At 64.2% G+C, this 56,189-nt stretch carries 50 protein-coding genes, 1 tRNA gene and 3 pseudogenes (2 of these 54 only partly in view); 31 read left to right on the top strand and 23 right to left on the bottom strand.

Features of this window, described 5'->3' with window-relative positions:
- Together KDB76_RS10210 and KDB76_RS10215 are read right to left on the bottom strand one after the other, a co-directional pair.
- Window positions 1-768: the beginning of an FtsX-like permease family protein gene (locus KDB76_RS10210; RefSeq protein WP_038409221.1), read on the bottom strand. It extends 1,740 nt beyond the left edge of the window; only the first 768 of its 2,508 coding nucleotides appear in the window; the start codon lies at window positions 766-768; the stop codon falls past the left edge of the window.
- Complete coding sequence (locus KDB76_RS10215; RefSeq protein ID WP_003259775.1) at window positions 768-1,451, bottom strand: ABC transporter ATP-binding protein; 684 nt, start codon at window positions 1,449-1,451, stop codon at window positions 768-770. The genes KDB76_RS10210 and KDB76_RS10215 overlap by 1 nt, the downstream gene beginning before the upstream one ends.
- Before the next feature lie 10 nt (window positions 1,452-1,461).
- On the opposite strand from KDB76_RS10215, the gene KDB76_RS10220 reads away from it, so the two are divergent.
- The 3 genes from KDB76_RS10220 (at window position 1,462) to KDB76_RS10230 (ending at window position 3,505) form a co-directional block, all read left to right on the top strand.
- Window positions 1,462-2,067, top strand: a complete 606-nt coding sequence (locus tag KDB76_RS10220; RefSeq protein WP_023663107.1) for an arylesterase — start codon at window positions 1,462-1,464, stop codon at window positions 2,065-2,067.
- 58 nt (window positions 2,068-2,125) lie between these two features.
- Complete coding sequence (locus KDB76_RS10225; protein ID WP_013971899.1) at window positions 2,126-2,416, top strand: hypothetical protein; 291 nt, start codon at window positions 2,126-2,128, stop codon at window positions 2,414-2,416.
- A gap of 111 nt (window positions 2,417-2,527) precedes the next feature.
- Window positions 2,528-3,505: a L,D-transpeptidase family protein gene (locus KDB76_RS10230; RefSeq protein WP_003259779.1), complete on the top strand. Its 978-nt coding sequence runs from the start codon at window positions 2,528-2,530 to the stop codon at window positions 3,503-3,505.
- A gap of 132 nt (window positions 3,506-3,637) precedes the next feature.
- On the opposite strand, the gene oprI is transcribed toward KDB76_RS10230, so the two are convergent.
- Window positions 3,638-3,889 (bottom strand): outer membrane lipoprotei OprI, encoded by a 252-nt coding sequence (gene oprI, locus KDB76_RS10235; protein ID WP_003259780.1) that lies wholly within the window; start codon window positions 3,887-3,889, stop codon window positions 3,638-3,640.
- Between the two features lie 509 nt (window positions 3,890-4,398).
- Between oprI and KDB76_RS10240 the strand changes: the two genes are divergently transcribed.
- Window positions 4,399-4,680 (top strand): GNAT family N-acetyltransferase, encoded by a 282-nt coding sequence (locus KDB76_RS10240; RefSeq protein WP_003259781.1) that lies wholly within the window; start codon window positions 4,399-4,401, stop codon window positions 4,678-4,680.
- Between the two features lie 133 nt (window positions 4,681-4,813).
- Here KDB76_RS10240 and KDB76_RS10245 read toward each other — a convergent pair whose 3' ends face one another.
- Window positions 4,814-5,890 (bottom strand): 3-deoxy-7-phosphoheptulonate synthase, encoded by a 1,077-nt coding sequence (locus tag KDB76_RS10245; RefSeq protein WP_013971901.1) that lies wholly within the window; start codon window positions 5,888-5,890, stop codon window positions 4,814-4,816.
- Window positions 5,891-6,121: 231 nt separating this feature from the next.
- On the opposite strand from KDB76_RS10245, the gene KDB76_RS10250 reads away from it, so the two are divergent.
- The 3 genes from KDB76_RS10250 to cysB all read left to right on the top strand — a co-directional run bounded on the left by KDB76_RS10250 (window position 6,122) and on the right by cysB (window position 8,795).
- The gene (locus tag KDB76_RS10250) at window positions 6,122-7,069 is read left to right on the top strand and encodes a putative 2-dehydropantoate 2-reductase (RefSeq protein WP_013971902.1); all 948 of its coding nucleotides are present in this window, start codon (window positions 6,122-6,124) and stop codon (window positions 7,067-7,069) included.
- A gap of 124 nt (window positions 7,070-7,193) precedes the next feature.
- On the top strand, window positions 7,194-7,691 hold the full coding sequence (locus KDB76_RS10255) for a universal stress protein (RefSeq protein WP_013971903.1): 498 nt from the start codon (window positions 7,194-7,196) through the stop codon (window positions 7,689-7,691).
- 129 nt (window positions 7,692-7,820) lie between these two features.
- Window positions 7,821-8,795 carry an HTH-type transcriptional regulator CysB gene (gene cysB / locus KDB76_RS10260; protein ID WP_013971904.1) on the top strand — a complete coding sequence of 325 codons (975 nt, stop codon included), beginning with the start codon at window positions 7,821-7,823 and terminating at the stop codon, window positions 8,793-8,795.
- 141 nt (window positions 8,796-8,936) lie between these two features.
- On the opposite strand, the gene KDB76_RS10265 is transcribed toward cysB, so the two are convergent.
- From KDB76_RS10265 to KDB76_RS10285, 5 genes are all read right to left on the bottom strand, one after another.
- Window positions 8,937-9,671: a phosphoadenylyl-sulfate reductase gene (locus KDB76_RS10265; RefSeq protein ID WP_038409223.1), complete on the bottom strand. Its 735-nt coding sequence runs from the start codon at window positions 9,669-9,671 to the stop codon at window positions 8,937-8,939.
- Between the two features lie 166 nt (window positions 9,672-9,837).
- Complete coding sequence (gene pabB, locus KDB76_RS10270; RefSeq protein WP_013971906.1) at window positions 9,838-11,184, bottom strand: aminodeoxychorismate synthase component I; 1,347 nt, start codon at window positions 11,182-11,184, stop codon at window positions 9,838-9,840.
- 186 nt (window positions 11,185-11,370) lie between these two features.
- Window positions 11,371-12,351, bottom strand: coding sequence for an alpha-L-glutamate ligase-like protein (locus KDB76_RS10275; protein WP_013971907.1), 981 nt, complete (start codon window positions 12,349-12,351; stop codon window positions 11,371-11,373).
- Window positions 12,351-13,886 (bottom strand): inactive transglutaminase family protein, encoded by a 1,536-nt coding sequence (locus KDB76_RS10280; protein ID WP_038409225.1) that lies wholly within the window; start codon window positions 13,884-13,886, stop codon window positions 12,351-12,353. The genes KDB76_RS10275 and KDB76_RS10280 overlap by 1 nt, the downstream gene beginning before the upstream one ends.
- A 5-nt stretch (window positions 13,887-13,891) precedes the next feature.
- Entirely contained in the window at window positions 13,892-14,428 is a 537-nt protein-coding gene (locus KDB76_RS10285; protein WP_023662146.1) for an ATP-dependent zinc protease, read from the bottom strand.
- 329 nt (window positions 14,429-14,757) lie between these two features.
- Between KDB76_RS10285 and KDB76_RS10290 the strand changes: the two genes are divergently transcribed.
- The 6 genes from KDB76_RS10290 to prpD all read left to right on the top strand — a co-directional run bounded on the left by KDB76_RS10290 (window position 14,758) and on the right by prpD (window position 23,394).
- Complete coding sequence (locus KDB76_RS10290; protein WP_013971909.1) at window positions 14,758-15,474, top strand: GntR family transcriptional regulator; 717 nt, start codon at window positions 14,758-14,760, stop codon at window positions 15,472-15,474.
- Entirely contained in the window at window positions 15,471-16,361 is an 891-nt protein-coding gene (gene prpB, locus KDB76_RS10295; RefSeq protein WP_003259689.1) for a methylisocitrate lyase, read from the top strand. The genes KDB76_RS10290 and prpB overlap by 4 nt, the downstream gene beginning before the upstream one ends.
- Before the next feature lie 184 nt (window positions 16,362-16,545).
- Window positions 16,546-17,673, top strand: a complete 1,128-nt coding sequence (gene prpC / locus KDB76_RS10300) for a 2-methylcitrate synthase (protein WP_013971911.1) — start codon at window positions 16,546-16,548, stop codon at window positions 17,671-17,673.
- A 169-nt stretch (window positions 17,674-17,842) separates the two neighbouring features.
- Complete coding sequence (acnD, locus tag KDB76_RS10305) at window positions 17,843-20,431, top strand: Fe/S-dependent 2-methylisocitrate dehydratase AcnD (RefSeq protein ID WP_015269715.1); 2,589 nt, start codon at window positions 17,843-17,845, stop codon at window positions 20,429-20,431.
- Between the two features lie 133 nt (window positions 20,432-20,564).
- On the top strand, window positions 20,565-21,755 hold the full coding sequence (gene prpF / locus KDB76_RS10310; RefSeq protein ID WP_013971913.1) for a 2-methylaconitate cis-trans isomerase PrpF: 1,191 nt from the start codon (window positions 20,565-20,567) through the stop codon (window positions 21,753-21,755).
- Window positions 21,756-21,909: 154 nt separating this feature from the next.
- Window positions 21,910-23,394 carry a 2-methylcitrate dehydratase gene (prpD, locus tag KDB76_RS10315; protein ID WP_038409228.1) on the top strand — a complete coding sequence of 495 codons (1,485 nt, stop codon included), beginning with the start codon at window positions 21,910-21,912 and terminating at the stop codon, window positions 23,392-23,394.
- Between the two features lie 176 nt (window positions 23,395-23,570).
- On the opposite strand, the gene acnB is transcribed toward prpD, so the two are convergent.
- Window positions 23,571-26,180: a bifunctional aconitate hydratase 2/2-methylisocitrate dehydratase gene (gene acnB / locus KDB76_RS10320; protein ID WP_023661205.1), complete on the bottom strand. Its 2,610-nt coding sequence runs from the start codon at window positions 26,178-26,180 to the stop codon at window positions 23,571-23,573.
- A 406-nt stretch (window positions 26,181-26,586) separates the two neighbouring features.
- Here acnB and KDB76_RS10325 point away from each other — a divergent pair, with 406 nt between their 5' ends.
- Window positions 26,587-27,066, top strand: coding sequence for a DUF1289 domain-containing protein (locus tag KDB76_RS10325; protein ID WP_015269719.1), 480 nt, complete (start codon window positions 26,587-26,589; stop codon window positions 27,064-27,066).
- 124 nt (window positions 27,067-27,190) lie between these two features.
- Here the strand turns inward: KDB76_RS10325 and queD are convergent, their stop codons facing one another.
- Window positions 27,191-27,547: a 6-carboxytetrahydropterin synthase QueD gene (queD, locus tag KDB76_RS10330; RefSeq protein WP_003256551.1), complete on the bottom strand. Its 357-nt coding sequence runs from the start codon at window positions 27,545-27,547 to the stop codon at window positions 27,191-27,193.
- Between the two features lie 53 nt (window positions 27,548-27,600).
- Window positions 27,601-28,679: pseudogene (locus tag KDB76_RS10335) on the bottom strand (patatin-like phospholipase family protein).
- A gap of 279 nt (window positions 28,680-28,958) precedes the next feature.
- Here KDB76_RS10335 and KDB76_RS10340 point away from each other — a divergent pair.
- The 5 genes from KDB76_RS10340 to KDB76_RS10360 all read left to right on the top strand — a co-directional run bounded on the left by KDB76_RS10340 (window position 28,959) and on the right by KDB76_RS10360 (window position 33,065).
- Window positions 28,959-29,270, top strand: coding sequence for a PepSY domain-containing protein (locus KDB76_RS10340; protein ID WP_003256549.1), 312 nt, complete (start codon window positions 28,959-28,961; stop codon window positions 29,268-29,270).
- Window positions 29,270-29,584 carry a PepSY domain-containing protein gene (locus KDB76_RS10345; protein ID WP_013971918.1) on the top strand — a complete coding sequence of 105 codons (315 nt, stop codon included), beginning with the start codon at window positions 29,270-29,272 and terminating at the stop codon, window positions 29,582-29,584. Before KDB76_RS10340 ends, KDB76_RS10345 begins: the two co-directional genes overlap by 1 nt.
- The gene (locus tag KDB76_RS10350; protein ID WP_038409231.1) at window positions 29,585-30,253 is read left to right on the top strand and encodes a response regulator transcription factor; all 669 of its coding nucleotides are present in this window, start codon (window positions 29,585-29,587) and stop codon (window positions 30,251-30,253) included.
- The gene (locus tag KDB76_RS10355) at window positions 30,250-31,569 is read left to right on the top strand and encodes a sensor histidine kinase (RefSeq protein ID WP_013971920.1); all 1,320 of its coding nucleotides are present in this window, start codon (window positions 30,250-30,252) and stop codon (window positions 31,567-31,569) included. Before KDB76_RS10350 ends, KDB76_RS10355 begins: the two co-directional genes overlap by 4 nt.
- 341 nt (window positions 31,570-31,910) lie before the next feature.
- Window positions 31,911-33,065 carry an HPP family protein gene (locus KDB76_RS10360; protein WP_015269724.1) on the top strand — a complete coding sequence of 385 codons (1,155 nt, stop codon included), beginning with the start codon at window positions 31,911-31,913 and terminating at the stop codon, window positions 33,063-33,065.
- Here KDB76_RS10360 and KDB76_RS10365 read toward each other — a convergent pair.
- Window positions 33,039-33,905: a LysR family transcriptional regulator gene (locus tag KDB76_RS10365; RefSeq protein ID WP_013971922.1), complete on the bottom strand. Its 867-nt coding sequence runs from the start codon at window positions 33,903-33,905 to the stop codon at window positions 33,039-33,041. The genes KDB76_RS10360 and KDB76_RS10365 overlap by 27 nt on opposite strands.
- 180 nt (window positions 33,906-34,085) lie before the next feature.
- Between KDB76_RS10365 and KDB76_RS10370 the strand changes: the two genes are divergently transcribed.
- Window positions 34,086-35,975, top strand: a complete 1,890-nt coding sequence (locus KDB76_RS10370) for a propionyl-CoA synthetase (protein WP_038409233.1) — start codon at window positions 34,086-34,088, stop codon at window positions 35,973-35,975.
- A gap of 108 nt (window positions 35,976-36,083) precedes the next feature.
- Here the strand turns inward: KDB76_RS10370 and zapE are convergent, their stop codons facing one another.
- A complete protein-coding gene (gene zapE / locus KDB76_RS10375) occupies window positions 36,084-37,154 on the bottom strand; it encodes a cell division protein ZapE (protein ID WP_031324969.1) in 1,071 nt (356 codons plus the stop codon).
- Window positions 37,155-37,312: 158 nt separating this feature from the next.
- On the opposite strand from zapE, the gene KDB76_RS10380 reads away from it, so the two are divergent.
- Window positions 37,313-37,738, top strand: coding sequence for a DUF1810 domain-containing protein (locus tag KDB76_RS10380; RefSeq protein ID WP_003256418.1), 426 nt, complete (start codon window positions 37,313-37,315; stop codon window positions 37,736-37,738).
- 1 nt (window position 37,739) lies between these two features.
- Here the strand turns inward: KDB76_RS10380 and KDB76_RS10385 are convergent, their stop codons facing one another.
- Entirely contained in the window at window positions 37,740-37,982 is a 243-nt protein-coding gene (locus tag KDB76_RS10385; RefSeq protein WP_013971925.1) for a DUF465 domain-containing protein, read from the bottom strand.
- Window positions 37,983-38,241: 259 nt separating this feature from the next.
- Here KDB76_RS10385 and KDB76_RS10390 point away from each other — a divergent pair.
- Window positions 38,242-38,316: transfer RNA gene (locus KDB76_RS10390), tRNA-Gln, on the top strand.
- 93 nt (window positions 38,317-38,409) lie between these two features.
- Here the strand turns inward: KDB76_RS10390 and KDB76_RS10395 are convergent.
- From KDB76_RS10395 to KDB76_RS10405, 3 genes are read right to left on the bottom strand one after another with little or no spacing between them, the layout of a single operon-like run.
- Entirely contained in the window at window positions 38,410-40,797 is a 2,388-nt protein-coding gene (locus tag KDB76_RS10395) for a hybrid sensor histidine kinase/response regulator (RefSeq protein ID WP_013971926.1), read from the bottom strand.
- A gap of 13 nt (window positions 40,798-40,810) precedes the next feature.
- A complete protein-coding gene (locus KDB76_RS10400; RefSeq protein ID WP_013971927.1) occupies window positions 40,811-41,272 on the bottom strand; it encodes a response regulator in 462 nt (153 codons plus the stop codon).
- A gap of 15 nt (window positions 41,273-41,287) precedes the next feature.
- Complete coding sequence (locus tag KDB76_RS10405) at window positions 41,288-43,537, bottom strand: ATP-binding protein (protein WP_013971928.1); 2,250 nt, start codon at window positions 43,535-43,537, stop codon at window positions 41,288-41,290.
- Between the two features lie 263 nt (window positions 43,538-43,800).
- Here KDB76_RS10405 and KDB76_RS10410 point away from each other — a divergent pair.
- The 7 genes and pseudogenes from KDB76_RS10410 to KDB76_RS10440 all read left to right on the top strand — a co-directional run bounded on the left by KDB76_RS10410 (window position 43,801) and on the right by KDB76_RS10440 (window position 50,115).
- A pseudogene (locus KDB76_RS10410) lies at window positions 43,801-44,314 on the top strand (spore coat U domain-containing protein).
- A gap of 30 nt (window positions 44,315-44,344) precedes the next feature.
- Complete coding sequence (locus KDB76_RS10415; RefSeq protein ID WP_003256412.1) at window positions 44,345-44,881, top strand: spore coat U domain-containing protein; 537 nt, start codon at window positions 44,345-44,347, stop codon at window positions 44,879-44,881.
- Between the two features lie 18 nt (window positions 44,882-44,899).
- Window positions 44,900-45,430: a spore coat U domain-containing protein gene (locus KDB76_RS10420; RefSeq protein ID WP_023662547.1), complete on the top strand. Its 531-nt coding sequence runs from the start codon at window positions 44,900-44,902 to the stop codon at window positions 45,428-45,430.
- Between the two features lie 3 nt (window positions 45,431-45,433).
- Window positions 45,434-45,937 (top strand): spore coat U domain-containing protein, encoded by a 504-nt coding sequence (locus KDB76_RS10425; RefSeq protein ID WP_013971931.1) that lies wholly within the window; start codon window positions 45,434-45,436, stop codon window positions 45,935-45,937.
- Between the two features lie 39 nt (window positions 45,938-45,976).
- Window positions 45,977-46,753, top strand: a complete 777-nt coding sequence (locus tag KDB76_RS10430; protein WP_023662546.1) for a molecular chaperone — start codon at window positions 45,977-45,979, stop codon at window positions 46,751-46,753.
- Between the two features lie 99 nt (window positions 46,754-46,852).
- Window positions 46,853-49,150 carry a fimbria/pilus outer membrane usher protein gene (locus tag KDB76_RS10435; RefSeq protein WP_038410384.1) on the top strand — a complete coding sequence of 766 codons (2,298 nt, stop codon included), beginning with the start codon at window positions 46,853-46,855 and terminating at the stop codon, window positions 49,148-49,150.
- The gene (locus KDB76_RS10440) at window positions 49,147-50,115 is read left to right on the top strand and encodes a spore coat U domain-containing protein (RefSeq protein ID WP_038409237.1); all 969 of its coding nucleotides are present in this window, start codon (window positions 49,147-49,149) and stop codon (window positions 50,113-50,115) included. The genes KDB76_RS10435 and KDB76_RS10440 overlap by 4 nt, the downstream gene beginning before the upstream one ends.
- A 193-nt stretch (window positions 50,116-50,308) precedes the next feature.
- On the opposite strand, the pseudogene KDB76_RS10445 reads toward KDB76_RS10440, so the two are convergent.
- The 5 genes and pseudogenes from KDB76_RS10445 to KDB76_RS10465 form a co-directional block, all read right to left on the bottom strand.
- Window positions 50,309-51,457: pseudogene (locus KDB76_RS10445) on the bottom strand (M14-type cytosolic carboxypeptidase).
- A 108-nt stretch (window positions 51,458-51,565) separates the two neighbouring features.
- Complete coding sequence (locus KDB76_RS10450; protein WP_038409239.1) at window positions 51,566-52,339, bottom strand: helix-turn-helix transcriptional regulator; 774 nt, start codon at window positions 52,337-52,339, stop codon at window positions 51,566-51,568.
- Window positions 52,340-52,375: 36 nt separating this feature from the next.
- Window positions 52,376-53,608 carry an MFS transporter gene (locus KDB76_RS10455; protein ID WP_038409241.1) on the bottom strand — a complete coding sequence of 411 codons (1,233 nt, stop codon included), beginning with the start codon at window positions 53,606-53,608 and terminating at the stop codon, window positions 52,376-52,378.
- A gap of 270 nt (window positions 53,609-53,878) precedes the next feature.
- A complete protein-coding gene (locus tag KDB76_RS10460) occupies window positions 53,879-54,112 on the bottom strand; it encodes a hypothetical protein (protein ID WP_013971936.1) in 234 nt (77 codons plus the stop codon).
- A complete protein-coding gene (locus tag KDB76_RS10465; RefSeq protein WP_038409243.1) occupies window positions 54,102-54,884 on the bottom strand; it encodes a VacJ family lipoprotein in 783 nt (260 codons plus the stop codon). Before KDB76_RS10465 ends, KDB76_RS10460 begins: the two co-directional genes overlap by 11 nt.
- Before the next feature lie 168 nt (window positions 54,885-55,052).
- Between KDB76_RS10465 and KDB76_RS10470 the strand changes: the two genes are divergently transcribed.
- Window positions 55,053-55,763 (top strand): response regulator, encoded by a 711-nt coding sequence (locus tag KDB76_RS10470; RefSeq protein WP_038409245.1) that lies wholly within the window; start codon window positions 55,053-55,055, stop codon window positions 55,761-55,763.
- Window positions 55,760-56,189, top strand: the beginning of a protein-coding gene (locus KDB76_RS10475) for an ATP-binding protein (RefSeq protein WP_038409248.1). It continues 926 nt past the right edge of the window; only the first 430 of its 1,356 coding nucleotides appear in the window; it begins with the start codon at window positions 55,760-55,762; its stop codon lies beyond the right edge, outside the window. The genes KDB76_RS10470 and KDB76_RS10475 overlap by 4 nt, the downstream gene beginning before the upstream one ends.

Consider the following 56,189-nt stretch of genomic DNA (forward strand, 5'->3'; position numbering starts at 1 on the left):
GCCCAGCGCGCCGCCGACCTGCTGGTTGCCATCGCGGGTGTCGCGCAGGCGCTGGTTGGCGGCCAGGTCCTTTTTCAGTGCCCCGCGGTACTGGGCCAGCGCTTCGGCATCGCCGCGCCACAGGTCGCGGTAGGTGACCCGGCTGCCCGGCTGGATCACGCCGGTGGCTTGCAGGTCGGCCAGGTTCATCATTACCCGTGGGGTAAGGCTGTAGAAGTTGTTGGCGCGGTCCGGTTCGTAGGTCAGTACGCGGCTCATGCGCAGCGTCTTCATGCCCACGTCGATGCTGTCGCCAACCTTCAGCCCCAATGCCGCCAAAAGGCGTGGTTCGACCCATGCTTCGCCAGGTGCCGGGCCGCCGCCCGGGGTTTCTGTGGCATAGGGCTGCGCAGCACTGCGCACTTGCCCGCGCAATGGGTAGGCACCGTCGGCAGCCTTGACGCTGGACAGCTGGATGCCGTTGTCGCCGCCGACCACGCTGGTGAACTCGACGACCTGGGCGTGGCGCAGGCCCAGTGCCTTGCCGGCCTCGATCTGCTGGTCGCGGGCCGGGGCGCTGCCCTGCAGCACCAGGTCGGCACCAAGGAACTCGCTGGCGCGCAGTTGCATGGCGCCGTTGAGGCGGGCACCGAAATAGCCGATGGCAGTGCTGGCCGCGACCGCCACCAGCAGGGCGAAGAACAGCACGCGCACTTCGCTTGCGCGAATGTCGCGCAGCAGCTGGCGCAGGGCCAGGCCGCACAGGCGGGACAGCGGCATGTGGGTCATCAGGCCTCCGCCGGGGCCACCAGGCGGCCCGCATCCAGGCGAATCTGGCGGCGGCAGCGCCGGGCCAGGCGTTCGTCATGGGTAACCAGCACCAGGGTGGTGCCGCGCTCCTTGTTCAGTTCGAACAGCAAGTCGCTGATGCGCTCGCCGGTGTGGCTGTCGAGATTGCCGGTGGGTTCGTCGGCAAACAGCACTGCCGGTTGCGCGGCGAAGGCGCGGGCGATGGCCACCCGTTGTTGTTCGCCGCCCGAAAGCTGGCGCGGAGTGTGGCTCAGGCGCTTGCCCAGACCGACCCGTTCGAGCAGGGTGCGCGCGTGTTCGCGGGCATCGCGGCGGCCATCCAGCTCCAGCGGCAGCATGACGTTCTCCAGGGCATTGAGGCTGTCGAGCAACTGGAACGACTGGAACACGAAACCCACATGTTCGGCGCGCACCCGCGCGCGCTGGTCTTCATCCAGCGGCCCCAGGTCGTGGCCAGCAAGGATGACCTTGCCGGCACTGGGCTGGTCGAGGCCGGCGAGCAGGCCAAGCAGGGTCGACTTGCCCGAACCCGAGGCGCCGACGATTGCCAGGCTGTCGCCTTGGGCCAGGTCGAGGGACAGGGCGTGCAGGATGGTCAGGTCACCTTCCGCGCTGGGGACCACTTTGCTAAGGTTCTGCGCAACGAGAATGCTGGGGCCCATGGAGAATCCGATGCGAGTGTGGTGGTTGAGTGCCGGTCTGGCCCTGTATTGCCTGGCCCAGAGCGCGGCGGCGGGAACACTGCTGGTTGTCGGCGATAGTATCAGCGCCGGTTTTGGCCTGGATACCCGCCAGGGCTGGGTTTCCCTGTTGCAGACCCGCCTGCGGGACGAAGGTTTCGACGACAAGGTGGTCAATGCATCGATCAGCGGCGACACCAGTGCAGGTGGCCAGGCGCGGCTGCCGGCGCTGCTTGCAGCGCACAAGCCGAGCCTGGTGGTACTGGAACTGGGCGGCAATGATGGCCTGCGTGGGCAGCCGCCAGCGCAATTGCAACAAAATCTTGCCTCGATGATCGAGAGCTCGCGCAATGCCGGTGCCAAGGTGGTGCTGCTGGGCATGCGCCTGCCACCCAATTATGGCGTGCGCTACACCACCGCCTTCGCCCAGGTGTATGAACAGCTGGCGGCAGAAAAACAGGTCCCGCTGGTGCCGTTTTTCCTCGAGGGGGTAGGGGGCGTGCCTGAGTTGATGCAGGCGGATGGCATTCACCCGGCCCAGGCTGCCCAGCAGCGCCTGCTGGAAAATGCCTGGCCGGCGATAAAACCCTTGCTGTGACGCTTTAAACGGCGCCGGCTTTCGGCTAATGTTGCGCCCCCCGTTTCGAGTGCCACCGATGCCGCGCCCTGCCTGGTCCCTGTATGCCTACCAACTGATCGAGCCTGATGAGCAGCTCGACCTGTTCGCCTGCCAGGAAATCCGCGTCCACCTCGTGGCCCGCCAGCTGGAGCTGGGCGTACCGGCCGACCGCACCTTGTGCGGTGGCCTGCTGCCGGCGCAACCGCGCTGGTCGGGGGTGCCGCGCTCGATCTACCGCGACGGTCGCCTGTGCGACCTGTGCCGCGCCATCCTCGATGCCCAGCGGCGCGGCATGCGCCCGGTGTGGCCGGAGCTGCAGGGCGGCTGAACGCCGCACCTTTCATCATCTGAAACGCTTGCATGGCGCCAATGCCTCCCGCTTGCATCGGCGCGGGTGTACAATCGATTCTCTTGACCCACCTTTCGAAGGATTTACCGGATGTTGCCGCGCTTTCCTGCCGTCACCCGTAGCCTGTCCCTGGCCGCCCTGCTGGTAGCAGGCCCCGCTGCTGCGCTGGAGCTGCCCCTGCCACCACCCGGTGAAGACATCATCGGCCAGGTGCATGTGATCAAGGCAAAGTACGAGGACACGTTTGCCGATATCGGCACTGCCAACGACCTCGGCTATCTGGAAATGATCGCCGCCAACCCGGGCGTGGACCCATGGCTGCCAGGTGCCGGCACCGAGATCATCCTGCCGACCCGCTACATCCTGCCGCCTGGCCCGCGTGAGGGCATCGTCATCAACCTGGCCGAATACCGTATGTACTACTTCCCGAAAGGGCAGAACGTGGTGCATACATTCCCGCTGGGCATCGGTCGTGAAGGCTGGGGTTCGCCGATCGCCAATACCAAGATCACCGCCAAGACGCCAAACCCGACCTGGACCCCGCCAGCGTCCATCCGTGCCGAGCACGCGGCTGACGGCGACATCCTGCCGAGCGTGGTGCCGGCCGGCCCGGACAACCCGCTGGGGCCGTTCAAGTTCACCCTCGGCGTGCCGGGCTACCTGATCCACGGTTCGAACAAGAAGTTCGGCATTGGCATGCGTACCAGCCACGGTTGCTTCCGCATGCTCAACAACAACGTGCTGGAACTGTCGAAGATGGTGCCGGTGGGTACGCCGGTGCGCATCATCAACGAGCCCTACAAGTTCGGTATCAGTGGTGGCAAGGTCTATCTGGAGGCGCACACGCCGCTGGACGACCAGGGTAATCCGTCGGTGGTCGATAAACACACTGCTGTTATCAATGCCTTGCTCAAGCGAGAAGATCTGGCCAATAACCTACGCATGAACTGGGACATGGTGCGTGATGTGGTGGCCGCGGAAGATGGCATGCCGGTGGAAATTGCCGTACCGACCGAAAACCAGGGTGGTGCGCCGATGGTTTCGAGCATTCCGCCCGAACTGCAGTAAGGTAATTGCGACACACCCGGGCCTGCCTTAGTGCAGGCCTTTTCGTTTCTGCCTGGCGCGTTTGCCTTGTGCGCAGGCAATAAAAAAGCCGACCCACAAGTGGGTCGGCTTCATAACAATCCGTGAGGATTATTACTTGCGGCTGGCTTTGTCCAGCATACGCAGAGCGCGCTCGTTGGCTTCGTCAGCGGTCTGCTGAGCCTTCTGAGCGGCTGCCAGTGCGTCGTCAGCCTTACGGTAGGCTTCGTCAGCACGAGCTTGAGCGCGAGCTGCTGCGTCTTCAGTCGCAGTCAGACGAGCTTCGGTTTCTTTGGATACGCTGCTGCAACCGGTAGCCAGAACTGCGGCCAGAGCCAGAGCAGAGAATTTCAGAACGTTGTTCATCGTGTTCCCCTTCAAGGACTTTCTATTAAATAGCCATCTCTCGGAAAAGAGAAACTGGCCGGCGTACATAGTACCCATTACTTGTAGTAAGTAAACTGACTAAGCGCAAGAACTGCAAAAAAAATGTTGCTTGACGCCTTTCCGACAAGATTTGCGACACGCCCGTGAAAAAAACGTGCAGGCTTCGCAAGCGACTGTGGTACAGGAACTTTTTTGTTGAACTAAGGGTGACTCTAACTGTCTGCCAGCGTCTTAAGCCCTAGTACATCCGGTTGCAGCAGGGCGCGCCGTCAAGAATGGCATTTGGCCGCATTTTCGCCATTTTTAACCGCCACCACCTTGAGCAATCCCGCCTGCGACGCCTACTATCTTGTGAGTGCCAGAAGATCCGAACGATTGCAATCGTCCAGTGGTCGAAGTGGGCAACAGGTGGCGTAGAGGATTCTGTGCCGGATAAACCACCATCGGTTAAGGTATGGGTCTGCCGAGAAGACCTGCGAGGAGTAGTGATGAGCGAAGCGCTGACCATCCATCATGACCAGGCCGGTCATCAGTTCGAGACCAGCGTGGACGGTCATCGTGCCTATCTGACGTACATGGATCTGGGCAAACAGACGCTGGACATCTATCGCACCTTCGTACCCAACGCCCTGCGCGGCCGCGGGATTGCTGCCGCCCTGACCGAGCGGGCCCTGGAGTATGCTGAGCAGATGGGCTACACGGTGATTCCGTCCTGCTCGTACGTGGAACGCTACATGGAGCGCCAGCAGCGGCATTCGAGCAAGGTCTGATTCTGTAAAAAAAGCGGGGCCGCTTCGCGCCCCATTCGCGGCACAAGGCCGCTCCTACAGGAAATCGCATAACCCTGTAGGAGCGGCCTTGTGCCGCGAATGGGGCGCGAAGCGGCCCCGCTCTTTTATTGCATCAGCCGCGCTTACGCTGCGGCAGCACATCCTTAAGCTTGGCACGCATGCTGCGCAGGGTCTTCTCGGTAGCCGACCAGTCGATGCAGGCATCGGTAATCGACACGCCATACTGCAGCTCGTCCAGGTTCTTCGGAATCGACTGGCAGCCCCAGTTCAGGTGGCTCTCGACCATCAGGCCGATGATCGACTGGTTACCTTCGAGGATCTGGTTGGCGACGTTCTCCATCACCAGTGGTTGCAGGGCCGGGTCCTTGTTGGAGTTGGCGTGGCTGCAGTCGACCATGATATTGGCCTTGATCTTGGCCTTGGCCAGGTCCTGTTCGCAGAGGGCGACGCTGACCGAGTCGTAGTTCGGCTTGCCGTTGCCGCCGCGCAGTACCACGTGGCCGTACGGGTTGCCCTTGGTGGTGACGATCGACACGCCGCCTTCCTGGTTGATGCCGAGGAAGCGGTGTGGCTTGGATACCGACTGCAGGGCGTTGATGGCAACGGTCAGGCCGCCGTCTGTGCCGTTCTTGAAACCGACTGCCGAGGAGAGGCCCGAAGCCATCTCGCGGTGGGTCTGCGATTCGGTGGTACGGGCGCCGATGGCCGACCAGCTGATCAGGTCCTGCAGGTACTGCGGAGAAATAGGATCGAGCGCTTCGGTGGCGGTCGGCAGGCCCATTTCGGCCAGGTCCAGCAGCAGCTTGCGGCCGATGTGCAGGCCATCCTGGATCTTGAACGAGTCATCCAGGTATGGGTCGTTGATCAGGCCTTTCCAGCCGACGGTGGTACGCGGTTTTTCGAAATACACGCGCATGACCAGGTACAGCGTGTCGGACACTTCCTCGGCCAGCACTTTCAGGCGCTCGGCGTACTCGTGGGCGGCCTTGATGTCGTGGATCGAGCAAGGGCCGACCACGACGAACAGGCGATGGTCCTTGCCGTCGAGAATATTGCGCACCACTTCACGGCCGGCAGTCACGGTCTGCAGGGCCTTGGCGCTAAGGGGGATTTCCTTCTTGAGCTGATCGGGTGTGATCAGGGTCTCGTTGGAGGCAACGTTCAAGTCATCGATCGGTAAATCAGCCATCGTGTTACTCGTCAGGTCACGGGTGCCGGCCGCCAACTATCCCCGTGCGGCCCAGCAGCAAGAATAATCGCAGCGGGGAGCCGAACCTTAGCGCGTTACAGGTGGCGCGACAATGGGCTGGGCCCAGTCCGTGTGGGGTTTTTCCGAGATGGCAGGTGTTTGCCGAGCATGGGCTGCCCAGCGCCGCGCAACCTGTGTAAAAAGAGGGCTGACTTTTACCAGGAGATCGGCATGCATCCGCACACACCACGTATCGGCATCATCGGCAGTGGCGCCATCGGCGGCTTCTATGGGTTGATGCTGGCCCGGGCCGGCTTCGATGTGCATTTTCTTTTGCGCAGCGAGTACGAGGTTGTCCGCGAGCAGGGGCTGGCCCTGGACAGTGCCGTGCATGGCAACTTGCAGATGAAGGTGCAGGCCTATGCCAGTGCCACCGACATGCCGCCCTGCGACTGGCTGCTGGTGGGGACCAAGGCCACCAGCAATGACCAGTTGGCGCCGCTGATCGTGCAGGCGGCTGCACCGGGCGCCAAGGTGGTGCTGTTGCAGAACGGTCTGGGCGTGGAGGAGCAGTTGCGTCCGGCCTTGCGCAGCGACATGCACCTGCTCGGCGGCCTGTGTTTCATCTGCGTCAACCGCCAGGCACCCGGCGTGATCCGCCACCAGGCCCTGGGCGCGGTCAACCTTGGCTACCACAGCGGGCCGGCCAACGATGGCGGTGCCGCGCTGGTCAATGAGGGGGCTGAGCTGTTCCGGGCTGCGGGCATCGACTCGCAGGCCATGCCCGACCTGGCCCAGGCACGCTGGCAGAAGCTGGTATGGAACGTGCCCTATAACGGCCTGTCGGTGCTGCTCGGTGCCAGCACCACGCCGTTGATGGCCGACAGTAATGGCCGTGCCCTGATCCAGGCCTTGATGGCGGAGGTAGTACAAGGCGCGGCGGCATGTGGCCATGTGTTGCCCGAGGGATATGCCGAGCACCTGTTCCAGGTGACCGAGCGCATGCCCGACTACTGGCCCAGCATGTACCACGACCATGTCCACAAGCGCCCGCTGGAGCTGCAGGCCATCTATGCCGAGCCGTTGGCACAGGCGCGTGCGGCAGGCTGCCACTTGCCGCGCATGGAGATGCTGTATCAGGCGCTGGCTTTCATAGACCGGGGCGAACAGCCCCGCTGAGGGTGGCTCTGGCCCCGTCGGGGCGCTCCAGCCCGCATTGGCAGCGCGCCGGACGGCAAAGCGTGCGTCCGGCGCGCTGCTAAGCTGAAGCTTGCTCTGCCGCAGCGGCAGTCGAGGAGGTCGAATGATCCACTCCATGCTGTATGCCACCGACCTCGGTGTCTACGCCCCTTTTGTCATGCAACACGCGCTGGCGCTGGCGCGCACATTTGGCGCCGAGTTGTATGTGATCCATGCGGTGGAGCCCATGGGCCAGTTCGCTGAATCTCTCCTGCAGAGCTACCTCGATGAACAGACGCTCGACCAGTTGCACAGCCAGGGGGTGAATACGGTGATGGCCAATATCGAGCAGCGTGTGCTGGAAAACTTTCGCGACGAACTTGGCGAGGAGGCTGACCTGGCAGTGATCAAGGCAGTGCGGGTACGTCAGGGCGACCCAGCGCAGGTGATCCTCGACCAGGCACAGCGGCTGAGCGTCGATCTGCTGATTTTCGGTAGCCACAGTACCGGCGCCGGCGTGGATGTGCCATTGGGGCGCACGGCGGTACGGCTGCTGCAGCTGTCGCCGGTACCGGTATACATGGTGCCGCTGGCGCAGCATTTGGGGCGTAGGAAAGCATGAAGATGGCCGTAGGCCATTTCGGGGTGGCATGTAACAAAATAGTTCTAGATTTATTTCCAGAACCACTAATATAGTTATATATCGTCGCCGCCTGCTGCCGCGGACTCATCGCTGAACCGAGGGAAACCTATGAAGCTTCAACAACTGCGCTACATCTGGGAAGTGGCGCATCATGACCTCAACGTCTCCGCGACGGCGCAGAGCCTGTATACCTCCCAGCCAGGTATCAGCAAGCAGATCCGCCTGCTCGAGGATGAGCTGGGTGTTGAAGTCTTTGCCCGCAGCGGCAAGCACCTGACCCGCGTTACCCCGGCGGGTGAGCGCATCATCAATACCGCCGGCGAAATCCTGCGCAAGGTCGAAAGCATCAAGCAGATTGCCCAGGAGTTCTCCAACGAGAAGAAAGGCACGCTGTCCATCGCCACCACCCACACCCAGGCGCGTTATGCCTTGCCGCCGGTGATCAGCAACTTCATCAAGCAGTACCCGGAAGTGTCCTTGCACATGCACCAGGGTTCGCCCATGCAGATTGCCGAAATGGCCGCGGACGGTACGGTCGACTTTGCCATCGCCACCGAGGCGCTGGAGCTGTTCGGCGACCTGATCATGATGCCGTGCTACAAGTGGAATCGCTGCGTGGTAGTGCCGCAGGGCCATCCGTTGACCAAGCTGCCAAAGCTTACCCTGGAAGCGGTCGCCGAATACCCGATCGTTACCTACGTGTTCGGTTTCACCGGGCGTTCGAAGCTGGACGAAGCGTTCAACCACCGCGGCCTCACGCCGAAAGTGGTGTTTACCGCGGCTGACGCCGACGTGATCAAAACCTATGTGCGCCTGGGGCTGGGCGTGGGGATCGTCGCCAAGATGGCGGTGGACACCAAACTCGACAGCGACCTGGTGGCCCTGGATGCCAGCGAGCTGTTCGAAGCCAGCATTACCAAGATCGGCTTCCGCCGCGGCACTTTCCTGCGTGGTTTCATGTGCGACTTCATCGAGAAGTTCGCCCCGCACCTGACCCGTGAAGTGATGGCCAAGGCCATCCAGTGCCACAACAAGCAGGAGCTGGAAGACCTGTTCGAAGGCGTCGAGCTGCCGGTGCACTGATCCGGAATTGCAGGGGCCTCACGGCCCCTGTGGGAGCGGGTTTACCCGCGAAGAAGGCGACGCGGTGTATGGCACCGGCTTCGCCGGTGTTCGCGGCGGTTCGACGCCTCGATGAACCCGCTCCCACAACGGCCCAGCTGTTTATGCCTTGCTGATCAGGTTGCCCGCGTGCAACCCGCATTCCTTCTGCGTCGACTCTTCCCACCACCAGCGCCCTTCGCGCTCATGCTGGTTTGGCAGTACCGGGCGGGTGCAGGGCTCGCAGCCGATGCTGATGAAGCCGCGCTCGTGCAGGCTGTTGTACGGCAGCTCCAGCATGCGGATATAACCCCACACCTCCTCGCTGGTCATCTGCGCAAGTGGGTTGAACTTGTACAGGGTGCGTTCGGGCGTGGAGAAGGCGCTGTCGATTTCCACTGCCGCCACCTGGCTGCGGGTACCCGGGCTCTGGTCGCGGCGCTGGCCGGTGGCCCAGGCGCTCACGGTGGCCAGCTTGCGGCGCAGCGGCTCGATCTTGCGGATACCGCAGCACTCGCCGTGGCCGTCCTTGTAGAAGCTGAACAGGCCCTTTTCCTTGACGAACGGGTCGAGCTTGGCGCGGTCGGGGCTGAGGATTTCGATCGGCAGGTTGTAATGCTCGCGGACCTGATCGATGAACCGGTAAGTCTCCGGGTGCAGGCGGCCGGTATCGAGGCTGAACACCTTGACCTGCTTGTTCAGCTTCCAGGCCATGTCCACCAGCACCACGTCCTCGGCGCCGCTGAAGGAGATCCACAGGTCATCACCGAAGTGCTCGAAGGCAAGCTTGAGGATGTCCTGCGGGGACTTGTTGGCATAGGTCGCGGCCAGGGCGGCGACGTCGAAGGGTTGGCTCATCAGGCGGTTTCCATCTTGGCTGTGGCGCTGTGCGCTCGTAGTGAGGTGATGGTAACAAAAAATGCCGGGTTAGGCGGGCTTGCAGTCGGTGGCGCCTGCTCCCACAGGTACAGCGCACATCTGCCAGTTGTGGGAGCGGGCGAGCCCCCGAAGCAGGCGCCGCCGATCACAAGCCCTGCAAGGTCTCCATCAACACCCGCACCTTGGCAATCGACTCTTCATATTCGGCCTGCCACTCGGAGTCGGCCACCACCGCGCCGCCGCCCCAGCAACTGACTTGTCCGCCCTTGACCAGCAGGCTGCGAATGGCAATCGAGCTGTCCATCTCGCCGCGCACATCCACGTAGAGCAGTGAGCCGCAGTACAGCGCCCGGCGTGCCGGCTCCAGTTCGTCGATGATCTGCATGGCGCGGATCTTCGGCGCGCCGGTGATCGAGCCGCCGGGGAAGCTGTCGCCAATCAGGTCCAGGGCGTCCTTGTCGCTGGCCAACTGGCCGGTGATGCTGCTGACCAGATGGTGCACGTTGGGGTAGCTCTCCAGGCTGAACAGCTCCGGTACCTTCACCGAGCCGATCTCGCAGGTACGCCCCAGGTCGTTGCGCAGCAGGTCGACGATCATCAGGTTTTCCGAGCGATCCTTGGGGCTGTGCAGCAGCTCCTCGGCATTGCGCATGTCTTCTGCCGGGTTGCTGGCGCGCGGGCGGGTGCCCTTGATCGGCCGGGTTTCCACCTGGCGCTGGCTGACGCGGATGAAGCGTTCGGGCGAAAAGCTCAGCAGGGCGCTGCCGTCGGCCAGTTGCTGGTAGCCGGAGAAGGGGGTGGGGCAGGCTTTGCGCAGGGCCTGGTAAGCGTGCCACGGGTCGCCCTGGCAGGGCGCGCGGAAGCGCTGGGTAAGGTTGATCTGGTAGCAGTCGCCGGCCTGGATGTAGCGCTGCACCTGGTCAAAGGCGGCCTTGTACTGATCGGGCTGCAGGTCGCCGGCCATCGGCGCGAGTAGCTGGAAGCTGCCGCTTTGCGCGTTGTCGACACCTTCGAACAGGGCGATCAGGCGTTCCCGTTCGCTGCCCGGCAGGCTCGGGTGGAACACCAGTTGGCTGGTCGCGCACTGGTGGTCGGTCACCAGCGCCCAGGCATATAGGCCCAGTTGCGCGTCTGGCAGGCCAAGGTCGTCCACGGCCAGGCTGGGCAGGTGTTCCAGGCGGCGGCCGAAGTCATAGCTCAGGTAGCCGATCAGGCCGCCAGCAAACGGCAGCTGCTCGCTGCCTGCGGGCAACTGCGCATGGCCCAGTCGTGCCAGGCCGGCGCGCAGGCGCTGGAGGAAGGTGCGGCCATCTTCGTCGGGCTGCGCTTGCAGGTGTTGCAGCGGCCAGGCGCTGAGCAGGTCGAAGCGCCCGCGTTCGGCGCCGGGTCGGGCGCTATCCAGCAGGATGGCACCGGGGGCCTGGCGCAGGCGGGCGAAATAGGCGGCAGGGTCGGGCTGGTAGGGCAGGGGGTGGAGCGTACAGGTCGGCATCAGTGTGGACGGCGATGTAAAAGCGAGGAGGGCGATTGTAGACCTGTGCAGGAAATGCGCCTAGCTTTGTGGCGACATTCAAGCACTGGGTTTCGCCCTTGGGGCCCTATCGCGACACAAGGCCGCTCCTAAAGGAGATCGGAGCGGCCTTGTGTCGCGATGGGCTGCGCAGCAGCCCCGGCGATTTCAGCGCGGATGCACGTGCCCGAACAAACCTTGCGATACCCGCACGCGCTGTTCGGCATCTTCGCTGATGCCATCCTTGGCCAGCGCTTCCAAGTGCGCCTCGATGGCGTGGGTGCGCTGGGTCAGGCCGCAGTCGTTGGCGATCTGGATGTTCAGGCCGGGGCGAGCGTTGAGCTCGAGAATCAGCGGCCCCTTGTCCTGGTCCAGCACCATGTCGACACCGATGTAGCCCAGGCCGCACAGCTCGTAGCAGCCGGCGGCCAGCTTCATGAAGCCGTCCCAGTTCGGCAGTTGCACGCCATCCACCGCGTTGGTGGTGTCCGGGTGCTTGCTGATGATGTTGTTCAGCCAGGTGCCGCGCAAGGTCACGCCGGTAGCCAGGTCGACACCCACGCCGATGGCGCCCTGGTGCAGGTTGGCCTTGCCGCCGGACTGGCGGGTCGGCAGGCGCAGCATGGCCATCACCGGGTAGCCCATCAGCACGATGATGCGGATGTCCGGCACGCCCTCGTAGCTGATGCTCTTGAAGATCTGGTCGGGGGTGACCCGGTACTCGATCAGCGCACGGTCGCGGTGCCCGCCCAGCGAGTACAGGCCGGTGAGGATGCTCGAGATCTGGTGTTCGATTTCCTCGTGGCTGATGATCTTGCCGGACACCGTGCGGTAGCGGTCCTCGAAGCGGTCGGCGATCACCAGGATGCCGTCACCGCCAGCGCCCTGCGCCGGCTTGATGACGAAATCGTTGCGCCCGCCGATGATCTGGTCGAGCTTCTCGATCTCTTTCTCGGTCTCGATGATGCCGTACATTTCCGGCACATGGATGCCGGCCGCCAGGGCGCGCTCCTTGGTGATGATCTTGTCGTCGACGATCGGGTACAGGTGGCGCTTGTTGTACTTCAGCACGTAGTCCGCGTTGCGCCGGTTGATACCCATGATGCCCCGGGCCTCCAGGGCTTTCCACGTCTTGATCAGGCCAAACATCAGGCGTCAGCCTTCTTCAGGAATGCCTTGAAGCGCACGAGCTCGGTCAGGCGGTAGCCGCGGTAGCGACCCATTGCCAGCATGAAGCCCACCAGGATCAACAGCACGGCCGGGAAGGTGAACACGAAGTACACCAGCTCCGGCACCATCATCAACAGGTGCGCCAGGGAAGCGGCGAACAGGGTGCCGATGGCCACTTTCATGGCATGACCGCCGCCACGCTCTTCCCAGGTGATCGACAGGCGCTCGATGGTCATGGTCAGGATCACCATCGGGAACAGCGCTACCGACAGCCCGCGCTCCAGGCCCAGCTTGTGGCTGAACAGGCTGATGGCGGCAATCAGTACCACGACGAAGGTCAGGACCACAGACAGGCGTGGCAGCATCTGCAGCTTCAGGTGTTCCAGGTACGAGCGCAGCGACAGGCCCAGGGCGGTGATTACCGTGAACAGCACGATACCGAAGCCCAGCTGGGTCTCGCGGAAGGCCAGGGCGATCAGTACCGGGGTGAAGGTACCCAGGGTCTGCAGGCCGACCAGGTTGCGCAGCACCAGGATCACCAGCACACCGATCGGGATCATCACCATGATCATGAAGGTTTGCTGGGTCTGCAGCGGCAGGCCGTACAGCGAATATTCGAGGAAATCGGCGTCGGTATTCTCGTCGGTCAGCTTGGCCAGGCGGATGGCGTTCATCTCGCTGTTGTTCATGCTGAAGGTAACGTTGGCCTTCTTGCCGCCATCGACGGTGATCAGGTTGTCGTCACCGGTCCACCACAGCAGGCGATCGCTGGGCAGGCCCTGCTCGCCGGTGTCGGGGTTGAAGTACAGCCAGTCGGTGCCATTGAAGCTGCGCAGCCACAGCTCCGGGGTTTGCGGGGTGTCGGCCACCAGGCGAATGGTGTGCACCTTCTCCATCGGTACGTGGGCGATCGACAGCAGCAGGTCGATGACCTGGGCCTTCTTCATGGCCGAGGTGTCGCCGGCCAGCAGCAGCTTGACGTTGTCGTCGTTGAGGTTGTTGACCCGCTTGATGGTCTCGCTGACGAAGGTCTCGACGTCGGCCGAGTGCTGGCGGATCGGCGCCATCAGGGCCTCGGCGGCGATCTTCTCGGGGCCTTCCACTGCCAGGCTGTCACGGAAGGTCGGGCCTTTGATCGTGGTCTTCTCGTTGCTGTAGCGCTTGGTCAGCACCAGGCGGTAGTAAAGGGTCTGGTTGCCGCTGGCGCGGCGGGCCGACCAGGTGACCTTGCGGTTGCCGTCGGCACGGTTGACGCTCACCCCATAGTTGTTGGAGATGAAGCTCTCGTTGAGGCTGACGTAGTCGCGGTTCAGCGGTGGCACGAACATCTGCACCTTGACCGGGTCCTTGGTGCTGGCCACGAACTCGACCTTGGCGTCGATATTCCACAGGTCGTCGGTTTCATCCTCGGTTACCGGGATGCCGAGTACGAAGATCTGATAAGCCGTGACCGCCACGCCCAACAGCACCAGCACGGTGATCAGGACTTTCAGATGGAGGGTAAGAGAGCGCATCGGGATTACTCTGCTTTGGGAGCGTCGGTGGCACAGGCAGGTTTGCCGGCCGCGTATTTAAGGCTTGGGTCGACCAGCGCGTCGAAGTGCTTGAGCGCCTCGGAGCCGATCAGCAGCGGGAACTGGAAGGCGCTGCGGTCGGTGAGGTTGACTTCGATGGTGCGCATGGCCTGGCCCATGCAGATTTCAAGTTCGATGACCGGGCGCGCGGTGTAGGCCTTGCCCGATTCGGCATCATAGTCGCCGGCCCGGCGCTTGATCTTGCTTACGCGTGCCAGCGGGCGTTCGATGGGGTGCGAATGGGCGGCGTCGATGGCCAGGTAGAAGCGCACCCAGCTTTCGCCGTTGCGCTTGAAGCGCTTGATATCGCGGGCGCTGAGCGACGCGGTCTTGGCGCCGGTGTCGAGCTTGGCGGCCACTTCCAGGTCCAGGTCGCCCAGGCGTGCATATTCGTTGAGACCGTACACGGTCTTGCCTGCGGCCTGGCCAAGGGCCGGCAGCAGGGTGAGGCAGAGCAGCAATGATGCGGGTGTAAGTCTCATATTCCTGGCGCGGTGCAGTGCAAGGTTCGGGGCTGTTTTCAAAGCCATGTTCAGAGCCGTGTTCAGGGCAAGGCGACTGGCAGCGACTGCGCAAGCTTCCTCGTTAATCTGTCAACAGCATGAATGGATGACAGACAGGCTATCCATACTCCATCGGAGGCGCGGCATTCTATCACGCCGGCGCCTTGACGCCAGCGGTGCGCGATCTGACAGCACCGGGCTGGCATTAGTTCGTTCTTAGACGATTGTCGACAATATTGATTTTGTCTTTGACTGCTTCGGTCTAATTCGCTAATTTCTGGCAAAGAGATTTTCAAGGTGTCGACAATATGCAGGACCTATCCACCCCCAGCCCGGTGCTGACAGACGAAACGGAAACCTTGTCCGAAAACGTCTTCCGGCGCATCCAGGCGGCCATCGTCAAGGGCGATATCGCCCCCGGCAGCAAGATTTCCGAGCCGGAGCTGGCGCGTACCTATGGCATCAGCCGCGGGCCGCTGCGCGAGGCCATCCACCGCCTCGAAGGCCAGCGCCTGCTGGTGCGCGTGCCGCATGTGGGGGCGCGGGTGGTGTCGCTCAATCATGCCGAACTGATCGAGCTGTACGAAATTCGCGAATCGCTGGAAGGCATGGCTTGCCGCCTGGCCGCCGAACGCATGAGCCAGGCCGACATCGACGAACTGCGCCGGGTGCTCGACACCCACGAGCGCGATGCCGCGTTCCAGGCCGGCCTGGGCTATTACCAGCAGGAAGGCGACTACGACTTTCATTACCGGATCATCCAGGGCAGCGGTAACCAGACCCTGGTCAAGATGCTCTGCGGCGAGCTGTACCAGCTGGTGCGCATGTACCGCATCCAGTTCTCCGCCACGCCCAACCGGCCGCGCCAGGCCTTTGCCGAACACCACCGCATTCTCGATGCCATCGCCGACCGTGACGGCGAGCTGGCCGAACTCCTGATGCGCCGCCACATCGGCGCGTCCAAGCGCAATATCGAGCGTCACTATCTGGACGCCCACAACAACAGCCCACGAGGTGAGAAATGACTGTGAAGAGCACCCCCGGTCAGCGTTTCCGCGACGCCGTTGCCGCTGAACATCCGCTGCAGGTGGTTGGCGCCATCAACGCCAACCATGCCCTGCTGGCCAAACGCGCCGGCTTCAAGGCCATCTACCTGTCCGGTGGCGGCGTCGCCGCCGGTTCGCTGGGCCTGCCGGACCTGGGCATCAGCGGCCTGGACGATGTACTCACCGATGTGCGCCGCATCACCGACGTGTGCGACCTGCCGCTGCTGGTGGATGTCGACACCGGTTTCGGTGCCTCTGCCTTCAACGTCGCCCGTACCGTGCGCTCGATGAGCAAGTTCGGCGCTGCCGCCATCCATATCGAGGACCAGGTTGGCGCCAAGCGCTGCGGCCACCGCCCGAACAAGGAAATCGTCAGCCAGCAGGAAATGGTCGACCGCATCAAGGCCGCAGTCGATGCCCGTACCGATGACAGCTTCGTGATCATGGCGCGTACCGATGCCCTGGCCGTCGAGGGCCTGAACGCCGCCCTGGACCGCGCCGCCGCCTGCGTCGAGGCCGGTGCCGACATGATCTTCCCGGAAGCCATCACCGAACTGCAGATGTACAAGACCTTCGCCGACCGGGTGAAGGCACCGATCCTGGCCAATATCACCGAGTTTGGCGCCACGCCGCTGTACACCACCGAGGAGCTGGCCTCGGTCGACGTGTCGCTGGTGCTGTACCCGCTGTCGGCGTTCCGCGCCATGAACAAGGCAGCCGAGAACGTGTACACCGCGCTGCGCCGCGACGGCACGCAGAAGAACGTGATCGACACCATGCAGACCCGCATGGAGCTCTACGATGCCATTGGTTACCACGCCTTCGAGCAGAGCCTCGATGCGCTGTTTGCCCAGAAGAAGGGCTGAAGGTCAAAGATTTGCGTTAGAGCGGCTGGCCTCTTCGCGGGGGCACCCGCTCCCACAGGGACCCCACAGGCATAGAGTGCCACACCGTCCCTGTAGGAGCGGGCTTGCCCGCGAAGAGGCCGGCACAGGCAAAACTGACTAGCCAGCTAGATTTCCATAACAAGTTCAAGAAAGGAGAAACACCATGGCCGAAGCAAAAGTACTCAGTGGCGCAGGCCTGCGCGGCCAGGTGGCCGGCCAGACCGCGCTGTCGACCGTGGGCCAGGCCGGTGCCGGGCTGACCTACCGCGGTTACGATGTGCGTGACCTGGCAGCCGGTGCCGAATTCGAGGAAGTCGCCTACCTGCTGCTGTACGGCGAGCTGCCGAGCAAAGCCGAACTGGCCGACTACAAGCGCAAGCTCAAGGGCCTGCGCGACCTGCCGCAAGCCCTGAAGGAAGTGCTCGAGCGTATCCCCCGTGACGCCCACCCGATGGACGTGATGCGCACAGGTTGCTCGGTGCTGGGTACCCTGGAGCCCGAACTGACCTTCGAGGCCCAGCGTGACAAGACCGACCGCCTGCTGGCACTGTTCCCGGCGGTGATGTGCTACTGGTATCGCTTCACCCACGATGGCGTGCGTATCGACTGCACTAGCGACGAAGACACCCTCGGTGGCCACTTCCTGCACCTGCTGCACGGCAAGAAGCCGAGCGAGCTGCACGTCAAGGTCATGAACGTGTCGCTGATCCTCTACGCCGAGCACGAGTTCAACGCCTCGACCTTCACCGCTCGCGTTTGTGCCTCGACCCTGTCCGACCTGTACTCCTGCGTCACCGCTGCCATCGGCTCGCTGCGCGGCCCGCTGCACGGCGGTGCCAACGAGGCGGCGATGGAATTGATCGAGCGCTTCCAGAGCCCGCAGGAAGCCACTGCCGAGCTGCTGCGCATGCTCGAGCGCAAGGACAAGATCATGGGCTTTGGCCATGCCATCTACAAAGAGTCCGACCCGCGCAACGAGGTGATCAAGGGCTGGTCGAAACAGCTCGCCGACGAAGTCGGTGACAAGGTGCTGTACCCGGTCTCCGAAGCCATCGACAAGACCATGTGGGAGCAGAAGCGCCTGTTCCCCAACGCCGACTTCTACCACGCCTCGGCGTACCACTTCATGGGCATCCCGACCAAGCTGTTCACCCCGATCTTCGTCTGCTCGCGCCTGACCGGCTGGGCGGCGCACGTCTTCGAACAGCGCGCCAACAACCGCATCATCCGCCCGAGCGCCGAGTATGTCGGCGTCGAGCAGCGCCAGTTCGTGCCGATCGAGCAGCGCTGAGTCATAGATCGCTGGGGCTGCTGCGCAGCCCTTTCGCGACACAAGGCCGCTCCCACAGGGACGGCGCAGTACCTGTGGGAGCGGCCTTGTGTCGCGAAAGGGGCGCGTAGCGCCCCCAAGGCCTGAGCCGCACCTGCCCCCGAATACCGTGACCGAGCCTGATAACGATATGAACACTGCATTCCGCAAGCACCTGCCAGGCACCGACCTGGACTACTTCGATGCCCGCGCGGCGGTCGAGGCCATCAAGCCCGGCGCCTACGATGGCCTGCCTTACACCTCTCGCGTACTCGCCGAGAACCTGGTGCGCCGCTGCGACCCGGCTACCCTCGACGCCTCGCTGGGCCAGCTGATCGAGCGCAAGCGCGACCTCGACTTCCCGTGGTTCCCGGCCCGCGTGGTGTGCCACGACATTCTCGGCCAGACTGCACTGGTCGACCTCGCCGGCCTGCGTGACGCCATTGCCGACAAAGGCGGCGACCCGGCCCAGGTCAACCCTGTGGTGCCGGTGCAGCTGATCGTCGACCACTCGCTGGCCGTCGAGTGCGGTGGTTTCGACCCGCAGGCCTTCGAAAAGAACCGCGCCATCGAAGACCGCCGCAACGAAGACCGCTTCCACTTCATCAACTGGACCAAGAAGGCGTTCAAGAACGTCGACGTGATCCAGCCGGGCAACGGCATCATGCACCAGATCAATCTGGAGAAGATGTCGCCGGTGATCCACAACGACCGTGGCGTGGCCTACCCGGACACCTGCGTCGGCACCGACAGCCACACCCCGCATGTCGACGCCCTGGGCGTGATCGCCATCGGCGTGGGTGGCCTGGAGGCCGAGAACGTGATGCTCGGCCGTGCCTCGTGGATGCGCCTGCCGGAAATCGTCGGCGTCGAGCTGACCGGCAAGCTGGCGCCGAACATCACCGCCACCGACCTGGTGCTGGCCCTGACCGAATTCCTGCGCAAGCAGAAAGTCGTCGGCGCCTACCTGGAGTTCCACGGCGAGGGTGCACGTGCCCTGACCCTGGGCGACCGCGCCACCATTTCCAACATGGCCCCGGAATATGGCGCCACTGCGGCGATGTTCGCCATCGACCAGCAGACCATCGACTACCTGCGCCTGACCGGTCGCGAAGAGCAACAGGTCAAGCTGGTGGAAACCTATGCCAAGGCCACCGGCCTGTGGGCCGACAGCCTGGGCGGCGCAGTCTACGAGCGCACCCTGAGCTTCGACCTGTCGAGCGTGGTGCGCAACATGGCCGGCCCGTCCAACCCGCATGCCCGCGTCGCCACCAGCGACCTGGCGGCCAAAGGCATCGCCGGCAGCTGGGAAGAAGTGCCAGGGCAGATGCCAGATGGCGCGGTGATCATTGCTGCCATCACCAGCTGCACCAACACCAGCAACCCGCGCAACGTGATTGCCGCAGGCCTGCTGGCGCGCAATGCCAACAAACTGGGGCTGGCCCGCAAGCCGTGGGTCAAGTCGTCGCTGGCGCCTGGTTCCAAGGCCGTGCAGCTGTACCTGGAAGAAGCCGGGCTGGAGAAGGAGCTTGAGCAGCTCGGCTTTGGCATCGTCGCCTTCGCCTGCACCACCTGCAACGGCATGTCCGGCGCCCTGGACCCGGTGATCCAGCAAGAAATCATCGACCGTGACCTGTACGCCACCGCCGTGCTGTCGGGCAACCGCAACTTCGACGGGCGCATCCACCCGTATGCCAAGCAGGCCTTCCTCGCTTCGCCGCCACTGGTAGTGGCCTACGCCATCGCCGGTACCATTCGCTTCGACATCGAGAAGGATGTACTGGGCGTGGTCGATGGCAAGGAAATCCGCCTCAAGGATATCTGGCCCAGCGACGAAGAAATCGACGCGGTGGTACGTGCTGCGGTCAAGCCGGAGCAGTTCCGCAAGGTGTACATCCCGATGTTCGCCATCGAGGAAGACCGTGGGCCGAAGGTGGCGCCGTTGTATGACTGGCGCCCGATGAGCACCTACATCCGCCGCCCACCTTACTGGGAGGGTGCCTTGGCCGGTGAACGGACCCTGCGCGGCATGCGCCCGCTGGCAGTGCTGCCGGACAACATCACCACCGACCACCTGTCGCCGTCCAACGCCATCATGCTCGACAGCGCTGCCGGCGAGTACCTGGCGAAGATGGGCCTGCCGGAGGAGGACTTCAACTCTTACGCTACCCACCGTGGCGACCACCTGACCGCCCAGCGCGCCACCTTTGCCAACCCCAAGCTGTTCAACGAAATGGTGCGCAAGGAAGACGGCAGCGTGAAGCAGGGCTCGCTGGCGCGTATCGAGCCGGAAGGCAAGGTCACCCGCATGTGGGAGGCGATCGAGACCTACATGGAGCGCAAGCAGCCACTGATCATCGTCGCCGGTGCCGACTACGGCCAGGGTTCGTCCCGTGACTGGGCGGCCAAGGGTGTGCGTCTGGCCGGTGTCGAGGCGATCGTCGCTGAAGGCTTCGAGCGTATTCACCGTACCAACCTGGTGGGCATGGGCGTACTGCCGCTGGAGTTCAAGCCGGGCACCGACCGCAAGACCCTCGGCCTGGATGGCAGCGAAACCTATGACGTGCTGGGCGCGCGCACGCCGCGGGCGACGCTGACCCTGGTGGTTACCCGCGCCAACGGCGAGCGCCTGGAGGTACCGGTGACCTGCCGCCTGGACACCGCCGAGGAAGTGTCGATCTACGAGGCCGGCGGGGTGCTGCAGCGCTTCGCTCAGGACTTCCTCGAAGCGACCGCCTAATCAAGAGCAGCGCGGTCCTCTGTGGGAGCGGGTTTACCCGCGAATGCGTCAGCAGATACAACATTGTTTTCTGATCGGACGCTTTCGCGGGTGAACCCGCTCCCACAGGGGGTGCGCAAGACAGGAATTGAACATGGCTCATGTACCGCAAGTAAAAATCCCCGCCACCTACATCCGTGGCGGCACCAGCAAAGGCGTGTTCTTCCGCCTGCAAGACCTGCCCGAGCAGGCGCAGATCCCCGGCCCGGCCCGCGACGCACTGCTGCTGCGGGTGATCGGCAGCCCCGACCCTTACGGCAAGCAGATCGACGGCATGGGCGGTGCCACTTCGAGCACCAGCAAGACCGTGATTCTGTCGCAGAGCATCAAGCCTGAGCACGACGTCGACTATCTGTTCGGCCAGGTCAGCATCGACAAGGCCTTCGTCGACTGGAGCGGTAACTGCGGCAACCTCTCCGCCGCGGTCGGTTCGTTCGCCATCAGCAGCGGCCTGGTCGACCCGGCACGCATTCCGCGCAATGGCATCGCCACCGTGCGCATCTGGCAGGCCAACATCGGCAAGACCATCATCGCCCATGTGCCGATCACCGAAGGTGAAGTACAGGAAACCGGCGACTTCGAGCTGGACGGGGTGACCTTCCCGGCCGCCGAGGTGCAGCTGGAATTCCTCGATCCGGCGGCCGACGAAGATGGCGACGGCGGGGCGATGTTCCCCACCGGCAACCTGGTCGATGACCTCGAGGTGCCGGGTGTCGGTACGTTCAAGGCGACCCTGATCAATGCCGGCATCCCGACCATCTTCGTCAATGCGGCGGATATCGGCTACACCGGCACCGAACTGCAGGACGCCATCAACGGTGACTCGCAGGCGCTGCTGCGCTTCGAGACGATTCGCGCCCATGGCGCCGTGCGCATGGGCCTGATCGACAACGTCGACCAGGCTGCCGGGCGTCAGCACACGCCGAAAGTGGCTTTCGTCGCGCCGCCGAGCACCTACACTGCGTCCAGTGGCAAAGCGGTGCAGGCAGGTGATATCGACCTGCTGGTACGGGCCTTGTCGATGGGCAAGCTGCACCATGCAATGATGGGGACGGCCGCGGTGGCCATCGGTACCGCGGCGGCCATTCCGGGCACGTTGGTCAACCTCGCCGCAGGCGGGGGCGAGCGCAGCGCCGTGCGTTTCGGCCACCCCTCGGGCACCCTGCGGGTGGGGGCCGAGGCGCGCCAGGTGAATGGTGAATGGACAGTGACCAAGGCAATCATGAGCCGCAGTGCTCGCGTGCTGATGGAGGGCTGGGTTCGCGTGCCTGGCGATAGCTTCTAACGCACCACTGGCGCTCGGCTTTAGTTCGTTGGGGCCGCTTTGCGCCCCTTCGCGGGCAAGCCCGCTCCTACACGGTTTGCGCGGTACCTGTAGGAGCGGCCTTGTGTCGCGAAGGGCTGCAAAGCAGCCCCGGCAATTCTGAAGGGAGCTGGATATGAGCGCCAACGTAGACCTCAACGCCCGCCCGGACTACGACCGGGTGCTGCAAACCCTCGCCGATTACGCCCTCACGTATCGGGTCGAATCCGCCGAAGCCCTGGATACCGCGCGCAACTGCCTGATGGATACCCTCGGCTGCGGCCTGCTGGCTCTGCGCTTCCCCGAATGCACCAAGTTGCTAGGCCCCCAGGTGGAAGGCACCCTGGTGCCCAACGGCGCCCGCGTGCCCGGCACCGCCTACCGCCTCGACCCGGTCAAGGCTGCCTGGGACATCGGCTGCACGGTTCGCTGGCTGGACTATAACGATACCTGGCTGGCCGCCGAATGGGCCCACCCGTCGGACAACCTCGGCGGCATCCTGGCCGTTGCCGATCACCTGTCGCAGAAGCGCGTGGCCGCAGGTGAAGCGCCACTGCTGATGCGCGATGTGCTCGAAGCCATGGTCATGGCTCACGAGATCCAGGGCGTGCTGGCGCTGGAAAACGCCTTCAACCGCGTTGGCCTCGACCATGTGATTCTGGTCAAGGTAGCCTCCACCGCCGTGTGCGCCAGGCTGATGGGGGCCAACCGTGAGCAGATGCTGAGCGCCTTGTCCCACGCGTTTGTCGATGGCCAGGCGCTGCGTACCTACCGCCATGCGCCCAACGCTGGTTCGCGCAAATCGTGGGCCGCCGGGGATGCTTCCAGCCGTGGCGTGCGCCTGGCCGACATTGCCCTGCGTGGCGAGATGGGCGTGCCTGGCGTGCTCACCGCGCCGCAGTGGGGCTTCTACGATGTGCTGTTCAGCCACACCAACAAGGACCTGGCGCTCAAGCCGTCCGAGCAGCAAGAGCTGCGCCTGCCGCAAGCCCTGGGTAGCTACGTGATGGAAAACGTGCTGTTCAAGGTCAGTTTCCCTGCCGAGTTCCACGCCCAGACCGCCTGTGAGGCTGCGGTAACATTGCATCCGCTGGTACGTAACCGCCTTCACGAGATCGACCGTATCGTCATTACCACTCAGGAGTCGGCGATCCGCATCATTTCCAAGAGCGGCTCGCTGGCCAATGCCGCCGACCGCGACCACTGCCTGCAGTACATGGTGGCAGTGCCACTGATTTTCGGGCATCTGGTGGCCGAGCATTACGAAGACGCCTTCCATGCCAACCACCCAAGCATCGACCGCCTGCGTGAAAAGATGGAGGTGGTGGAAGACCCGCGCTTCAGCCGTGAGTACCTGGAGCCGGACAAGCGCTCGATCGCCAATGCGCTGCAAGTGTTCTTCAAGGATGGCAGCAGTACCGAGCAGGTGGTGGTGGAGTACCCGATCGGGCATCGCCGGCGGCGAGGGGAGGGCATACCGTTGCTGGAGGCCAAGTTCAGGGACAACCTGGCGACGCGCTTTGCGCGGCAGCGGTGTGGGGAGATCGTGGATGTGTGCAAGGACCAGCAGAAGCTGGAGCGGATGGCGGTGCACAGGTTTGTCGACCTGTTCGTGATCTGAGGTTGCCTGTGCTGGCCTCTTCGCGGCTAAAGCCGCTCCCACAAGGTCTTGCGCAGCCCTCGAAAACTGTGGGGGCCATGTGGGAGCGGCTTTAGCCGCGAAGAGGCCGGTACAGGTGGAAACAAGAAAGCCCCGACATTTCTGCCGGGGCTTTCTTTTACGTCTTACAACTCAGCTTATGCCTGAACCACCGGGATCTTGGCGTTGGCTGCCGCTTCGCGGAACTCGGCGATCTGGTCGAAGCTCAGGTAGCGGTAAACGTCGGCAGCCATGCTGTCGATGTCCTTCGCGTACTGCATGTACTCTTCGACGGTCGGCAGCTTGCCGATGATCGAAGCGACAGCAGCCAGCTCGGCCGATGCCAGGTACACGTTGGTGGCGTCGCCCAGACGGTTCGGGAAGTTACGGGTCGAGGTGGAGACCACGGTCGAACCGGTCTGCACACGTGCCTGGTTACCCATGCACAGCGAGCAGCCTGGCATTTCCATGCGCGCGCCAGCCTTGCCGTAGATGCCGTAGTAGCCTTCTTCGGTCAGCTGGTGAGCGTCCATCTTGGTTGGCGGAGCCAGCCACAGACGGGTCGGGATACCGCCCTTGACCTTGTCCAGCAGCTTGCCGGCAGCGCGGAAGTGGCCGATGTTGGTCATGCACGAGCCGATGAACACTTCGTCGATCTTCTCGCCCTGTACCGAAGACAGCAGGCGGGCATCGTCCGGGTCGTTCGGTGCACAGAGCACAGGCTCTTTCACTTCGGCCAGGTCGATTTCGATGATCTCGGCGTACTCGGCATCAGCGTCGGCCGACAGCAGCTCAGGCTTGGCCAGCCAGGCTTCCATGGCCTGGGCGCGGCGCTCCAGGGTGCGGGCATCGCCGTAGCCTTCGCCGATCATCCAGCGCAGCAGGGTGATGTTGGACTGCAGGTACTCGGCGATGGCCTTCTCTGGCAGCTTGATGGTGCAACCGGCAGCGGAACGCTCGGCCGAGGCGTCGGACAGCTCGAAGGCTTGCTCGACGGTCAGCTCGTTCAGGCCTTCGATCTCGAGGATGCGGCCGGAGAAGATGTTCTTCTTGCCCTTCTTCTCGACGGTCAGCAGGCCCTTCTGGATGGCGTAGTAAGGGATGGCGTGGACCAGGTCACGCAGGGTGATGCCTGGCTGCAGTTTGCCCTTGAAGCGCACCAGCACGGATTCTGGCATGTCCAGCGGCATGACGCCGGTGGCGGCGGCGAAGGCCACCAGGCCGGAACCGGCCGGGAACGAGATGCCGATCGGGAAGCGGGTGTGCGAGTCGCCACCGGTACCCACGGTGTCAGGCATCAGCATGCGGTTCAGCCAGCTGTGGATGATGCCGTCGCCCGGGCGCAGCGACACGCCGCCACGGGTGCGGATGAAGTCTGGCAGGGTGTGGTGGGTGGTGACGTCGATCGGCTTCGGATAGGCCGCGGTGTGGCAGAACGACTGCATCACCAGGTCAGCGGAGAAGCCCAGGCACGCCAGGTCCTTCAGCTCGTCGCGGGTCATCGGGCCAGTGGTGTCCTGGGAACCGACGGTGGTCATCTTCGGCTCGCAGTAGGCACCTGGGCGCACGCCCTGGCCTTCCGGCAGGCCGCAGGCACGGCCGACCATTTTCTGTGCCAGGGTGAAGCCCTTGCCCGAATCGGCAGGCTGCTCCGGCTTCTTGAACAGGTCGGAGGCGCCCAGGCCCAGTTCGGCACGGGCCTTCTCGGTCAGGCCACGGCCGACGATCAGCGGGATACGGCCGCCAGCGCGGACTTCATCCAGCAGCACTTCGGTTTTCAGCTCGAAGGTGGTGACCAGTTCGTCGCTGCCGTTACGGCGCACTTCGCCCTTGAACGGGTAAACGTCGATGACGTCGCCCATGGCCAGGTTGGTGCAGTCGAATTCGATCGGCAGGGCGCCGGCGTCTTCCATGGTGTTGTAGAAGATCGGGGCGATCTTGGTACCGAAGCAGAAACCACCGGCGCGCTTGTTCGGTACGTACGGAATGTCGTCGCCGAAGAACCACAGCACCGAGTTGGTGGCGGATTTGCGCGAAGAACCGGTACCGACCACGTCACCGACGTAGGCAACCGGGTAACCCTTGGCCTTGACCGCTTCGATCTGGGCCAGCGGGCCGACCGAACCAGGCTGCTGCGGCTCGATGCCGTCGCGGGCCATCTTCAGCATGGCCAGTGCGTGCAGCGGGATGTCAGGGCGCGACCAGGCGTCCGGGGCAGGGGACAGGTCGTCGGTGTTGGTTTCGCCAGGGACCTTGAACACGGTCAGGGTGTACTTGTCGGCGATGGCCGGACGCGAGGTGAACCACTCGCCGGCAGCCCAGGATTCCAGCACGGCCTTGGCGTGAACGTTGCCGGCCTTGGCTTTTTCGGCCACGTCGTGGAAGGCATCGAACATCAGCAGGGTGTGCTTGAGCTGTTCGGCCGCGACGGCGCCCAGTTCGGCGTCATCCAGCAGTGCGACCAGCGTTTCGATGTTGTAGCCGCCCTGCATGGTGCCCAGCAGTTCGGTGGCGTGCTTGCGGTCGATCAGAGGCGACTTGGCTTCGCCTTTGGCGACGGCGGAGAGGAAAGCGGCCTTGACATAGGCAGCTTCGTCGACCCCTGGCGGTACGCGGTGGGTGATCAGGTCTACGAGGAAGGCTTCTTCGCCGGCCGGCGGGTTTTTCAGCAGCTCGACCAGGCCTGCAGTTTGTTCGGCGTTCAGCGGCTGGGGCACGATACCCAGGGCGGCACGCTCTTCGATGTGTTTGCGGTAGGCTTCAAGCACAGTTATTTCCCTCATCAGTGGTCCCTAAAGGGGGTCCGGGACGCTCATCCAGCATTCAATGCACCCATGCGCTGCCACGGCTTTGTGGGCCGCCCAGCCAGAGTCGCAAAGAATCCTTACAGAAGCTGCTTTCAAAGTTTTACGCCTGCAGAACGGGGAGCTGATGAGGGCTGGCACGGGCATGCGAGGGATGCATGGCCCGGGCCAACACCGTTCTACCGGATGAACTGTGCTCGTGACGCTTTGAAAACAGCTTCCAACGGACATTGTTGCCTTTGAAAAGGCGGGATGATTCTACGGCAAAAAAAGCCCGAAGGTAAGGCGGCGAAGATGACTTTAACGAGTGACCCTGGTTAGACAAAGGGCTAACATGGGTTCGTGTTCCATCGCCAAGCTGTTGTTTTTCATGTCCAACAAGTCCATCAAGACCCCTTGTGTCGGCCTGTGCTCCACGGTTTACGGAGACACGGTTTGCCGTGGCTGCAAGCGGTTTCACCACGAAGTGATCAGCTGGAACGGCTACGACGATGCGCAGAAGCGCGCCGTGTGGCTGCGCCTGGAGCAGCTGCTGGTGCAGGTGATGATGGCCAAGCTGGAGGTGTTCGACAAAGGCCTGCTGCGCCAGCAACTGGAGCAGCGTTCCATCCGCTTTGTCGAGCAGCAGTCGGAATATTGCTGGGCGTACCAGCTGATTGCCCGCGGGGCGCGGATGATCCGTGACCTGGAAGCCTACGGCATGGTGCTGTTGCCGGAATTTCGCGACTGGGAGCTGCCGCAGTTGCGCGACGCCATCGACCGCGAGTTCTTCCTGCTGTCCGAGGCGCATTACCAGCGCTACATCGCCCCCGGTTTCCTGCGCGATGCCTTGGAGGCGGGGCAGGGCTGAAGCTTTATTGGTGAAGCTGCCGGCCTCTTCGCGGGCACGCCCGCAGGTGTATCACAGACCTCGAGAACGGTGGGCATCCTGTGGGAGCGGGCATGCCCGCGAATGGGCTGGTGCGTTTACCAAATCAGTCGCCGGTATATTCGCAACCGCTGGTGCAGGTTTCGTGGATGCGCACCTTCGACAGTTCCGGCAGCAGCGGCTTGACCTGGTCCCAGATCCACTTGGCGATCACTTCGCTGGTGGGGTTTTCCAGGCCCGGGATGTCGTTCAGGTAGTTGTGGTCCAGTTGCTCGTAGATCGGCTTGAAGATCGCCTTGATCTCGGCGAAGTCGCGGATCCAGCCGGTGTGCGGGTCGAGCGGGCCGGTCAGGTGCAGGCCGACCTTGAACGAGTGGCCGTGCAGGCGACCGCATTTGTGCCCGGCAGGGACGTGCGGCAGGCGGTGGGCCGACTCGAATGTAAATTCTTTAAAAATTTCCACGCTGTCATAACTCTGTGTGAATCAAGAATGCGCGCAGTCTACCAGCATGGCCGCTACAAGGCTTGCAGGCGTTCATGCAACCGCCCGGTGGCAATCAGCTCCAGCAGCTCGTCGCCCAGCCGCTGGCTCTCGGCAATGGCCTTGTACCAGTAGCGCTTGCGGCCAGGCGCATCGCCCATGAAACGCTTGAAGTCATTGCGGTCGGGCAGCTTGCCGTAGGGCAGGGCCGCCAGGTACTGCGGCGAGGGCGTCATCAGCAGCACGTTCTGCAGGCGCGTGGCATCGCCCTTGCGCCAGGGCAGGGCCTTGTCGAACCAGCCGGGTACGACCTTGTCGGTGAAGTGCGGGTACAGCACCAGGTCGTCGCCGCGGTAGGGCAGGTCGAGGTGGTAGTCGAGCAGGCCGCCGTCGCGGTAGGTGCCTGCACCTGCACCAGGGATGTCTTTCACGCCTTCCATGACCATGGGGATGGAGCCCGAGGCAAGCAGGGCATGGCGCAGGTTGGCCAGGTCCAGCGGCAGGCAGCGCGAGGGGAAGTCGGTCAGTGCGTCGAGCGGCGGCGTGGCGCGGCCGTCGTGCAGGATGACGCGCTCGAAGTGCCGTGCCAGGCGCGAGCGGCCGAGCAGGTTGCTGGCGATCACCGAACCCAGGCCGAGGCCCAGGCGGCCCCGATGGTCGTGGGCGAGCTGGCCATGGCTCTTCACCACCAGGATGTTCAGGCGATATGCGGGTTGGCCAGCAACTGGCTGTCGCGGCCTTGCAGCAGGTCATCGAGCATGTGTTGGCAACTGCGGCTGATTTCGGCCGGGGTGACGCCCTTGGTGAAATCCTGCTCGGTGTACAGTTCGCCCAGGCGACGGATGCCTGCGACCGGGTCGTCGAGGCAGGCACTGGCAAAGCGCCAGGCGCCGATCGAGGCGCCGATCAGCGCACGTTGGCGTGGTGCCGACGGCAGCCACTCACCGAACAGCGCCAGGTCCAGGCCCTGGATGCCCAGCGGCTTCGGCCCGCCAGCCGCACCCGGCAGCACACCGACATCGGCCGCCTGCAGGCCGCGCTCGCGGACCTGCCGCAGGGCGCGTTGGCCGGCCTTGAAGGTGAGGGCGGGGTATTTGATGTGAATGGCGTTCATGGCGGATCTCTTGGGCAGCAGGCGGTCATTATAAGGCTTCATGCGAATACCCTGTGGGAGCGGGTTCACCCGCGAAGCATGCAACATGGTGTATGGCACCGGCTGCGCCGGTGTTCGCGGGCAAGCCCGCTCCCACAGGGACCGCGCAGGATTCGGTGATCGCGAGACAGCAGCCTGACCTGCGCTATCATGGCGCCAGTTGTTTTCAGGTTGAATTAAGGACCGGTGGTTAATCTTAACCCCGTAGACAACTTGCACAGTTCTCAGGAGAGAAGAACGATGAAACGCATGACTGCCCTGTTCACCGTAGCCGCCGCCCTTGCCCTGGGCGCCCATTCCGCCATCGCCAAGGATGTGCAGCCCGACGAAGTGGTCAAGCTGGTAAATGCCAAGACCGTCAAGTCGCTGGATGAACTCAAGGCCGCCGCCGTGGCCAAGCACCCAGGAGCCACCGTCACCGACTCGGAACTTGAAGATGAGTATGGTCGCTACGTCTACAAGGTCGAGCTGCGCGACACGCAGAACGTCGAATGGGACGTGGCGCTGGACGCCAAGACCGGTGAAGTGCTGAAGGACGAGCGGGACAACTGATGATCCACCTACTGCGGCCGGCGCGCTACTTCGCGCTGGCGCTGCTGGCCGTCTGTTCCCTGGCCGTTGCCCGTGACCTTGATCAGGACGAAGCCCTGGAACTGCGCCAGAAGGGCATCATCCTGCCGCTCGAGCATCTGTTGGAGACCGCCCTGGGGCGTCACCCCGGGGCGCGCCTGCTGGAGGCCGAGCTGGAAGAAGACGACAATCGCTACGAATACGAAGTCGAGTTGCTGACAGCTGAAGGCGTGGTGCGCGAGATCAAACTCGATGCCAGCAGCGGTGCCCTGCTAAAAGACGAGGAAGACGACTGAATGCGCCTGTTGCTTGTCGAGGACAATGTACCGTTGGCCGATGAACTTACCGCAGGCCTGCAGCGCCAGGGCTACGCCGTGGATTGGCTGGCCGATGGCCGCGACGCGGTGTATCAGGGCCAGAGCGAACCCTACGACCTGATCATCCTGGACCTTGGCCTGCCGGGCCTGCCGGGCCTGGAAGTGCTGGCCCAGTGGCGTGCCGCCGGCCTGGCCACGCCGGTGTTGATCCTTACTGCCCGTGGCTCGTGGGCCGAGCGTATCGAAGGGCTGAAGGCCGGGGCGGATGACTACCTGAGCAAACCCTTCCACCCCGAAGAACTGCAGCTGCGCATCCAGGCGTTGTTGCGCCGTGCCCGTGGCCTGGCCAACCAGCCAACGCTGGAAGCGGCCGGCCTGCACCTGGACGAAAGCCGGCAGTGCGTGAACCGTGACGGCGTGGATATCCAGCTGACCGCCGCCGAGTTCCGCCTGCTGCGCTACTTCATGCTGCATCCGCAGCAGATCCTGTCCAAGAGCCACCTGGCCGAGCACCTCTACGACGGTGAAGCCGAGCGCGACTCCAACGTGCTGGAAGTGCACGTCAACCACTTGCGACGCAAGCTGGGCCGCAGCGTCATCGAGACCCGCCGCGGGCAGGGCTACATCTACGCCGGGAGCGCCGCGTGAAGTCGATCCAGGCGCGCCTGAGCCTGGGCCTGGTGGCGGTGCTGGTGGTGGTCGGCCTGGTGCTGGCGCAGCTGACCCTGTGGTTGTTCGAGGTCGGCCTGCAGCGCTACCTGGAGAATGGCCTGCGCAAGGAAAGCGAAAACCTGCTGGTGGCCCTGGTGCGCGGGCCTTCGGGTCTGCAGCTGGATGAGCGGCGTATCTCGGCCGCCTACCAGCGGCCGTTTTCCGGCTATTACTTCCGCATCGATTTCGATAAAGGCACCTGGCGTTCCCGGTCGCTGTGGGATCTGGACATGCCCAAACCCGCCGCGCCGGGCCTTTCCGACAGCCACGAACTCGGCCCGGAAGGCCAGCAACTGCTTGCCCTGCGTGCCGACTACCGGCGCCTGGGCCAGGACATCTCGATCAGCGTGGCACAGGATTATTCACCGGTACGCGAAGGTTTCCGGCGCCTGCAGCAGATCGGCCTGGGCATGGGCCTGGTAGCGCTGATCCTGGTGCTGGTGTTGCAGCGCATCACCGTGACCCGCTCGCTGCGGCCGCTGGAGCGGGCACGCCAGCAGATCGCCCAGTTGCAGCAGGGCCAGCGCTCGCAGCTGGATGCCGAAGTGCCCAGCGAACTGGCGCCGCTGGTGGGGCAGATCAACCACCTGCTGAGCCATACCGAAGACAGCCTGCGCCGCTCGCGCAATGCCCTGGGCAACCTGGGCCATGCATTGAAGACGCCGCTGGCGGTGTTGCTGAGCCTGGCCTCCAGCGAGCGCCTGAAAGACCTGCCGGATGTTCGCGCGCAGATGCGCGAGCAACTGGAGCAGATTCAGCAGCGCCTGGCGCGTGAGCTGAACCGTGCGCGCCTGGCGGGGGATGCGCTGCCTGGCGCGCAGTTCGACTGCGACGTCGAACTGCCGGGGTTGCTGGGGACGCTGGGCATGATCCATGGCGAGGGCCTGCTGCTGGCCAGGGATGTGCCGCCCGGGCTGCTGCTGCCGTGGGACCGCGAGGACTTCCTGGAACTGCTCGGCAACCTGCTGGACAACGCCTGCAAGTGGGCCGACAGCGAGGTGCGGCTGGGTATCGCGCCGAGTGCCGATGGCTACCAGGTGTGGGTCGATGATGATGGCCCCGGTATCCCCGAGGGTCAGCGGCAGCAGGTGCTGGAGCGCGGCTCGCGGCTGGACGAGCAGGTAGACGGGCACGGGCTGGGGTTGGGCATCGTGCGGGATATCGTCGAGGCCTGGGGCGGGCGCCTGGCGCTGCTGGATAGCCCGTTGGGCGGGCTGCGGGTGAGCATCGACTTGCCGCGCAAGGCTCGGTAATACCAGGGCCCTGTGGGAGCGGGTTTACCCGCGAACACCGGCGAAGCCGGTGCCATGCACCGTGTCGCATTCTTCGCGGGTGAACCCGCTCCCACAAATTGCGCGGCGCGCTTGAGGAATTTGCTGGCCATATCACCACTGCAAAAAAATTGCAGTACAGCCGCATTTTTTTGAATTAGCCCAATCTCACCCCACCCGGCAAAATTCCCCCACGAAACCTTGCGGTTTCCATCTCTCCACGGACGGAGCCCCTTGTGCTATTGCAACCGCAATACGAGGCCCAGGCCACCTCGGCTGGGCTTTCTTTTTAACCAGAAAAACTACAGATTCCGATTACCTACATGCCTGCCTCGCGTTTCGAAAGTCGTTTGCAGCGGCTGTTGCCAGCGCCCCTGAATATTCCCCCCAAAGAATGGTTGCGTGCCGGTATCGGCGCGTTGTTCGGCCTGTTCCTCGCCGGCTGGCTGACCAGCATGGCCTACGGCCCCAGCATTGCCTTGCACCTGCTCGGCCCGCTGGCGGCTTCGGCCGTGCTGGTGTTCGCCGTGCACTCCGGCCCGTTGGCCCAGCCCTGGCCTGTACTGGGCAGCTACGCCTTGGCCGGTGCGGTCGGCCTGGCCATGCGTCAGGGCTTCGGCCCGCAGCTGTGGGTTGCCGCTGCAGCCCTGGGTATCTCGATTCTGGTGATGTGCCTGCTGCGCTGCCTGCACCCGCCAGGCGGCGGGGTGGCGGTGAGCGCGGTGCTGGCCGACCCCGGGCTTACCGCCATGGGCGACCACCTGCTGGAGCCGGTGCTACTCAACGCGCTGATCCTGGTAGCGGTGGCGATCCTCTACAACCACCTCACCGGCGTGCGCTACCCGAAAGGCGCGGTGCCGCGCAAGGACCTGCACCACACCCATGACCCGCTGCCCAGCGAGCGGGTCGGCATCCGTGGGGAAGACCTGGACCAGGCTCTGGAAGAACTGGGCGAGTTCGTCGATGTCACCCGTGACGAACTGGAGCGCATCATCCTGGCCACCGAGCAACACGCCCTGCAGCGCAGCCTCGGCGGCATCACCGCGGCCTCGGTGATGTCCCGCGACGTGCAGTTCGCCACGCCCGACACCACCTTGGAGCAGGCCTGGAAACTGCTGGCCAGCCACCACCTCAAAACCCTGCCGGTGCTGCAGCAGGGCAAGCTGGTGGGAGTAGTCAGCCTCAGCGATCTGGTCGGCCCGGCCATGCAGCGTGGCCGCTTCAGTTGGCGTGGGTTGTTCGGCCGCAAGACGGTGCGCATGGAGCAGGTGATGAGCCGCCGGGTAATCAGTGTCAGCAGCCAGCACCCGCTGGAGCGCTTGCTGCCACTGCTGTGCGAACAGGGCCTGCATTGCCTGCCGGTGCTCGATGCCGACCAGTTGGTGGGGGTGATCACCCAGACCGACCTGATCGCCGGCCTCAAGCGCCAGTTGCTTAGCGAGGCCGAGGCTTCAGATAAGCGGGTCCCAGCGTTGTGACCAGTCGCTGGCGCCGGCGGCCACCAGCCGGCGCAGGATGGCGAAGGCCTGTTGCAGGGCTTCGCTGTCGCGTTTGCGCGGGTACACCAGGAAGGTCGGGTAGGTGAATTCCGGCGCCTGCGGTACCCGCTCGAACACCCCGCTGTCCAGATAGGCCTGCACTACCCGCGTGCGGAAGTAACCACTGCCGCCCTGGTCGAGTATGAACTGCAAGGCCAGCGGGCCCAGGTTGAAGCTCAGCGCCGGGCGCGCGCAGTCGGGCAGGGCGGCATCGTGCTGGCGACGGAAGGCTTCTCCCCAGTCGATATAGATGTACGGGTCTGGCTGGGCGACCCGGCGCACACGGATCAGCTTCTCCTCCATCAACTGCTCCACCTGCAGGCCCGGGCCGTAGGTCGGCTGGTAGACCAGCGCGGCATCCAGCAGGCCCATCTCGACCTTGCGCAGCAGCGATTCGCCGTCGCTCACCTCGCTGCGGATGGCATGGCTGGGCAGCTCGCGGTGCAGGGCACTGACCCAGTCGAGCAGCATCGGGTTGCCCAGGCTCACCTCAGCGCCCACGTGCAGCACTTGCTGGCAGCCTTGGGGCAGCGGGAGGTCGCGGCGCGCCGCTTCCCAGGTTTGCACCATCTGGTTGGCATAACTGACGAATGCCTCGCCGTCGCTGGTCAGGCTGGCGCCGTTGCGGCTGCGCACGAACAGCTGGCAGCCCAGTTGCTGCTCCAGGCGCTGCACCCGCGCGGTGATCGCCGTCTGTGACACGAACAGGCGTTCGGCGGCGGCGACCAGGCTGCCGCAACGCACGATTTCCAGAAAGGTACGGGCCTGATCGATGTCCATGAGCTGCTCGGTGGCTGAAGGGGTGGCCTATTCTAGAGGCTTTGCACCGTTATGGGGCGTTTCTGCGTTGTCTGCAAATTTGCAGGTCGGTTGTGACTTTAGTCCCATGGCGGCGCGGGTGTAGCGGTCCATACTCAAGTTTCGCCCTTCAATAACAACAAGTACCGGGTTTCTTTCGATATGAGCTACCAGCACAGCTACGCCCATTCCATTTCCGACCCTGTCGCTTTCTGGGCGGAGCAGGCCGCGCACCTGGCCTGGCACCGCAAGCCGGCCCTCACGCTGCAAGAAAATGCCGACGGTACCCACCGCTGGTTTGCCGATGGCCGCCTGAACAGCTGCTACCTGGCCCTCGATCACCAGATCGAGCAGGGCCGTGGCGAGCAGCTGGCGCTGATTTACGACTCGCCGGTGACCGGTGTGCAACAGGCCTACACCTACCACCAACTGCGTGACGAGGTGGCGCGCCTGGCCGGTTTGTTACGCCAGTTGGGGGTGAACAAGGGCGATGGCGTGATCATCTACATGCCCATGGTGCCGCAGGCGGCCATGGCCATGCTGGCCTGTGCGCGGATTGGCGCAGTGCACTCGGTGGTGTTCGGTGGCTTTGCCGCCAACGAGCTGGCCTTGCGCATCGACGATGCCCGGCCGACGCTGCTGCTGACGGCGTCCTGCGGGCTGGAGTTCGACCGGGTAATCGAATACAAGCCGCTGGTCGATCGTGCCCTGCAACTGGCCCGCCACCAGCCGCGCAACGTGCTGGTGCTGCAGCGCCCGCAGGCGCGTGCCCAGCTGCAGCCAGGCCGCGACCTGGACTGGCAGGCGGCATTGGCCAAAGCCGAGCCGGTGCCACCGGTGGAACTGGATGCGGGTGATCCGCTTTACATCATGTACACCTCTGGCACCACCGGCAAACCCAAGGGCATCGTGCGGGAAAACGGCGGCAATGCCGTCGCGCTGTGCTTCGCCATGCGCCATATCTACGGCATGCAGGCCGGCGATGTGTGGTGGGGCATATCCGACGTGGGCTGGGTGGTTGGCCATTCGCTGATCGTCTATGGGCCGCTGATGAGCGGCTGCACCACGGTGTTCTACGAAGGCAAGCCGATCCGCACCCCGGATGCCTCGGCCTACTGGCGGGTGGTGGAGCAATACAAGGTCAATGCATTGTTCTGCGCGCCCACGGCCATGCGCGCCATCCGCAAGGAAGACCCTGAGGGCGAGCTGATCCGCAAGCACGACCTGAGCTCGCTGCGCCAGTTGTTCCTGGCTGGCGAGAAACTGGATTCCAGCACCCACGAGTGGCTGGAGCGGGTCAGTGGCAAGCCGGTGCACGATCATTGGTGGCAGACCGAGACCGGCTGGCCGGTCACCGCGCCCTGCGTAGGGCTGGAAGGCAGCGCGGCGAAGCCGGGGTCGAGCAACCGGGCGGTGCCGGGCTACCACGTGCGCGTGCTGGATGACGAGGGCCACCTGCTGGGGCCCAACCACCAGGGCTCGATCGTCATCGCCCTGCCATTGCCGCCCGGGTGCAGCCAGACGCTTTGGGGCGACCACGAGCGTTACTTGCAGGCTTACCTGCGGACTTACCCGGGGTATTACCACACGGGTGACGGTGGCTACCTGGACGATGACGGCTTCGTCTACATCATGGGGCGCACCGATGACGTGATCAACGTGTCCGGGCACCGGCTGTCCACCGGCGAGATGGAAGACCTGGTGGCACGCCACCCGGCAGTGGCCGAGTGCGCGGTGATTGGCGTGCATGACGAGATCAAGGGGCAGGTGCCGTTGGCGCTGGTGGTGCTCAAGGACGGCGAGGGCATTGCCGAGGCGCAGTTGCTGGTGGACCTGGTGGGCAGCGTGCGCGAGGAGATTGGCGCGTTGGCATGTTTCAACCGGGTGCGGTTGGTGAAGCGACTGCCCAAGACCCGCTCCGGGAAGATTCTGCGGGCGGTGCTGCGCAAGATTGCCGACGGGCAGGACTATGTGCCGCCTTCGACCCTGGATGACCCGGCGGTGCTGGGGGAGATCGAGGCGGTGCTGGCGGATTTGCCCAGGGCTGGCTGAGGGTTTGACCTGGCTGGCCTCTTCGCGGGTAAACCCGCTCCTACAGAACTGTGCAATACCTGTGGGAGCGGGCGTGCCCGCGAAGAGGCCGGCCCGGGCAAAGCAGTTCTAGGGTCCTACCTGATGCAGCTGCCCCAACCGGCTGCGCGTACGCATCAGGTCGGCAAGCGGCCCGCCCAGGCTTTCTTCCAGTGGCCGCTTGCCGATCACCAGCACCTGCCGGTCCTGGTCATACAGCACATCCACCAGGTTGACGAAGCGCTGCTGCGCCGCCAGGGAACATTCCGACAAGTCATCCAGCCCATCGATGATCCACTCATCGAATTGCCCGGCCAGCACCAGGTAGTCGATCACTGCCGTGGCCTTTTCGCACAGGTCGTCAAAGCCCAGCACCACCCGCCGGCCGTCCACCGCCAGTGCGCGCAGCGGGCGCTTGTTCACTTCCAGCATCACCGGCTGCGGCTCGGGCACATTCAGCGCCTGGCGCTGCGCTGCATTGCCCGGCCAGACATAGTGGCCCCGGGTAAAGCGCTGATGTTCGCGGTTGGCCGGCAGGCTGCGGAAATCGGTATCGCCCCCCACTTCCAGCACTTCCATCGCGCTGTTGATCAGGCGGATCACCGGCAGGAAGCGCTCGTGGTACAGCGGGTTGGGCAGCAGCCCTTCGGGTGCATAGTTGGACGTCACCAGCAGGAATACGCCACGGCTGAACAACGCATTGAACAGCCGCGTGAGCAGCATGGCATCGCCAATGTCGTGCACATGGAATTCGTCGAAGCACAGCACCTGGCAATCACCCACCAGCTCGTCGAGGGTCGCGCCCAGTGCATCATCCAGCGCCCGGTGGCGGTGCATGCCCTGGTGCAGGCGCGCGAAGAAGTCATGGAAGTGCAGGCGCAGCTTGGCCTGCACCGGCACGGCCTGGAAAAAACCGTCGAGCAGCCAACTCTTGCCACGGCCCACCGAACCGTACAGGTACAGGCTGCGTGGCTGGCCTTGTTCGAGCTGCGCCAGCTGTTCGGCCATGCAGTGGATTACCCGGAGTTGGCCGTCGCTGAGTTGGTAACCGCGGCTGTGCGCCTTGTCCTCGAACCAGCCGAGCAGTTCGCTCTGGTTGGCGGCGGCGCCGCGCAGGCGTTGGCCAAGCTGGCGTAGCGGGGTAGGGATCCAGGCAGGCAAAAGCAAAGCTCCTTGGGCGATGGCAGGGCAGGGTGCAGCTTGCCCGAGGGCAGCCATTTTGACTAATACAGAAAGTGCGCGGCAATCATCGCCTGACGAGATAGGTTCGCCATGCAGGCGTACAGTAAAGGCTGGAACCGGTGCGAGGAGGGGCGAGCATGCACGCCGACTTTGATCTGCAGCGCTTCGTAGAGGCGCAGAACCCAGTGTATGACCAGGTGATGCAGGAGCTGCAGGCCGGGCGCAAGCGCAGCCACTGGATGTGGTACGTGTTTCCCCAGCTCGATGGCCTGGGCCACAGCGCCATGGCCGAACGCTATGCGCTGGCCGGTATCGACGAAGCCCGTGCCTACCTGGCTCATCCGCTGCTCGGCCCGCGCCTGCAAGCGTGCGTGACTGCGCTGCTGCAGCACCATGACAAGAGTGCCCGTGAAATGCTCGGCAGCCCTGACTACCTCAAGCTGCGCTCGTGCCTGACCCTGTTCGCCCAGGCCGCGCCCGGCAACCCGTTGTTCCAGCTGGCGCTGGTGCAGTTCTACGACGGTGAGCCGGACGCCCTGACGCTGGCCATGTTGCAGGGTTAGTTCAGGCCTTTTGCTCCAGTTGGCGCTCGATCATGTACTTCACTGCCAGCCGACGTTCTTTAAGGCGGCGCAGGTCTTCATCCTCGAAGTTGCCCGCCGAAATCGACTCGGCGGCCAGCACCTGGTTGTCGATGTCCATGTATTCGTCCAGCAGACGGTCCAGTGCCTTGTCCTGCTGTCGGCGCTGCTGGACGATTTCGCGCGGGTAGTGCAAGTCCTGATAAAGATCGTGGGAGACAGGCATGGGGTCCTCCTTGGTCAATGCAGATGGCTCATCTGATTGGAAGGGAGGAATGCGATTGTGTTGAAGCCAAGCGGGCGGAAAGCGACGGATGGTCGCCTCGCCAACCGCGAAAATGACTAACTCGCTGTTTTTTGGTAATTTTTTTCATCAGGGGGTTCACAGACCGAAAGTTTGTTGTTAAAGTGCCGCGCATTCCAAGACAACAACCCAGTTGTCACTCAGTTGGAATTGTCAGAGCAGCAGATGCTGCATCCGATACAGGGGCGTCGCCAAGCGGTAAGGCAGCAGGTTTTGATCCTGCCATGCGTTGGTTCGAATCCAGCCGCCCCTGCCATTTTCTTGCTTCAAACGTATCTCGGTCCGGTGCTTGGAAATACAAGCGCTGGGCTTTGTCGTTTCCACAGGTTTTGCCGAAGGCTCTGTTCGGTCACCTGGCCGTTCCAAGCATCTCGTTCAGCAAGCGGGCCAGTTCATCGGCCTTTACCGGCTTCTGGATCACCAGGCTGCCCGGCAACTCCAGTCCCTGCAACTCTGCATAACCGGTAAGAAGCACCACCGGCAGGTGCGGGTAGCGCTCGCGCGCCGCCAGGGCCAGTTGCGCACCGTTGAACTCGGGCATGGCGAAATCGCTCAGTAGCAGGTCGATCTGCTCATCCAGCAAGGCCAAAGCCTGTTCGCCACTGTGCGCCTGGCGTACCTGGTAGCCGTACTGGCGCAACACATCACCAAGCATGTCGCGTACCAGATGGTCGTCATCCACCAGCAGCACGGTGCGATTACAACCGCTTTCGCTAGTCGAGTGGCTGAGCAGCGACGGCATCGGTTCGTTGACGGCTTCACCCTTGACTGCCGGCAGATACACGGCCACCTGCGTACCACGCCCCGGCGTGGTGTCGATGCGCACGCCACCCCCGGACTGTTTGGCGAAGCCGAATACCTGGGCCAGGCCCAGGCCCGAACCCTTGCCGATATCCTTGGTGGTGAAGAACGGTTCGAACACCTTGGCCAACACCTCTTCGCTCATGCCGCAGCCGGTATCGCGGATACTCAGCATCACGTACTCGCCAGGGTCCGGGTCTTCCGGGCGCTGTGGACGTGCGTCGATCCGGGTGTTGCGGGTCGACAGCGTCAGCTGGCCACCGTCGGGCATGGCATCGCGGGCATTGATCGCCAGGTTGAGAATGATCATTTCGGTCTGGGTCGGGTCGGTCAAGGCCTGCCACAGGGTTGGTTCCAGGTCCAGGCGCACCGAGACATTGCCGCCCAAGGTGCGGCGCAGCAACTCTTCCAGCCCGGCCAGGGTGCGGTTGAGGTTCAGCGCCACCGGCTCCAGGCGCTGGCGGCGGGAGAAAGCCAGCAACTGCGAGGTCAGCTTGGCGCCGCGCTCGCCGGCTTCGCGGATGTGCTTGAGCCGCGCACTGGCCTTTTCCAGGTCGGCTTTGGCCAGGTCGCGCTCAAGGAAGCTGGCGCCGGTGAGGATTACCGTCAGCAGGTTGTTGAAGTCGTGAGCCACACCGGCGGTCAGCTGGCCGACCGCTTCCAGGCGCTGCATCTGCTGCAGCGCGGCCTCGATGCGTTCGCGTTCGGCGATCTGCTCGCGCAGGCGGGCGTTGGCTTCGGCCAGGCCCAGGGCGGCCTCGCGCTCGCTGGTGATGTCGCGTGCCACCACATACAGCAGGGTGTCTTCCGGCACCACCACCCAAGACAACCAGCGCTGCAGACCACCGGCATCCAGGATACGCCCGACAAAGCGGGCGCTGGTGCGACCATGGGCGAGGGCGGCCAGTTCGGTGAGCATCAGTTCCTGGTCATGCTCGGGCAGCAGGTGCAGCAAGGACGACTGGCTCAGACGTTCGCGGGACAAGCCCAGGCTGGCTTCCCAGGCGGGGTTCAGCGCGACTGGGGTCAGGTCCTTGTTGAGCACGGCCAGCAAGTCTTGCGACAGCTCCCAGGCACGGTCGCGTTCGCGGGTGCGGCGCTCGACCCTTTCCCCCAGCATTTCGTTGAGCTGGCGCAGTGCCTGGGTGGCCAGGCGTTGGGTGTGGATGTCCTGCAACACCCCGGAAAAGCGCACGCACTGGTCGTTGACGAACCGGCTCTGGCCGCTGCTGAGCAACCAGCGCGGTTCCAGGCCGTCGGGTTGGGCGATGCGGAATTCGACCCGATACAGGCCGCCACCTTCCGGGCACATGGCCTGTTCCACTGCCTCGCGCACCTGCGGCAGGTCGTCGGGGTAGATGCCGGCGTAAAACACCTCGAGGCTCATTTCAGTATCGGTGGGTAGACCGAACAGGGTCTTGCAGCGGTCATCCCACAACAACAGGCCTTCCTGCGGGCGCATGTCCCATGTGCCCATGCCGGCAGCGTCGATGGCAATGCGTGCACGTGCCTCGACGTCTGCCAGGGCCTCTTCGGCGCGGCGCCGGCGCTGGCGCTCCTGCACTTCGGTCAGGGCCCGGCGCACGGCCTTGGGCAGTAGCGGCAGGTTCTTCTTCAGCACATAGTCGGTGGCGCCCAGGCGGATCATTTCCACCGCATGTTCTTCGCCATAGATACCAGACAGGAAAATGAACGGAATGTCGGGTGCCAGGCGCTGGGCGATGGCCAGCACATCGGTGCCGGACGAGCCCGGCAGCACGCAGTCGCACAAGATCAGGTCGTAGTGGGCCTCGCTCAGGGCTTGCTCGACACCGGCATGGTCGAACACCAGCTGCGCCTGCACCTGCAACCCGCTACGTTCCAGGCGCATCAGGGTCAGCTCGGCGTCCATCGAGTTGTCTTCGACCATCAGCAGTTTCAGCGGCGTTGGCTGCATCGTCGCGGCCACCTTAGATGCTGCCACGCCGGTTCAGGCGCAGCGAGCCGGGTGGGGGTTCGTTGAGTACCGCCCAGAACACCCCCAGGTCGGAAATGGCGGCGACGAATTCCTTGAACTCCACCGGCTTGACCACGTACGCGTTCACCCCCAGCTCGTAGGCGCGCAGCAGGTCGGGCTCCTCGCGCGAGGACGTCAGCATCACCGTCGGGATGCTGCGCAGCTCGGCGGTGGCGCGCACTTCCTTCAGCACCTCCAGGCCGTCGACCTTTGGCAGTTTCAGGTCCAGCAGCAACACGGCGGGGTTGCCATCGTCACGTTCGGCATAGGTATTGCGCCGTAGCAGGTAGTCGAGTGCCTCGGCACCGTCACGCAGCACGATGACCTCGTTGGCCAACTGGCTGCGTTCCAGCGCCAGGAGCGTCAGCTCCAGGTCCCGTGGGTTGTCTTCGACCAGCAGGATGGGTTTGAGCATGATGGTAGCGGTGCCTCAAGTGGTCGCGGGGTGGCGCGGGAGGGTGAAGTGGAAGGTAGCACCCTGGCCAACCTTGCCATGGGCCCAGACCCGACCGTCATGGCGTTCGATGATGCGACGAACACTGGCCAGGCCGATCCCTGTGCCTTCGAAGTCTTCCATGCGGTGCAGGCGCTGGAACACGCCGAACAGTTTGTTGGCGTAGGCCATGTCGAAGCCCACGCCGTTGTCGCGAATGCAGATCTCGGTTTCGCCCGGATGTTGCACGGCGCTGATGCCGATGCGCGCCGGGGTGCGCCCACGTGTGTATTTGATGGCGTTGGCCAGCAGGTTGTGCAAGGCCATGTTGATGAACGCCGGGTCACCGACCACCTTGGGCAGTTGGGCGATGTCCCAGACAATTTCGCGGTTTTGGTAGTCGGGCGCCAGTTCGCTGCGAATGGCCTCGACCAGGGCGTTGAGGTCGACCTCGGACAGGCGCAGGGCAGAGCGGCCCATTTGCGAGAAGTTGAGCAGGTTGTCGACCAGGCTTCCGGCAAAATGCGCGGCTTCCTCGATGTGTTGCAGAAAGCGCCTGCCGCGCTCGCTGAGGCCCTGGCCCTCGATTTCGCCGAGCAGTTCGGAGTAGCCGGCAATATGGCGCAGGGGGGCGCGCAGGTCATGGGACACGCTGTAGGAAAACGCTTCGAGCTCCTTGTTCGAGCGACGCAGTTCGCCAGCCAGCTGCGCCAGTTCCTCGGCCTTGCGCAGGACAATCCCCAGCACTGCCGTGCGCAGCTCCTGCACGCCTTCGATGACCAGCGGGTGCCAGGGTTCGCAGTAGCCGCGCAGTTTTTCCTGCCAGCTATCGAAACTGTGCCGCGGGTCGAGGTTGCCCTGCGGCCCGACCTGTTTGTTCGGCTGCCCGGCCCAGTTCACCGTGCGCACCTGCTCGGGACGGAACCACAGCAGGTAGTGCGAGTGGATCTGCGAAATGGCCACTGCCAGCACACCGCCTGCATGGGCCGCGAGCTCGGGCAGTTCATCGATGTCGCGGCACAGGTTGTCGCTGTGGAACACGCTCTCTTCGCCACGCTGGGAGAGCCAGTGCACCAGGGCGTTTACCTGCGCGGCCGGAGGGGTCTTGCCGATCAGGTCGCAACGTTCGGCGGAAATGACCGCGGCACCTTGGGCGCCTGCGAAGGCCAGCAGTACTTCGGGCAAGTCGCGCAGGCCGTCGCCGACACTGTCATGGTCGGCCATGGACGAGATCATGCGCACGATGTGCTGGCGCAGCTCGAGCAACTGGCGAGTGTTGGCGTGGGACTCGCGCGATTCGATCTGCAGCGACAGCACACTGGCCAGCAGTTCGCAGGCGGTACGGGTGCGCAAGTCCACCGGGCGCGGCTGTTCGTGGTGGCAGGACACCAGGCCCCAGAGTTTCCCGTCGACCACGATCGACAGCGACATCGATGCCAGGGTACCCATGTTGCGCATGTACTGCAGGTGCACTGGCGACACGCTGCGCAGCGCGGCAAAGCTCAGGTCCAGCGGCTTGCCGGTGCGTGGGTTGGCAGCGGGCAGCAACGGCGAGGCCTGGTAGTTGGCGTCCTCGATCACGCGGATGCGGTTGATTCGGTACAGCTCGCGCGCCTGGCGCGGTATGTCCGAAGCGGGGAAACACAGGCCCAGGTAGCTCGGGTAGCCCGGGTCGGCCACCTCGGCCAGCACCTGGCCGTTGCCTTCGGCATCGAAGCGATAGGCCTTGACCCTGCCAAAGCCGGTGATGCGCTTGAGCTGCAGCACTGCTTGCTGCAGCAGTTCCTCGAGGCTGCCGGCCTGGTGCAGGCGGCCTACGAAGCTGCGCACCAGCGGGTAGTAGTCGCCTTGCCCGACAAGATCGGCCGGCAGGCGAGGGGGTTCGAATTCGGCGATCAGCACCTGGTCGTGACGATGGACCAGCAGGTGCAGGTTGCCACTATATGGAGCGTCCTGGCGCAGGTGCACATCGCTGATGTGGAACGGAAAGACCTCGTCCTGCGGCAGGCGGGCCAGGTGCAGGCGCAAGTCGAAGGCACCGCTGACCAGCTCGGCGAACTCGCGACCTATCAGTTCACTGGCCGGTATGCCCAGCCAATGCTCGACATTTTCACTGGCCTGGAGTACCCGCATGTCGGTTTCGTCCAGCACCAGCAGAAAACCGTGGGGCTGGATGCTGCCAGGTAGCTGGATCGGCTCCTGGGCGCAGCGCTCGAGGGCTTGGGTGAGCGTGCTGTCTGCAATCATCTATGAAAACGCTCCTGTCGTGTCCTTCCATGCATGCCGCATGAGTCTAGGCAGGATGAAGGGAATACACCTTAACAGAATACCCGCCGGGATAACGGCCCTTGGCCATTTGAGGAGAATGCCGGCGATGCGTTCTGTGTCGTGTGGTTTTTTTTTCAGGTGGTAGCGCTTTTTGGCTAATACAAAAAAATGGCTCGATGCCAGTACCGTGATGTCACGTCGCTGCTACGCTCAGGTCAGCAGACATCGACAAGGATAATAAGGTGACGGAGCGCTACCTGGCCGCCCTGTTGGGCCTTATGTTGAGCAGCAGCGCAATGGCGGCGGACTTCCTGGTGGAAGTGCGGGTGCTGGTGCAGCGTGGCTGCATGCTGGTCAACCAGCCCCGCGATGCTTGGGCGCATCGACCTGGGCGCTGCTGCACGGCTGGATGGCCCTGGTGCGCCGCTCACCGGCGCGCTGCTGAGCCAGCGCCCGCCACGCCTGGAATGCAATCCCCACACCCCCTATCAGGTCCGCGTCGATGGTGGGCAGCATGGCGGCGTCGGCGAGTTGCGCTTTCTGGCCAGTGACGATGACACGGCCCGGCTCATACCTTATCGCCTCTACCGCGACGCTGCCTGGCGCGAGCCGCTGGCGGTGAATGTGGCGCATTCGGCGCGGGTGCCGGACAGCGGTTCGGTCGAGCTGCCGTTGTATGCACGGATCGACAAGCTGGCCTGGGTACCGCCTGCAGGCCTGTACGCCGACCTGCTCAAAGTCACCGTCACCTGGTAGGGATGCAACCATGCTCAAGGACGCGACGCCATGAACCGCACCTCGATCCTGCTGCTTTCCCTGGGCCCGCTGCTGGTGCCCGGTGGTGCCGCGCATGGCACCAGCACCGGTTTCATCCAGGCGCGGCTGGTGATCAGCAGTGCTTGCCAGATCAGCAGCAACGAGACGCAACCGGCAACGGTGGGTAACCCCGGCGTGATGGACTTCGGCGAGCGCGGACCGAACTGGGACCAGCCGCTGCGCAGCCGGGTTGATGATGTGAGCGGCGAAGGCAGCCTGCAGATCAGTTGTACGCCCGAGGTGCGGGCGTTCAACGTGCGCATCAACGGCGGCCTGAATGGCAGTGACGGCATACGGCGGCTGAGCAACGGCCGCGAGCTGATCCCCTACCAACTGGCGATCGACCCAGGTGGTAACAGCCGCTACGGCATCGGCCAGGCGCGTGCCTTCACCATCAGCAGTACCCGGCAGATACCGATCCCCATCTACGGTGTGGTAGTGGCGCAACCGCGTGCGCTGCCAGCCGGCCTGTACCGTGACACCCTGAGGGTGACCCTGGACTGGTAACGACACAAAGAGACTTCGATGCGAACGAACCTTTCACGCTGCATCCTCGCCGGTCTGGGGCTGATGCTGACTTACCAGGCGCAGGCCGCCACCACCGGGACTATCGAGTCGACGCTGACCTTGACCGCAGCGTGTCAGGTCAACGGCAGCTCAGCCTCCTCGGGGGCCGACTTCGGTACCTTGGACTTCGGCACTCACGATGCCTTGTTCAACACCGCCGACGGCCAGGTAATCGGCGGCGGCGGTGGGGCGATCAGCATTCTCTGTTCGGCTGGCACGGTACCAGTCATCCGCGTGGGTGCAGGTTCCCACGATGGCCAGTCGGCCGGGGGCAGCCGTGCGCTGGCGGATGGCGTCGGCAACTTCGTGCCGTACGACTTCTACACCGATGCCGGGCGTACGCAGGTGTTGGCCATCAACGGCACCATCACCTTGCCGCTCAGCAGTGGTGTGGCCCAGACCGTCAACCTGTATGGCCAGGCGCGCGGCAAGGTCGGCCTGCCGGCGGGGGAGTACACCGACACAGTGTCCGTCGAGCTGTCGTTCTGAACCATGCGCAGCTGGCTGGCGGGCGGCATGAGCGTCCTTGGCGTGCTGCTGGCCGCGCCCCTGGATGCGGCGACCACCAGCAGCTTCCTGGTGACGGCGCAGATCGTCGCCGGGTGCCTGGTGGTGGGCGGCGTGACCAGCTACGGGACGCTCGACTACGGATCGCAGTCGGCACTGGCCACCGGAACTCTCGGCACCTCGTTGGGCGGTACCACGGTGACCTTCCAGTGCACCCCGGGCGTGGCCTTGAGCATGAGCGTGGATGGCGGGCAGAACAGTGCCAGTGGCACACGCAACCTCAAACGCACGGGCGGCACGCAGGTGCTGGCCTACCAGTTGTACCGGGACGCGGCGTACAGCCAGAGCCTGGGGATCGGCCAGAGCGTGGCCGTGAGCTATACCGACCCGACGGCGATCAAGCTGCCGGTGTACGGGCGGGTTCAGCTGACCGGCATGATGCCGGCGGGGACTTACACCGATGTGGTGCAAGTGACGGTGACCTGGTGAATGCATCGGCACTAATGACCAGTATCCAAGGAGAGCTTCATGGGGGCAGGCGCGAAGTGGGCGCGAGGATTGATCGGAGTATCGTGGCTGGCGAGCCTGCCAGCCTGGGCGGCCACCTCGGTGCTGATCTGGCCGATCGACCCGGTATTGGAGGCTGACCAGAAGGCTGGCGCACTGTGGCTGGAAAACCGCGGAACCGCACCGGCCAACCTGCAGGTGCGGGTGTTCGCCTGGCGCCAAGGTGACTACCAGGAACAGTACCAGGCACAGCGCGAGATCATTGGCAGCCCGCCGGTGGCCAACGTCGCCCCCGGGCAGAAGCAATTGATCCGCCTGACCCGCACCGGCCCCTCGCCAGTCGGCCAGGAGCAGGCCTACCGCATCATCATCGACGAAATCCCGCCCGCCATCCCGGTCGACAAGGCCGAGCCCGGCACCACCGCGGCGATCCGCCTGCAGATGCGCTACTCGGTACCCCTGTTCGTCTACGGCGAAGGCCTGTGGGGCAAGGCAGGCCCTGAGGGCAAGGGCAATGCCGAGGGCGTCGGCAAGCCGCAACTCAGCTGGCGCGCAGTGACCGTGCAGGGCAAGCCGTACGTGGAACTGCGCAACACCGGCCCGGTGCATGCACGCCTGACTGATGTGGTGGTGCAGCAGGGCAGCCAGAGCAAACCACTGGCCGATGGCTTGCTGGGTTATGTGCTGCCGGGGGCCAGCATGCGCTGGCCGGCACCGTTGGCACCGAGTGCCGGGAGTGTGCTGAAGGGGAGGGTAAACGGCCAGAGCAGCGCGGACGCCATCCGCCAAAGCCAATGAGCCTGCGCCTGAATGCCGCGCAGAGGCCGTGGAGAATCCGGCAATGGTTGGACACCGTGTGTGAGGTGGCTGACCCACCGTTGTTGCCTGGGGCTCGCCCTGGTCGGCCCAGGCCTGGTGCTGGCCGACGACCTGCCGCCACCACCCACGGAGATGTCTGCCATCGCCGATGCCACGTTGTACCTCGAGTTGCTGGTGAACCAGGTGCCCAGGGCTGAGCTGGTGCCGGTGCAGCAGCGCGCCGGGCAGTTGTACCTGGACAGCGAGGTGTTGCGGGCGGCCGGCGTCTCGCTGCCAGGCAACCCGCAGGGCGAGGTGGCCCTGGAGGCCATCGTGGGGATGCATGCCGACTACGACAGCCAGAACCAGCGCCTGCTGCTGCAAGTGCCGCCGGCCTGGCTGCCCGACCAGCAACTGGGCGACCGCAACCTGTACCCGGCCAGCGATGCACGCAGCAGTTTCGGCGCCTTGTTCAACTACGACCTGTACCTGAACGACACCGATGACGGCGGCAGCTACCTGGCGGCCTGGAACGAACTGCGCCTGTTCGACAGCTGGGGAACGTTCTCCAGCAGCGGGCAGTGGCGCCAGTCGTTCAATGGTGCGCCGACCGACGATATGCGCCAAGGCTTCTTGCGCTACGACACCACCTGGCGCTTCACCGACGAGCAGCGCCTGCTGACCTACGAAGCTGGTGACCTGGTAACCGGGGCCTTGCCCTGGACCAGCTCGGTGCGGGTCGGTGGCCTGCAGTTGTCGCGCGATTTCGCTGTACGCCCTGACCTGGTCACCTATCCGCTGCCGGCGTTCTCCGGTGAAGCGGCGGTACCGACCTCGCTGGACCTGTTCATCAATGGCTACAAATCCAGCACCAGCGAATTGCAGCCGGGTCCCTACACCTTGACCAACGTGCCGTTCATCAACGGCGCCGGGGAGGCGGTGGTGGTCACCACCGATGCCCTTGGCCGGCAGGTGTCGACCACCTTGCCGTTCTACGTCACCAGCAGCCTGCTGCAGCAGGGCCTGGCGGATTATTCGGTAGCGGCCGGCAGCCTGCGGCGTGACTACGGGGTGCGCGATTTTGCCTACGGCCCCGGGGTTGCTTCGGCCAGCCTGCGCTACGGGGTCAGCGACGTCTTCACCCTGGAGACCCATGCCGAAAGCGCCGAATCGCTGATGCTGGGAGGCCTGGGTGGCAACATGCGGCTGGGCAACTTCGGCGTGCTAAATGCGACGCTGGCGCAGAGCCGGTTCGACGGCGACAAGGGCCACCAGGTCGCCCTCGGCTACCAGTACAACAGCCAGCGCATCGGCTTCAGCTACCAGCGCCTGCAACGCCATGGCGACTATGCCGACCTGACCCGGGTCGACAGCCGGGACATACAGCTGAGCCAGCGCAGCGAGCAGGTCACGCTGAGCCTGAACCTGAACGAATACGGCAACATCGGCGCCGGCTATTTCGATGTGCGCGCCGGCGACGGCACACGTACCCGGCTGATCAACCTGAGCTACAGCAGGCCGCTGTGGGGCAACAGCAGCGTTTATCTGTCGGCCAACCGTGAAGTGGGGGACAGCCAGTGGGCAGTGCAGGCGCAACTGGTGATCCCGTTCGACCTGCACGGCACCCTGGCCCTGGGCATGGAGCGCAGCCAGCAAGGCGAAACCCTGCAGCGGGTCAACTACAGCCGCGCGACGCCGGTGGGGGGTGGTGTCGGTTACAACCTGGGCTACGCCGCCGGTAGCGAGCGCGATGCCTACCGCCAGGCCGATGTCACCTGGCGCCTGCAGTCGGTGCAGTTGCAGGCCGGTTTGTATGGCAGCAGTGGAGAGATGACCCGCTGGGCCGACGCCAGTGGCTCGCTGGTTTGGATGGATGCCGGGCTGTTCGCTGCCAATCGTATCGACGATGCCTTCGTGTTAGTCAGCACCAGTGGTTACGCCGACGTGCCGGTGCGCTATGAAAACCAGGAGGTCGGCCGTACCGATGCCGATGGTCACCTGCTGGTGCCGTACAGCAGCGGTTACTACCGCGGCAAGTACGAGATCGACCCCATGGGCTTGCCGCCGGACATCCTCGCGCCGGAAGTGGAACAGCGGGTGGCGGTGCGCCGGGGCAGCGGCTACTTGCTGGAGTTTCCGCTCAGGCGCGTGCTGGCGGCCAGCGTCGAACTGGTGGACGCCGAACAGCAGGTACTCAAGCTGGGCAGCCGTGTCACCCATGCAGAAAGTGGCAGCCAGGCGGTGGTCGGTTGGGATGGCCTGGTTTATCTGGAGAACCTGACGCCGCATAACCGACTGCTGGTTGAGTTGCAGGGGGGCGGGCATTGCCAGGTGGCGTTCGACCTGCCTGAGTCGCAAGGTTCGATCCCGTTGATTGGCCCGTTGGTGTGCAAGTGAAGGCCTGCTGGCGTGGTTTGTGGGCATGCGCCTTGTTGTTGTGGGCGGGCTCGGCCTGGGCCAAGTGCACGTCAGTGTTGACTGCGCCGGCGGCGTTTGGTTCGCTCAACTCGACTCAGGTACGTGGCACGGTCCAGACAGCTTCCAGCACCAACTCGGGCCTGCAATGCAACGGTTCGGTGATCAGCGTGCTCAGTAGCACCGACTCCTTCAAGATCAAGATCACCTCCACCACCAGCGGCCTGGTAGGGCCTACCGGGGATGTGATCCCCTACACCCTCTATGCCGACGCCACAACCAACTATCCGATCACCCGTGGCACCCCCTTCGAATTCAGGACCACCGGCATCCTCGACTTGCTCGGGTTGCTCAACGGTACACCGAAGAATGTGCCTATCTACATGCGCACGCAGGTGGGCAGCAACGTATCGGCGGGGCTATATCAGGAAATCCTCGATGTCGAGTGGACCTGGGACTATTGCGACGGGATTGGTGTTGGCGGGCTTTGCATAGGGCGAGACAAGGGCTCCGGTACCAGGACCCTGCTGGTAAGCATGACGGTGACCAACGACTGCCAGATCACCACGCCCAGCATCAACTTCGCCAGCGCGCCGGTGGTGGCGGGGTTCGGCACGGTGAGCCAGAGCCTGAGCGTGTCGTGCACCAAGGGCAGCAACTACACGGTGGGCCTGGATGACGGGCAGAACGTGGCCAATGGTCGACGGCGGATGAAGTCTTCGGCCAACAACTACCTGGCCTATGACATTTTCAAGGGCGCCGGTGCGGTGCGCTGGGGTTCGACAGGGGCTGCGCGGCGGGCCAGTGCCGATGCCGATGTGAACCCCGGCACGGGGACCGGCACCTGTAGCCAGGTGTTCAACTACAACGCCAAGGTCTACACCGACCAGGCTACACCCCCGGCTGCGACCTATACCGACAGCGTGATTCTGGATGTGCAGTTCTGAGCGCAGGGACCTTGTGGGAGCGGCGGTCCGCGTAACCTGTGGGAGCGGCTTTAGCCGCGAAGAATCCAACGCGGTGCATGGCACCGGCTACGCCGGTGTTCGCGGCTAAAGCCGCTCCCACAGGGGCCCTGCTAATTCCATGAGTCATGTGCAGTCCTGTGAGAGCCGACTTGCCGGCGATGGGCCGTTTCAGTCAGCGCAAATCGCCAACCATCTTCGCCAAGGTCTCAAGCACCGCCCCGGCCAACGCCTTCGAGCGCGCCCCCGATCACCCGGTGACGGCATCCGGCGCGTCGTCATGGTCCTTGAACGGCATTTCCAGGGTCAGTGACAGGCAGTCATGCGCCATCCCCACCGCATTGCAGGCCAGCGTCGTGTTGGCTTGCCCCGGTTCGTCGCGGGTATAGCCATGCACGGTCTGGAAGTCGCGGGTCAGGCTGCACAGGGTGCTGCGGAACTGCTCCTCCAGTTTGGCCAGACGCGGCGTGTAGCCCGGGTTGCCCTCGCAGGCCGCGGTGAACACATGGGGAATCTCTTCGTCGCCATGCACGTCGATGAACGCATCCACGCCGTGTTGCTTCATCTGTGCCTGGGCGAAGAAGACCTCGGGGCTGAGCTCGACGCTGGCGTCCTGCCAGGCACGGTTGAGGTCCTTGCCCTTGAAGTTGGTGCGCAGGTGGCCGAGGAAGGCACCGTCGGGGTTCATGTTGGGGATCAGGTACAGGTCGGCCTTGGCCAGCAACTGCCGGATCACCTCGTCGTTGGCCTGCAAGCGGTCGATCACGCTCTCCATGAACCATTCGGCCATGTGTTCGCCCGGGTGTTGCTGGGCAATCAGCCACAGCTTGCGCTTGCCTGCGGCACCATCACCGGCACGCAGCAGGGGAATGTCGCGGCCCTGTACGCTGCGGCCACTGGCGAGCAATTCCACCCCCGGCAGTTGCCGTGCACGTTCGATCAGCTGGTTGTGACGAGCGCGCGGGTAGGGCTCGAAGTAGGCGAACCAGATGTGCGGCTGTTCGGCCTTTATCTCGAACGACAGCGCCGTGCCGTCGAACTGGCTGGGGACGCGGAACCAGGTTTGCTGGTCGTAGGAGGCCACGGCGTTGTAGCCGCTCCAGGCGTTCTTGTAGGAGGAACCGGAGGCATTGTCGAGGCTGAAGCGATGGACCTCGCCTGGCGTCAGCCCGCTGACCTTGAAGTGGAACCACTGGTAGTGGCCGCTGTGGGTGTCCGGGCGGATGGCCAGGTGCACCCTGGCCGGGTTGCTGGCATCCAGCACCTGGATGTTGCCGGAGTCGAAATCGCAGTCGATCTGCAGGGGGGACAGCGTCACGGTCATGTGCCGGGCTCCTTCTGGGGGCTTTGTTGTGGGGGTACTGTACACGGCTTGACAGGGTTGCTGTGCGAGATCAGGCGACGCGGGGCGATCTCATATGTTTCCTACAGGCTATTTGAAGAACTGACTCGGCGTGATACCGAACTGGCGCTTGAACATGCTGGCAAAGGCACTGGGGCTGTCATACCCCAGCGTCCCCGCCACATCGATGATCCGCTCGCCCAGGGCGATCCGCTCCAGTGCCTGCATCAACCGCGCCTGCTGGCGCCACTGGCCGAAGGTCATGCCGGTTTCCTTGCGGAACAGGCGCTGGATGGTCTTTTCGTCCACTCCCAGCTGCTGGCCCCAGTCGGCCACGGTGGCGTTATCGTCAGGCCGCTCGTGCAGCGCGGAGCAGATCGCCTGCAGGCGCTTGTCGCCGGGCTGCGACAGCTTCAGCGGCAAGGTCGGCAGCACGCAGATCTCGTCGAGGATCAGGCGCATCACCCGGGCTTCACGCGAGTCTTCGGCAAACGGCGCGGTAAAGCCTACGGAGGCCTTGATCAGTTCGCTGAGCAACGGCGAGATGCTGATCGCCTTGCTCTGCAGGGGCAACTGCACTGCCGCGTCGGCGCGCACGAACACATTGCGCATCTTCACCTCGCCCACGCAGCGTATCGCGTGCACCTGGCCGCAAGGCATCCATACGCCGCGGCTGGGAGGCACGGTCCAGCGTTCGTTACCGGACTCGACGATCATCAGGCCTTTGGTGGCATAGATCAGTTGATGCTTGGCATGGCTGTGGGGCTCGATGAACCAGTCGGTCGGGTAGTCCGTCGCACGGCTGCCCACCTCCCAGCTCCACTCATCCACCTCCACCAGCAATTCGTGCTGCGGCTTCAGCATTTCGACCTCTTGTACGGGCAGCCTGGCACGCCCACTTTAACAGCAGCGGCTGGGGCGGGCTTGCGAGCGGGTTGCCGGCAGCAGCGCGGTGGCCAGCCCCAGCAGCGGCAGGAACGAGATGATCTGGTACACCCACTCGATGCCATGCCGGTCGGCCAGTTCGCCAAGCCCGGCGGCGCCGATGCCGCTGATACCGAACATCAACCCGAACATCACCCCCGACACCATGCCGACCCGGCCCGGCACGGCCTCCTGGGCATACACCACCAGGGCGGCGAAGGCCGAGGACATCACCAGGCCGATGGCCACCGCCAGTACCGCCGTCCAGGCCAGGTTGGCGTAGGGCAGGGCGAGGGCGAAGGGCGCCACGCCGAGGAACGAGACCCAGATCACCGCCTTGCGCCCGATACGGTCACCCACCGGGCCACCAGCGAAGGTGCCCAGGGCCACGGCCGCGAGGAACACGAACAGGTACAGCTGGCTGTGCTGCACGCTCAGGCCGAAATGCTCGATCAGGTAGAAGGTGAAATAGTTGGTGAACGAGGCGATGTAGACGAACTTGGCGAACATCAGCACGGCGATGACCGCCACGGCGCGCCACATGGCGCCACGCGACAGGCCGGGGGCCTGCTGGCCGGCGAAGGTCTTGAGCCGGGTCTGGCCGTGACGCACGGTCCAGCCGGTCACCCGCAGCAGCACGAATACCGCCAGCGCGGCCGCCAGCATGAACCAGGCGATGGCCGGCTGGCCGTGCGGAATGACGATGGCAGCGGTCAACAGCGGGCCGAGGGCCGAGCCAGTGTTGCCACCAACCTGGAAGGTCGATTGCGCGGTGCCAAAGCGCCCACCGGAGGCCATCCTGGCCAGTCGCGAGGCTTCGGGGTGGAAGGTCGCCGAGCCCACGCCGACCACCGCGGCAGCCACCAGCAGCATTTCATAACTGCTGGCGAAGGCGAGCAGGGCGATGCCCACCAGCGTCACCAGCATACCGGCCGGCAGCAGGTAGGGCTGCGGGCGCTTGTCGGTGTACAGGCCGACCCAGGGTTGCAGCAAGGACGCGGTCACCTGGTAGATGAGGGCGATCCAGCCGATCTGGGCAAAGCTGAGTGCGAAATCGCTCTTGAGCATCGGGTAGATGGACGGCAGCACGGCCTGGATCAGGTCGTTGAGCAGGTGGGCGAATGCCGCAGCGCCGACGATGCGGACCAGAAAGCCCTGGGGTTGGTCGGCAGGTGTGGTGGCGGCCATGGAGGCGGTGGAGGTCGTCATGGGCGATCTTCTTCTGGCGAAAGGGAACAAGGCATTTGCCGAAGAAGGGTAGCCAGTGCCCGGTTTGCCTGTCTCACGCCGAACAGGCAGCCACTGTCGCGTTTCGGACATCCCGGGCCTGACGCCCTGAATTCGCAGGCGGTCCGCGTACCCTGTGGGAGCGGGTTCACCCGCGAAGAATCCAGCGCGGTGCATGGCACCGGCTGCGCCGGTGTTCGCGGCTAAAGCCGTTCCCACAGGGTCCCTGCTGACACTTGGCCGCCCTCGAATTCATCGTTCGTGCCGCGCCACCCAGCGCAGCAATGCTGCAATCGGTACGCTGCGGTGAGCCTCGTGTCGGTAGGGCTTGCCCTCGGCGGTAAAGCGTTCGCGATAGCGGCTCAGCACCAGGCTCCGGCCATCGGCCGAAACCCGGGCCTCCAGTTCATGCAGCAACAGCGGTTGCCGGGCAGCGCCTTCCAGGCGCCTGAACAGCAGCATGGCGCCTTGGGCATCATTCTTCATGGGCACCCCCTGCGCAATCCAATGGCCAGGTGCCCGGCTCGCCGGCCTTGCCTTCTGCCACCCGGTTGCTGCGCCGCTGCGCGGTGTAGTCACGCATCGCAACGTAGTAGTCAGGCCAGGTGCGCAGCAGGTCGGTCAGTGGCAGTGCTTCGGCCCGTGCATCGACGATGCCGCCGGCCGTGGCTACGTTGCCCATGGTTTCGACGGTATCGCTGTTGCCGCCAAACGGGTCCAGTGCCAGGCCCAGCAGCGTGCCGGTGGCATCGCGCAGGTTGTGGGTGCCCAGCAGCGGCAGCTCGACGATGGGGCCAGAGGCGATGTTCCACACCCCGAAAGTCTGGCCAAAGTCCGAGCGATGCTGGCTCAGCCCCATCTTGCCAGACACGTCGACCAGCCCTGCCACACCCAGGGTGGTGTTGAAGATGAAGCGGGAGAGGCTGGTCATCGCCCGTTCGCCGTTGCCCTGCAGCAGGTCGTTGACGAACACCTTCGGCTCACCGAAGTTGCTGGCAAAGTTGTGCATGCCCTGCCGGGCAAAACCGGGCAGCGCGGTGTAGCCCCGTGCGACGGGGGCCAGCAGATAGTCGTCGACCGTGCGGTTGAAGGCGAATACGGCGCGGTTGGCGGGCTCCGCCGGGTCACTGACCTGATAGGCGACATTGCCGCAGGCCGCCGTGGCCGGTGCACGTTGGCTGCAGCCTCCCGCCGCAAGCAGCGACAAGGCCAGCGCGGCTGAGCGCGCTGAGCGGGAGGCGGATGATGAACGGGACATAGATACATTTCTGGCAAGAACTGGCAGCGATGCTGCGCAGTTTTCTTTGCCTGGTAATGTCCGGATTGTCTCAGCGTCGACACTTTGTTTCCGGGTTGAAATATATGACGGCTACGTGGAGATGGCCTTAAAGTACGGCCTGATAACCTTGTTTTGCGGTGCTTTTTTGTGAGCCATTTGCTGATAGTCGACGATGATGTCGAGGTGCTCGACCTGCTGCAGAAGTTTCTCTGCCAACATGGCTACGAGGTTGATGTGGCCAGGGATGGCAAGGCGCTGTGGCAGGCCGTCGAGCGGCGGGTGCCGGACCTGGTCATCCTGGATGTGATGCTGCCTGGCGACAGTGGCCTGGTGTTGTGCCAGCGCCTGCTGGCCGAGCACAAGGTGGCAGTGATCATGCTCACCGCCATGGGCGAGTTGAGTGACCGGGTGGTTGGCCTGGAGCTGGGGGCAGACGACTACCTGACGAAGCCGTTCGCCGCCCGTGAACTGCTGGCCCGGGTGAGGGCAGTGCTGCGCCGTGCCGGCGAAGCGGCCGGGAGCGCGGCGGGCCATGCCTGCGCGACCTTGGAGTTTGACGGCTGGCGGCTGGATGTGGTGCGGCGCGAGCTGCGTTCGCCGGACAACGTCATGATCCCCTTGTCCAACGGTGAGTTCGAGCTGCTGCTGGTGTTCGCCGAACATCCGCGGCGGGTGCTCAGCCGCCAGCAGTTGCTGGACATGGCCCGTGGCGATGCCTACGACGCCTATGATCGCAGTATCGACGTCCAGGTCAGCCGGCTGCGCCGCAAGCTTGAAACCGACAACGGCAACGAGCCCTTGATCCGTACCCTGCGCAACGCCGGTTACCTGTTCACGCCCACGGTCGCGAAGCGATGAAGCTGCTCGCCTGGGTTCGCCAGGCCCTGCCACGGCCCAGGATCACCATTGCCCGCTGGATCGCGCTGACCACCCTGACGGCGATGCTGTTCCTGTTGCTGCTCAAGGGGCTGTTCAGCCTGTTGCTGAGTGTCTGGGCGCAGCCACCGCTGCTGGAGAGCGGGGTGATCGAGAAGGTTGCAGCAGTCACTCGCATCCTCGACGTCGCGCCCATGGCGCAGCGCGCCAACATCGCCAGTGCGGCGGGCGACGGCTCATACTCCGTGCGCTGGCTGCGCCGCCATGACGAAGCGGGCGTACCCGTGCTGGTCGATGCCGAGTTCAGCGAGGGCACGCCTATCCTGCGCGCATTGCTCAAGCGCCCGGATGCCAGGGTCGAGGCCTTCGCACCGTCCGACATGCCGGAGTACGCACCTGAACGTGGTT

Origin of the sequence: Pseudomonas sp. JS425 (assembly GCF_018223845.1) — a bacterium.
GTDB lineage: Bacteria > Pseudomonadota > Gammaproteobacteria > Pseudomonadales > Pseudomonadaceae > Aquipseudomonas > Aquipseudomonas asiatica.

What these genes read in the sequence shown, in the direction of transcription:
- KDB76_RS10215 (WP_003259775.1), bottom strand. Translation starts at nt 1,451, where the DNA reads ATGGGCCCCAGCATTCTCGTTGCGCAGAACCTTAGCAAAGTGGTCCCC.
- KDB76_RS10220 (WP_023663107.1), top strand. Translation starts at nt 1,462, where the DNA reads ATGCGAGTGTGGTGGTTGAGTGCCGGTCTGGCCCTGTATTGCCTGGCC.
- KDB76_RS10225 (WP_013971899.1), top strand. Translation starts at nt 2,126, where the DNA reads ATGCCGCGCCCTGCCTGGTCCCTGTATGCCTACCAACTGATCGAGCCT.
- KDB76_RS10230 (WP_003259779.1), top strand. Translation starts at nt 2,528, where the DNA reads ATGTTGCCGCGCTTTCCTGCCGTCACCCGTAGCCTGTCCCTGGCCGCC.
- oprI (WP_003259780.1), bottom strand. Translation starts at nt 3,889, where the DNA reads ATGAACAACGTTCTGAAATTCTCTGCTCTGGCTCTGGCCGCAGTTCTG.
- KDB76_RS10240 (WP_003259781.1), top strand. Translation starts at nt 4,399, where the DNA reads ATGAGCGAAGCGCTGACCATCCATCATGACCAGGCCGGTCATCAGTTC.
- KDB76_RS10245 (WP_013971901.1), bottom strand. Translation starts at nt 5,890, where the DNA reads ATGGCTGATTTACCGATCGATGACTTGAACGTTGCCTCCAACGAGACC.
- KDB76_RS10250 (WP_013971902.1), top strand. Translation starts at nt 6,122, where the DNA reads ATGCATCCGCACACACCACGTATCGGCATCATCGGCAGTGGCGCCATC.
- KDB76_RS10255 (WP_013971903.1), top strand. Translation starts at nt 7,194, where the DNA reads ATGATCCACTCCATGCTGTATGCCACCGACCTCGGTGTCTACGCCCCT.
- cysB (WP_013971904.1), top strand. Translation starts at nt 7,821, where the DNA reads ATGAAGCTTCAACAACTGCGCTACATCTGGGAAGTGGCGCATCATGAC.
- KDB76_RS10265 (WP_038409223.1), bottom strand. Translation starts at nt 9,671, where the DNA reads ATGAGCCAACCCTTCGACGTCGCCGCCCTGGCCGCGACCTATGCCAAC.
- pabB (WP_013971906.1), bottom strand. Translation starts at nt 11,184, where the DNA reads ATGCCGACCTGTACGCTCCACCCCCTGCCCTACCAGCCCGACCCTGCC.
- KDB76_RS10275 (WP_013971907.1), bottom strand. Translation starts at nt 12,351, where the DNA reads ATGTTTGGCCTGATCAAGACGTGGAAAGCCCTGGAGGCCCGGGGCATC.
- KDB76_RS10280 (WP_038409225.1), bottom strand. Translation starts at nt 13,886, where the DNA reads ATGCGCTCTCTTACCCTCCATCTGAAAGTCCTGATCACCGTGCTGGTG.
- KDB76_RS10285 (WP_023662146.1), bottom strand. Translation starts at nt 14,428, where the DNA reads ATGAGACTTACACCCGCATCATTGCTGCTCTGCCTCACCCTGCTGCCG.
- KDB76_RS10290 (WP_013971909.1), top strand. Translation starts at nt 14,758, where the DNA reads ATGCAGGACCTATCCACCCCCAGCCCGGTGCTGACAGACGAAACGGAA.
- prpB (WP_003259689.1), top strand. Translation starts at nt 15,471, where the DNA reads ATGACTGTGAAGAGCACCCCCGGTCAGCGTTTCCGCGACGCCGTTGCC.
- prpC (WP_013971911.1), top strand. Translation starts at nt 16,546, where the DNA reads ATGGCCGAAGCAAAAGTACTCAGTGGCGCAGGCCTGCGCGGCCAGGTG.
- acnD (WP_015269715.1), top strand. Translation starts at nt 17,843, where the DNA reads ATGAACACTGCATTCCGCAAGCACCTGCCAGGCACCGACCTGGACTAC.
- prpF (WP_013971913.1), top strand. Translation starts at nt 20,565, where the DNA reads ATGGCTCATGTACCGCAAGTAAAAATCCCCGCCACCTACATCCGTGGC.
- prpD (WP_038409228.1), top strand. Translation starts at nt 21,910, where the DNA reads ATGAGCGCCAACGTAGACCTCAACGCCCGCCCGGACTACGACCGGGTG.
- KDB76_RS10325 (WP_015269719.1), top strand. Translation starts at nt 26,587, where the DNA reads ATGTCCAACAAGTCCATCAAGACCCCTTGTGTCGGCCTGTGCTCCACG.
- KDB76_RS10340 (WP_003256549.1), top strand. Translation starts at nt 28,959, where the DNA reads ATGAAACGCATGACTGCCCTGTTCACCGTAGCCGCCGCCCTTGCCCTG.
- KDB76_RS10345 (WP_013971918.1), top strand. Translation starts at nt 29,270, where the DNA reads ATGATCCACCTACTGCGGCCGGCGCGCTACTTCGCGCTGGCGCTGCTG.
- KDB76_RS10350 (WP_038409231.1), top strand. Translation starts at nt 29,585, where the DNA reads ATGCGCCTGTTGCTTGTCGAGGACAATGTACCGTTGGCCGATGAACTT.
- KDB76_RS10360 (WP_015269724.1), top strand. Translation starts at nt 31,911, where the DNA reads ATGCCTGCCTCGCGTTTCGAAAGTCGTTTGCAGCGGCTGTTGCCAGCG.
- KDB76_RS10365 (WP_013971922.1), bottom strand. Translation starts at nt 33,905, where the DNA reads ATGGACATCGATCAGGCCCGTACCTTTCTGGAAATCGTGCGTTGCGGC.
- KDB76_RS10370 (WP_038409233.1), top strand. Translation starts at nt 34,086, where the DNA reads ATGAGCTACCAGCACAGCTACGCCCATTCCATTTCCGACCCTGTCGCT.
- KDB76_RS10380 (WP_003256418.1), top strand. Translation starts at nt 37,313, where the DNA reads ATGCACGCCGACTTTGATCTGCAGCGCTTCGTAGAGGCGCAGAACCCA.
- KDB76_RS10385 (WP_013971925.1), bottom strand. Translation starts at nt 37,982, where the DNA reads ATGCCTGTCTCCCACGATCTTTATCAGGACTTGCACTACCCGCGCGAA.
- KDB76_RS10395 (WP_013971926.1), bottom strand. Translation starts at nt 40,797, where the DNA reads ATGCAGCCAACGCCGCTGAAACTGCTGATGGTCGAAGACAACTCGATG.
- KDB76_RS10400 (WP_013971927.1), bottom strand. Translation starts at nt 41,272, where the DNA reads ATGCTCAAACCCATCCTGCTGGTCGAAGACAACCCACGGGACCTGGAG.
- KDB76_RS10405 (WP_013971928.1), bottom strand. Translation starts at nt 43,537, where the DNA reads ATGATTGCAGACAGCACGCTCACCCAAGCCCTCGAGCGCTGCGCCCAG.
- KDB76_RS10415 (WP_003256412.1), top strand. Translation starts at nt 44,345, where the DNA reads ATGAACCGCACCTCGATCCTGCTGCTTTCCCTGGGCCCGCTGCTGGTG.
- KDB76_RS10420 (WP_023662547.1), top strand. Translation starts at nt 44,900, where the DNA reads ATGCGAACGAACCTTTCACGCTGCATCCTCGCCGGTCTGGGGCTGATG.
- KDB76_RS10425 (WP_013971931.1), top strand. Translation starts at nt 45,434, where the DNA reads ATGCGCAGCTGGCTGGCGGGCGGCATGAGCGTCCTTGGCGTGCTGCTG.
- KDB76_RS10430 (WP_023662546.1), top strand. Translation starts at nt 45,977, where the DNA reads ATGGGGGCAGGCGCGAAGTGGGCGCGAGGATTGATCGGAGTATCGTGG.
- KDB76_RS10450 (WP_038409239.1), bottom strand. Translation starts at nt 52,339, where the DNA reads ATGCTGAAGCCGCAGCACGAATTGCTGGTGGAGGTGGATGAGTGGAGC.
- KDB76_RS10455 (WP_038409241.1), bottom strand. Translation starts at nt 53,608, where the DNA reads ATGACGACCTCCACCGCCTCCATGGCCGCCACCACACCTGCCGACCAA.
- KDB76_RS10460 (WP_013971936.1), bottom strand. Translation starts at nt 54,112, where the DNA reads ATGAAGAATGATGCCCAAGGCGCCATGCTGCTGTTCAGGCGCCTGGAA.
- KDB76_RS10465 (WP_038409243.1), bottom strand. Translation starts at nt 54,884, where the DNA reads ATGTCCCGTTCATCATCCGCCTCCCGCTCAGCGCGCTCAGCCGCGCTG.